The 57,671-nt window shown below is 73.5% G+C and carries 44 protein-coding genes and 2 pseudogenes (1 of these 46 running past the window's edge); 21 read left to right on the top strand and 25 right to left on the bottom strand.

Going from position 1 to position 57,671, the window contains the following annotated elements; genetic code table 11:
- The 3 genes from uvrC to uvrA all read right to left on the bottom strand — a co-directional run.
- Window positions 1-855: the start of an excinuclease ABC subunit UvrC gene (uvrC, locus tag ACWDD9_RS16900; RefSeq protein WP_449811928.1), read on the bottom strand. 1,185 nt of this gene lie to the left of the window's left edge; the window shows 855 of its 2,040 coding nt (coding positions 1-855); it begins with the start codon at window positions 853-855; its stop codon lies off the left edge, out of view.
- 84 nt (window positions 856-939) lie between these two features.
- A complete protein-coding gene (locus tag ACWDD9_RS16895) occupies window positions 940-1,374 on the bottom strand; it encodes a Rieske (2Fe-2S) protein (RefSeq protein WP_074001678.1) in 435 nt (144 codons plus the stop codon).
- 107 nt (window positions 1,375-1,481) lie between these two features.
- The gene (gene uvrA / locus ACWDD9_RS16890) at window positions 1,482-4,394 is read right to left on the bottom strand and encodes an excinuclease ABC subunit UvrA (protein WP_049649607.1); all 2,913 of its coding nucleotides are present in this window, start codon (window positions 4,392-4,394) and stop codon (window positions 1,482-1,484) included.
- Window positions 4,395-4,673: 279 nt separating this feature from the next.
- On the opposite strand from uvrA, the gene ACWDD9_RS16885 reads away from it, so the two are divergent.
- Window positions 4,674-5,402 (top strand): maleylpyruvate isomerase family mycothiol-dependent enzyme, encoded by a 729-nt coding sequence (locus ACWDD9_RS16885; RefSeq protein WP_117489947.1) that lies wholly within the window; start codon window positions 4,674-4,676, stop codon window positions 5,400-5,402.
- Window positions 5,403-5,450: 48 nt separating this feature from the next.
- Window positions 5,451-6,104 (top strand): MBL fold metallo-hydrolase, encoded by a 654-nt coding sequence (locus tag ACWDD9_RS16880; protein ID WP_049649605.1) that lies wholly within the window; start codon window positions 5,451-5,453, stop codon window positions 6,102-6,104.
- 116 nt (window positions 6,105-6,220) lie between these two features.
- Here the strand turns inward: ACWDD9_RS16880 and ACWDD9_RS16875 are convergent, their stop codons facing one another.
- From ACWDD9_RS16875 to zapE, 6 genes are all read right to left on the bottom strand, one after another.
- Window positions 6,221-7,201 carry a TerC family protein gene (locus tag ACWDD9_RS16875; RefSeq protein WP_049649604.1) on the bottom strand — a complete coding sequence of 327 codons (981 nt, stop codon included), beginning with the start codon at window positions 7,199-7,201 and terminating at the stop codon, window positions 6,221-6,223.
- Between the two features lie 226 nt (window positions 7,202-7,427).
- A complete protein-coding gene (locus ACWDD9_RS16870; RefSeq protein ID WP_049649603.1) occupies window positions 7,428-8,006 on the bottom strand; it encodes a TerD family protein in 579 nt (192 codons plus the stop codon).
- Window positions 8,007-8,286: 280 nt separating this feature from the next.
- Window positions 8,287-10,377: an excinuclease ABC subunit UvrB gene (gene uvrB / locus ACWDD9_RS16865; protein ID WP_049649602.1), complete on the bottom strand. Its 2,091-nt coding sequence runs from the start codon at window positions 10,375-10,377 to the stop codon at window positions 8,287-8,289.
- A gap of 44 nt (window positions 10,378-10,421) precedes the next feature.
- A complete protein-coding gene (locus tag ACWDD9_RS16860; protein WP_049649601.1) occupies window positions 10,422-10,730 on the bottom strand; it encodes a helix-turn-helix domain-containing protein in 309 nt (102 codons plus the stop codon).
- A complete protein-coding gene (locus tag ACWDD9_RS16855; protein WP_049649600.1) occupies window positions 10,727-11,104 on the bottom strand; it encodes a type II toxin-antitoxin system RelE/ParE family toxin in 378 nt (125 codons plus the stop codon). Before ACWDD9_RS16855 ends, ACWDD9_RS16860 begins: the two co-directional genes overlap by 4 nt.
- 58 nt (window positions 11,105-11,162) lie before the next feature.
- Entirely contained in the window at window positions 11,163-12,209 is a 1,047-nt protein-coding gene (gene zapE, locus ACWDD9_RS16850) for a cell division protein ZapE (protein WP_241852830.1), read from the bottom strand.
- Window positions 12,210-12,359: 150 nt separating this feature from the next.
- Between zapE and ACWDD9_RS16845 the strand changes: the two genes are divergently transcribed.
- From ACWDD9_RS16845 to msrB, 4 genes are all read left to right on the top strand, one after another.
- Window positions 12,360-13,145, top strand: coding sequence for a pyrimidine reductase family protein (locus ACWDD9_RS16845; protein ID WP_074001682.1), 786 nt, complete (start codon window positions 12,360-12,362; stop codon window positions 13,143-13,145).
- A 57-nt stretch (window positions 13,146-13,202) separates the two neighbouring features.
- Window positions 13,203-13,664 carry an indole-3-glycerol phosphate synthase gene (locus ACWDD9_RS16840; protein WP_107086353.1) on the top strand — a complete coding sequence of 154 codons (462 nt, stop codon included), beginning with the start codon at window positions 13,203-13,205 and terminating at the stop codon, window positions 13,662-13,664.
- Window positions 13,665-13,784: 120 nt separating this feature from the next.
- Entirely contained in the window at window positions 13,785-15,194 is a 1,410-nt protein-coding gene (murC, locus tag ACWDD9_RS16835; RefSeq protein WP_074001683.1) for a UDP-N-acetylmuramate--L-alanine ligase, read from the top strand.
- Window positions 15,195-15,234: 40 nt separating this feature from the next.
- Window positions 15,235-15,639, top strand: coding sequence for a peptide-methionine (R)-S-oxide reductase MsrB (gene msrB, locus ACWDD9_RS16830; protein ID WP_049649595.1), 405 nt, complete (start codon window positions 15,235-15,237; stop codon window positions 15,637-15,639).
- Between the two features lie 72 nt (window positions 15,640-15,711).
- Here the strand turns inward: msrB and ACWDD9_RS16825 are convergent, their stop codons facing one another.
- From ACWDD9_RS16825 to ACWDD9_RS16795, 7 genes are all read right to left on the bottom strand, one after another.
- A complete protein-coding gene (locus ACWDD9_RS16825; RefSeq protein WP_449811927.1) occupies window positions 15,712-16,905 on the bottom strand; it encodes a cytochrome P450 in 1,194 nt (397 codons plus the stop codon).
- Complete coding sequence (locus ACWDD9_RS16820; protein ID WP_449811986.1) at window positions 16,902-17,519, bottom strand: GTP-binding protein; 618 nt, start codon at window positions 17,517-17,519, stop codon at window positions 16,902-16,904. Before ACWDD9_RS16820 ends, ACWDD9_RS16825 begins: the two co-directional genes overlap by 4 nt.
- A 70-nt stretch (window positions 17,520-17,589) precedes the next feature.
- Window positions 17,590-17,943, bottom strand: a complete 354-nt coding sequence (locus ACWDD9_RS16815; RefSeq protein ID WP_049649592.1) for a DUF742 domain-containing protein — start codon at window positions 17,941-17,943, stop codon at window positions 17,590-17,592.
- A complete protein-coding gene (locus ACWDD9_RS16810; RefSeq protein ID WP_049649591.1) occupies window positions 17,940-18,371 on the bottom strand; it encodes a roadblock/LC7 domain-containing protein in 432 nt (143 codons plus the stop codon). The genes ACWDD9_RS16815 and ACWDD9_RS16810 overlap by 4 nt, the downstream gene beginning before the upstream one ends.
- Window positions 18,368-20,314 carry an ATP-binding protein gene (locus ACWDD9_RS16805; protein ID WP_449811926.1) on the bottom strand — a complete coding sequence of 649 codons (1,947 nt, stop codon included), beginning with the start codon at window positions 20,312-20,314 and terminating at the stop codon, window positions 18,368-18,370. Before ACWDD9_RS16805 ends, ACWDD9_RS16810 begins: the two co-directional genes overlap by 4 nt.
- Before the next feature lie 107 nt (window positions 20,315-20,421).
- On the bottom strand, window positions 20,422-21,432 hold the full coding sequence (locus tag ACWDD9_RS16800; RefSeq protein WP_049651288.1) for an MBL fold metallo-hydrolase: 1,011 nt from the start codon (window positions 21,430-21,432) through the stop codon (window positions 20,422-20,424).
- Window positions 21,433-21,652: 220 nt separating this feature from the next.
- Entirely contained in the window at window positions 21,653-22,612 is a 960-nt protein-coding gene (locus ACWDD9_RS16795; protein ID WP_449811925.1) for a GNAT family N-acetyltransferase, read from the bottom strand.
- Between the two features lie 327 nt (window positions 22,613-22,939).
- On the opposite strand from ACWDD9_RS16795, the pseudogene ACWDD9_RS16790 reads away from it, so the two are divergent.
- The 4 genes and pseudogenes from ACWDD9_RS16790 (at window position 22,940) to ACWDD9_RS16775 (ending at window position 26,655) form a co-directional block, all read left to right on the top strand.
- Window positions 22,940-24,228, top strand: a pseudogene (locus tag ACWDD9_RS16790) (DUF692 domain-containing protein).
- Window positions 24,229-24,331: 103 nt separating this feature from the next.
- Window positions 24,332-25,408, top strand: coding sequence for a TIGR04222 domain-containing membrane protein (locus ACWDD9_RS16785; protein WP_449811924.1), 1,077 nt, complete (start codon window positions 24,332-24,334; stop codon window positions 25,406-25,408).
- 89 nt (window positions 25,409-25,497) lie between these two features.
- Window positions 25,498-26,280, top strand: a complete 783-nt coding sequence (locus ACWDD9_RS16780) for a TIGR04222 domain-containing membrane protein (RefSeq protein ID WP_049651285.1) — start codon at window positions 25,498-25,500, stop codon at window positions 26,278-26,280.
- Window positions 26,281-26,346: 66 nt separating this feature from the next.
- Window positions 26,347-26,655, top strand: a complete 309-nt coding sequence (locus ACWDD9_RS16775) for a hypothetical protein (protein WP_449811923.1) — start codon at window positions 26,347-26,349, stop codon at window positions 26,653-26,655.
- A gap of 66 nt (window positions 26,656-26,721) precedes the next feature.
- Here ACWDD9_RS16775 and hemQ read toward each other — a convergent pair whose 3' ends face one another.
- Window positions 26,722-27,447, bottom strand: coding sequence for a hydrogen peroxide-dependent heme synthase (gene hemQ, locus ACWDD9_RS16770; protein ID WP_117489931.1), 726 nt, complete (start codon window positions 27,445-27,447; stop codon window positions 26,722-26,724).
- Entirely contained in the window at window positions 27,444-28,877 is a 1,434-nt protein-coding gene (gene hemG / locus ACWDD9_RS16765) for a protoporphyrinogen oxidase (RefSeq protein WP_449811922.1), read from the bottom strand. The genes hemQ and hemG overlap by 4 nt, the downstream gene beginning before the upstream one ends.
- 113 nt (window positions 28,878-28,990) lie before the next feature.
- On the opposite strand from hemG, the gene ACWDD9_RS16760 reads away from it, so the two are divergent.
- Window positions 28,991-29,326, top strand: coding sequence for a hypothetical protein (locus ACWDD9_RS16760; protein ID WP_074005622.1), 336 nt, complete (start codon window positions 28,991-28,993; stop codon window positions 29,324-29,326).
- A 24-nt stretch (window positions 29,327-29,350) separates the two neighbouring features.
- Window positions 29,351-29,791 (top strand): DUF523 domain-containing protein, encoded by a 441-nt coding sequence (locus tag ACWDD9_RS16755; protein WP_049651282.1) that lies wholly within the window; start codon window positions 29,351-29,353, stop codon window positions 29,789-29,791.
- Window positions 29,792-29,827: 36 nt separating this feature from the next.
- Here the strand turns inward: ACWDD9_RS16755 and hemE are convergent, their stop codons facing one another.
- Window positions 29,828-30,841, bottom strand: coding sequence for a uroporphyrinogen decarboxylase (hemE, locus tag ACWDD9_RS16750; RefSeq protein WP_234348351.1), 1,014 nt, complete (start codon window positions 30,839-30,841; stop codon window positions 29,828-29,830).
- A 235-nt stretch (window positions 30,842-31,076) separates the two neighbouring features.
- Here hemE and ACWDD9_RS16745 point away from each other — a divergent pair, with 235 nt between their 5' ends.
- The 5 genes from ACWDD9_RS16745 to ACWDD9_RS16725 all read left to right on the top strand — a co-directional run bounded on the left by ACWDD9_RS16745 (window position 31,077) and on the right by ACWDD9_RS16725 (window position 37,969).
- Window positions 31,077-31,739 (top strand): DUF3000 domain-containing protein, encoded by a 663-nt coding sequence (locus ACWDD9_RS16745; protein WP_074005620.1) that lies wholly within the window; start codon window positions 31,077-31,079, stop codon window positions 31,737-31,739.
- 320 nt (window positions 31,740-32,059) lie between these two features.
- Window positions 32,060-32,776: a response regulator transcription factor gene (locus ACWDD9_RS16740; RefSeq protein WP_049651279.1), complete on the top strand. Its 717-nt coding sequence runs from the start codon at window positions 32,060-32,062 to the stop codon at window positions 32,774-32,776.
- Between the two features lie 245 nt (window positions 32,777-33,021).
- A complete protein-coding gene (locus ACWDD9_RS16735; RefSeq protein ID WP_416874207.1) occupies window positions 33,022-34,263 on the top strand; it encodes a ribonuclease D in 1,242 nt (413 codons plus the stop codon).
- 311 nt (window positions 34,264-34,574) lie between these two features.
- Window positions 34,575-35,819 (top strand): thiolase family protein, encoded by a 1,245-nt coding sequence (locus tag ACWDD9_RS16730; protein ID WP_449811921.1) that lies wholly within the window; start codon window positions 34,575-34,577, stop codon window positions 35,817-35,819.
- A 2-nt stretch (window positions 35,820-35,821) separates the two neighbouring features.
- Window positions 35,822-37,969 carry a 3-hydroxyacyl-CoA dehydrogenase NAD-binding domain-containing protein gene (locus ACWDD9_RS16725; protein ID WP_449811920.1) on the top strand — a complete coding sequence of 716 codons (2,148 nt, stop codon included), beginning with the start codon at window positions 35,822-35,824 and terminating at the stop codon, window positions 37,967-37,969.
- 151 nt (window positions 37,970-38,120) lie between these two features.
- On the opposite strand, the gene ACWDD9_RS16720 is transcribed toward ACWDD9_RS16725, so the two are convergent.
- The 3 genes from ACWDD9_RS16720 to ACWDD9_RS16710 all read right to left on the bottom strand — a co-directional run bounded on the left by ACWDD9_RS16720 (window position 38,121) and on the right by ACWDD9_RS16710 (window position 43,130).
- A complete protein-coding gene (locus tag ACWDD9_RS16720) occupies window positions 38,121-39,647 on the bottom strand; it encodes an ArnT family glycosyltransferase (RefSeq protein ID WP_234348350.1) in 1,527 nt (508 codons plus the stop codon).
- A gap of 149 nt (window positions 39,648-39,796) precedes the next feature.
- Window positions 39,797-41,704 (bottom strand): 1-deoxy-D-xylulose-5-phosphate synthase, encoded by a 1,908-nt coding sequence (gene dxs, locus ACWDD9_RS16715; RefSeq protein ID WP_449811919.1) that lies wholly within the window; start codon window positions 41,702-41,704, stop codon window positions 39,797-39,799.
- A 247-nt stretch (window positions 41,705-41,951) separates the two neighbouring features.
- A complete protein-coding gene (locus tag ACWDD9_RS16710; protein ID WP_049651274.1) occupies window positions 41,952-43,130 on the bottom strand; it encodes an ROK family transcriptional regulator in 1,179 nt (392 codons plus the stop codon).
- 472 nt (window positions 43,131-43,602) lie between these two features.
- On the opposite strand from ACWDD9_RS16710, the gene ACWDD9_RS16705 reads away from it, so the two are divergent.
- Both ACWDD9_RS16705 and pepN read left to right on the top strand, forming a co-directional pair.
- Window positions 43,603-45,282 (top strand): outer membrane protein assembly factor BamB family protein, encoded by a 1,680-nt coding sequence (locus ACWDD9_RS16705; RefSeq protein WP_117489916.1) that lies wholly within the window; start codon window positions 43,603-43,605, stop codon window positions 45,280-45,282.
- Between the two features lie 185 nt (window positions 45,283-45,467).
- Window positions 45,468-48,047, top strand: coding sequence for an aminopeptidase N (pepN, locus tag ACWDD9_RS16700; protein WP_449811918.1), 2,580 nt, complete (start codon window positions 45,468-45,470; stop codon window positions 48,045-48,047).
- A 162-nt stretch (window positions 48,048-48,209) separates the two neighbouring features.
- Here pepN and ACWDD9_RS16695 read toward each other — a convergent pair whose 3' ends face one another.
- Both ACWDD9_RS16695 and malQ read right to left on the bottom strand, forming a co-directional pair.
- Entirely contained in the window at window positions 48,210-48,437 is a 228-nt protein-coding gene (locus tag ACWDD9_RS16695) for a hypothetical protein (RefSeq protein WP_030238515.1), read from the bottom strand.
- 9 nt (window positions 48,438-48,446) lie between these two features.
- Window positions 48,447-50,630, bottom strand: coding sequence for a 4-alpha-glucanotransferase (malQ, locus tag ACWDD9_RS16690; protein WP_449811917.1), 2,184 nt, complete (start codon window positions 50,628-50,630; stop codon window positions 48,447-48,449).
- A 546-nt stretch (window positions 50,631-51,176) separates the two neighbouring features.
- Here malQ and ACWDD9_RS16685 point away from each other — a divergent pair.
- On the top strand, window positions 51,177-55,076 hold the full coding sequence (locus ACWDD9_RS16685) for a beta-N-acetylglucosaminidase domain-containing protein (RefSeq protein ID WP_449811985.1): 3,900 nt from the start codon (window positions 51,177-51,179) through the stop codon (window positions 55,074-55,076).
- A gap of 284 nt (window positions 55,077-55,360) precedes the next feature.
- On the opposite strand, the pseudogene ACWDD9_RS16680 reads toward ACWDD9_RS16685, so the two are convergent.
- Window positions 55,361-55,870 (bottom strand): annotated as a pseudogene (locus tag ACWDD9_RS16680) (HNH endonuclease); the annotation flags it as partial.
- Window positions 55,871-56,364: 494 nt separating this feature from the next.
- Here ACWDD9_RS16680 and ACWDD9_RS16675 point away from each other — a divergent pair.
- Window positions 56,365-57,534, top strand: a complete 1,170-nt coding sequence (locus ACWDD9_RS16675; protein WP_388046029.1) for a mechanosensitive ion channel family protein — start codon at window positions 56,365-56,367, stop codon at window positions 57,532-57,534.
- Window positions 57,535-57,671: the final 137 nt, after the last annotated feature.

The raw sequence follows: 57,671 nt of genomic DNA, 5'->3' as shown, positions 1-57,671 counted from the left end.
GCGCTGGCCGCGCACCCGGCCGCCGCGGACGTGGAAGATCTGCACGGCGGCCTCGAGTTCGTCCTCGGCCAGGGCCAGCAGGTCGGCGTCGGTGGCGTCGGCCAGCACGATGGCGTTCTTCTCCATCGCGCGCTTGAGGGCGCCGATGTCGTCCCGCAGCCGGGCCGCCTTCTCGTACTCCAGCTCGGCCGCGGCCTCCCGCATCTCGTCTTCCAGCCGGCGCAGGTAGTTGCCGGTGCGCCCGGCCATGAAGTCGCAGAAGTCCTCGGCCAGCGCGCGGTGTTCGTCCGCCGAGACCTTGCCGACGCAGGGCGCGGCGCACTTGCCGATGTAGCCGAGCAGGCAGGGCCGGCCGACCTGGCGGGCGCGCTTGAAGACGCCGTTGGAGCAGGTGCGGACGGGGAAGACGCGCAGCAGCAGGTCGACCGTCTCGCGGATCGCCCAGGCGTGCCCGTACGGGCCGAAGTAGCGCACGCCCTTCTTGTGCGCCCCGCGCATCACCTGGACCCGCGGGTACTCCTCGTTCAGGGTGACGGCGAGCTCCGGATAGCTCTTGTCGTCGCGGTACTTGACGTTGAACCGCGGGTCGTACTCCTTGATCCAGGAGTACTCCAGCTGGAGCGCCTCGACCTCGGTGGCGACCACCGTCCACTCCACCGAGGCGGCGGTGGTGACCATGGTCGCGGTGCGCGGGTGCAGGCCGGCCAGGTCCTGGAAGTAGGACGACAGGCGCGGCCGCAGGCTCTTGGCCTTGCCGACGTAGATGACCCGGCCGTGGGCGTCGCGGAACTTGTAGACGCCGGGGGAGGTCGGGATCGCACCGGGCGCCGGGCGGTAGGTGCTCGGGTCAGCCATGGGTCCACCGTACCGAGTGGGGTCGGGGCCGCGGGGCGGAGATCGTCAGGGGGGACCGTGGCGGTCGGGAGGCGCTCAACTCGGTCAGCTCGGGGTCACCTTGAGGTTGCCGGCCTCGACCGTGACGGTGTAGGCGGGCAGCGGGGAGGAGGCCGGTCCGTCCTGCACCGCGCCGTCGGTGATGGCGAACCGGCTCCCGTGGCAGGGGCACTGGATCTGGTTGTTCTTGACCTGGTCCACGAGGCAGCCGGCGTGGGTGCACCGGGCGTTGAACGCCTTGTACTGGCCGGCGGTGGGCTGGGTCACCACGATCTTCTGCTCCCGGAAGACCTTGCCGCCGCCCTCCGGCACGGCCGAGGCCGGGCCGAGGTCGACCGGGCCCTTGGGGGCGCTGCCGCTGGAGGACGAGGAGCTGCACCCGGTGACCGCCACGGTGCCGCCGGCCGCCAGGACGGCCGCGGCCCCGCAGAGCACGGTGCGGCGGGAGGCGGTGGGGCTGGTCTCGGGGGCCTCGGACATCGGTGCGCTCCTACGGGTACGGCTGTTGCGGGGACCACGGAAGTCTATGTCGCGCCCACCCCGCCGCTCCCGGGAGTCCCCGGGTGCGGCGGGGTGGGCGGACGGGGCTACTTCTTCGCGGCGGCCGCGCGCTTGCGCGGCGCCTTCTTCGCCGGGGCGGCGGCCGGGGCGTCCGCGAAACCGGCCGGCAGGATGTCCCGCAGGAACTTGCCGGTGTGGCTCTCCGGGACGGCGGCGATCTGCTCCGGGGTGCCCTCGGCGACCACCGTGCCGCCGCCGGAGCCGCCCTCGGGGCCCATGTCGACGATCCAGTCGGCGGTCTTGATCACATCGAGGTTGTGCTCGATGACGATCACCGTGTTGCCCTTCTCCACCAGCCCGCTGAGCACCTTGATCAGCTTGCTGATGTCCTCGAAGTGCAGGCCGGTGGTGGGCTCGTCCAGCACGTAGACCGTCCGCCCGGTGGAGCGCTTCTGGAGCTCCGAGGCGAGCTTGACGCGCTGCGCCTCGCCGCCGGAGAGCGTCGGCGCCGACTGGCCGAGCCGGACGTAGCCGAGGCCGACGTCGTTGAGCGTGCGCAGGTGCCGGGCGATCGCCGGGACGGCCTCGAAGAAGCCCAGCGCCTCCTCGATCGGCATGTCCAGCACCTCGGCGATGGACTTGCCCTTGTAGTGGACCTCCAGCGTCTCCCGGTTGTACCGGGCGCCGTGGCAGACCTCGCACGGCACGTAGACGTCCGGCAGGAAGTTCATCTCGATCTTGATGGTGCCGTCGCCCGAGCAGTTCTCGCAGCGGCCGCCCTTGACGTTGAAGGAGAACCGGCCGGGCAGGTAGCCGCGGACCTTGGCCTCCTGCGTCTCCGCGAAGAGCCGGCGGACGTGGTCGAACACCCCGGTGTAGGTGGCCGGGTTGGAGCGCGGGGTGCGGCCGATCGGCGACTGGTCGACGTGCACCACCTTGTCCACCTGGTCGGTGCCGGTGATCCGGGTGTGCCGGCCGGGCACGCTGCGGGCGCCGTTCAGCTCCCGGGCGAGGTGGGTGTACAGGATGTCGTTGACCAGCGTCGACTTGCCGGAGCCGGAGACGCCGGTGATCGCGGTGAAGGTGCCGAGCGGGAAGCCGACCGTGACGTCCTTGAGGTTGTGCTCGCGGGCGCCGTGGACCGTCAGCTGGCGCTTCTTGTCCCGCTCGCGGCGGGTGGCCGGGATCGGGATGGACCGCTTGCCGGAGAGGTACTGGCCGGTCAGCGACTCCTTGTTGGTGAGCAGCTGCTTCAGCGAACCGGAGTGCACCACCTTGCCGCCGTGCTCGCCGGCGCCCGGGCCGATGTCGACCACCCAGTCCGCCGTCTTGATGGTGTCCTCGTCGTGCTCGACGACGATCAGGGTGTTGCCGATGTCGCGCAGCCGCACCAGCGTCTCGATCAGCCGGTGGTTGTCCCGCTGGTGCAGGCCGATGGACGGCTCGTCCAGCACGTACAGCACGCCGACCAGGCCGGAGCCGATCTGGGTGGCCAGCCGGATGCGCTGGGCCTCGCCGCCGGACAGGGTGCCGGCCGCGCGGTCGAGCGAGAGGTAGTCCAGGCCGACGTCGACCAGGAAGCGCAGCCGCTCGTTGACCTCCTTGAGGACCCGCTCGGCGATCTGCTTGTCCCGGGCGTTGAGCCGCATCGCGCCGAGGAACTCGGAGCAGTCGCTGATCGACATCGAGGAGACGTCGGCGATCGACCTGCCCTCGACGGTGACCGCGAGGACCACCGGCTTGAGCCGGGTGCCCTGGCACGTCGGGCAGGGCACCTCGCGCATGTAGCCCTCGAAGCGCTCGCGGCTGCTGTCGCTCTCCGCCTCGGTGTGCCGGCGCTGGATGAACGGGATCGCGCCCTCGAAGCCGGTGCTGTACGAGCGCTCGCGGCCGAAGCGGTTGCGGTAGCGGACCTCCACCTGGTGCTTGTGCCCGTACAGCAGCGCCTTCTTCGCGCGGGCGGGCAGCCCGGCCCAGGGGATGTCGGTGCGGAAGCCGAGCTCCCCGGCCAGCGCGTCGATCAGGCGCTGGAAGTACTCCTTGGCGTGCCCGGCCGACCACGGGTGGATCGCGCCCTCGTCCAGCGAGCGCTCGACGTCGGGCACGACCAGCTCCGGGTCGACCTCCATCCGGTTGCCCAGGCCCGAGCAGTCCGGGCAGGCGCCGAACGGCGAGTTGAAGGAGAACGAGCGCGGCTCCAGCTCCTCGAACGACACGTCGTCGTACGGGCAGTAGAGGTGCTCGGAGTACATCCGCTCGCGCTCCGGGTCGTCCTCGGGGAGGTCGACGAAGTCGAGCACGACCATGCCGCCGGACAGCCGCAGGGCCGTCTCCACCGAGTCGGTGAGCCGCCGCTTGGCGCTGTCCTTCACGGTCAGGCGGTCGATGACCACCTCGATGGTGTGCTTCTCCTGCTTCTTGAGCTTCGGCGGCTCGGCGAGCTGGATCGTCCCCCCGTCGACCCGGGCGCGGGAGTAGCCCTTGGACTGGAGGTCGGCGAAGAGGTCGACGAACTCGCCCTTGCGCTCGCGCACCACCGGGCTGAGCACCTGGAACCGGGTGCCCTCGGCGAGCTCCAGCACCTTGTCCACGATCGCCTGCGGCGACTGCTTGGCGATCGGGCGGCCGCAGTGCGGACAGTGCGGCTTGCCGATCCGGGCGAACAGCAGGCGCAGGTAGTCGTAGACCTCGGTGATGGTGCCGACGGTCGAACGGGGGTTGCGGTTGGTGGACTTCTGGTCGATCGAGACGGCCGGGGAGAGGCCCTCGATGAAGTCCACGTCGGGCTTGTCCATCTGCCCGAGGAACTGACGGGCGTAGGAGGACAGCGACTCGACGTAGCGGCGCTGGCCCTCGGCGAAGATCGTGTCGAAGGCGAGCGAGGACTTGCCGGAGCCGGAGAGGCCCGTGAAGACGATGAGGGAGTCGCGGGGCAGGTCGAGCGAGACGTTCTTGAGGTTGTGCTCGCGAGCACCGCGGACGATGAGGCGGTCGGCCACTGCTTCTGGCGCCTTTCTCCGGGGCGAGAGGGCTTGCGTTGGGATGTGCTGCTTCTTCCAGGATGCGGCAGCCAGCCTATAGCTCAGACGTTCGAATATCGACCTTGTCCAGCCGGGACCACCCGAACGAGTGAGGCCACCCCCCGGGCCGTCCGTACCCGCACGGTGCGCGTACCCGAAAACCCCCTGCTCAGGGCCCGGATTCGGCGGTAGCGTCACCTGGTCAACGAGCGAAGCCCGCTCCGGGCAACGCCCCGTTCCGCACGGAAGGCAGATTCGATGACCGACCCGAGGTCCGCCGCCGACTCCTGGCTCGGCCAGGTCGAGGAGAGCACCGGGCGCCTGCTGCGCACCGTCGCCGGGCTGAAGCCCGACGCCGTCGCCGAGCCCTCCGCCCTCCCCGGCTGGACGAAGGGCCACGTGCTGGCCCACCTCGCCCGCAACGCCGACTCCCTGGTCAACCTGCTGACCGGCGCCCGCACCGGCACCGACGTCCCGCAGTACGCCAGCCACGAGGCCCGCGACCAGGACATCGAGCGCGACGCGCCCCGCCCGCTCGACGCCCACCTCGCCGACCTGCGCGCGTCCCACGAGCGCTTCCTGGCCGCCGCCGCGCAGCTGACCGACGACGCCTGGGCGGCGTCCGTCAAGCACCGCTTCGGCTACGTCTTCCCGGCCCACCAGATCCCGCACAAGCGCCTGCTGGAGCTGGAGTACCACCACGTCGACCTGGCCGCCGGCCACACCCCGGCGGACTGGCCGGAGGACTTCGCCGTCGCCCAGTTCCGCAAGCTCGCCGCCGGCCTGGCCGGGGAGGCCGGCCTGCCCGCCGTCGAGCTGGTCGCCGACGACACCGACGACCGCGCCGTCATCGGCACCGGCGAGCCCGCCCTCACCGTCCGGGGCCCCGTCCGCGCCCTCACCGCCTGGCTCTCCGGCCGCTCCGCCGGCGACGCCCTGCACCGCACCCCCGACACCGCCCTGCCCCCGCTTCCCCCCATGGGCTGACGGCGCGAGGATGATGCCAGGGAGATCCACACGACGAGGAGCAGACGGATGACGTACCACGGAGCGGTCAAGGTCGGCGGACCGCCGGACGTGCGGGAACTGGCCCACCTGATCATCACCAAGGTGGCCGTCGGCCCGTACGACAACAACGCCTACCTGCTGCGCTGCCGGGCCACCGACGAACAGCTCCTGATCGACGCGGCCGCCGACGCGCCGGTGCTGCTGGAGACCGTCGGGGACGACCTCGAGACGGTGGTCACCACCCACCGCCACCACGACCACTGGGGCGCGCTGGCCGAGGTGGTCGCCACCACCGGTGCCCGGACGGCCGCCGGCGAGCACGACGCCGAGGGCATCGACGTCCCCACCGAGCTGCTGCTCGCGGACGGCGACACGCTCCGGGTCGGCGAGGTGGAGCTCACCGTCCGGCACCTGGTCGGCCACACCCCGGGCGCCATCGTGCTCGTCTACGACGACCCGCAGGGCCACCAGCACGTCTTCACCGGCGACTGCCTCTTCCCGGGCGGCGTCGGCAACACCTGGGGCGACCCGGAGGCCTTCCGGACCCTCTACCGGGACGTCACCGAGAAGATCTTCGACGCCCTCCCCGACGAGGCCTGGGTCTACCCCGGCCACGGCTCCGACACCACCGTCGGCGCCGAGCGCCCGCACCTCGACGAGTGGCGCGAGCGCGGCTGGTAGCCCTCCCCCGCCGCACGGCCGAGGCCCCCGTGACCGTCTCCGGTCGCGGGGGCCTCGGCGGTGCCCGGCGCCGTGCGGCGCACGAACGTCAGGCGTCAGGCGTCAGGCGTCAGGCGTCAGGCGTCGAGCTTCTCGTGCTCGGCGGACTCGGCCTTCTTCGCGGCCCGCAGGCTGGTGAAGGTGGTGACCGCCAGGACGACCACGATGAAGCCCAGCGAGAACGGGATGCCGATCTCCGGGGCCCAGGTCGCGCCCGCCTCGTGCGCGGCGTGCAGCACCAGCTTCACGCCGATGAAGCCGAGGATCACCGACAGGCCGTACGACAGGTGGACCAGCTTCTTCAGCAGGCCGCCGATCAGGAAGTACAGCTGGCGCAGCCCCATCAGGGCGAAGGCGTTGGCGGTGAAGACGATGTACGGGTCCTGGGTCAGGCCGAAGATCGCCGGGATCGAGTCCAGCGCGAACAGCACGTCGGTGGTGCCGATCGCCAGCATGACGACCAGCATCGGGGTGATCAGCCGGCGGCCGTTCTCCCGGACGAACAGCTTGGTGCCGCGGTAGTCCTCGGTGGCCGGGAAGCGGCGGGTGATCGACTTGAGGACGCGGTTCTCCTCGAACTCCTCGTCGCCCTCGTCCTCGGCGCGGGCCTCCTTGATCAGCTTCCAGGCCGTCCAGATCAGGAAGGCGCCGAAGATGAAGAACACCCAGGAGAACTCGGCGACCAGCGCGGCGCCGCCGGCGATGAACACCGCCCGGAGCACCAGCGCGATGATCACACCGAACATCAGCACGCGCTGCTGGTAGATCCTGGGCACCGCGAACTTGCCCATGATCAGGATGAACACGAAGAGGTTGTCGACACTGAGCGACTTCTCGGTGATGTAGCCGGCGAAGAACTCGCCCGCCGGCTCCCCACCGGAGTGCCACCAGAGGAAGCCGCCGAAGAGCACCGCCAGGGCGACCCAGACGGCCGTCCAGATCCCGGCCTCCTTGATCGAGACCTCGTGCGGCTTGCGCCCTCCGATGAAGAAGTCCGCCACGACCAGTGCGATCAGCACCAGGATCGTGGAAACCCACATGGTTACGGAAACGTCCACTACTGCTCCTCCGGCAGGTAGGCGAGACAGTCATCGTCACTGCCGGAGGTCTCTTCCGCCCGTCGGGCCAGCGCCCCGGGGTGCCACGACGGGCACCCGTGATGACGGGGTCGGCTGTCGAGGAATACTCCCCTCCGCTGCCAACGAGAGTAACAGCAATCCCAAGGAAAGGTAAAGAAGGTAAAGAACCGCGCGGAGCGGGCTGCTGGAACGGCTACGCGGCCGGCTACAGGAACGGCTCGATCGCCGGCAGCAGGTCCTGGAAGGTCCGCCCCTTGGCCGGCGCGCCGATCGCCTGCATCTCCCAGCCGCCGTCGCCGTCCCGGACCACCTTGGCCATGATCTGCCCGGTGTGCGGCCCGCCGCCCGCCAGCTCGTAGCGGGCCAGCTCCAGCCCGGTGGCCTCGTCCACCAGCCGGCAGTGCGCCCGCTGCACCTCGGCGAAGGTCTGCCCGGTGTACGAGCTCACCGTGAACACCACCTGGGTGATGTTCACGGGCACGTGCACCAGGTCGACCAGGATCGCCTCGTCGTCCTCGGCCCCGGAACCGCCCTCCAGGTTGTCTCCGGTGTGCCGCACGGAGCCGTCGTTGCTCTCCAGGTGCGAGAAGAACACCACGTCGGACGGGGTCCGCTCGGCGTACAGCAGCGCCGAGGCGTCCAGGTCGATCTTCCGGGTGCGGCTGCCGAACAGCCCGCGCTTGGGGGCGGCCTGCCAGCCGAGGCCCATCCGGACCACGGTCAGGGCGCCGCCCTGCCCCTTCTGGAGGCTGACCCGCTGCCCCTTGGCCAGGTTCACCGACACGACGTTGTCCTCTCTGCCGGCCGCGCGGTCACAGCCGAGCGGCTCCACGGTGGAACACCCCGTCGCCGTCCCCCGGCTGAGGCCCCCTCTGCGTACGGCCCGCAAACCCCGTCCCGAGGGCACGATGCCGCAGGCCAGCCTAGGGCCTGCGGCACCCCGGGCTCCCCCGGGTCTGCCCGTTTGTGGCAAGGCTGAGACACCCGCGGACTTGACCGGTGTCATTCCGGCCAGGCCCGGCGCCGTACGGGTGCGCCCCGCGGGTGCGCCCCCGCGGGTGCGGCTACGCCACTCCGGCCTCGCGCATCTGCCGCAGTTCCCGCTTCAGCTCCTTGACCTCGTCGCGCAGCCGGGCCGCGACCTCGAACTGGAGGTCGGCGGCGGCCGTGTGCATCCGGTCGGTCATCTCCTGGATCAGGTCCGCCAGTTCGGCGGCCGGCAGGGACTTGGCCGGCTTGCGCTCCGCCCCCAGCGCCGGGACCGGGGCCTTGCCCTTGCCCTGGTTCCGGTAGCCGGTGGAGAGCAGCTCGTCGGTGTCCACGTCCTCGCGGGCGAGGGTGTCCAGGATGTCGCCGATCTTCTTGCGCAGCGGCTGCGGGTCGATCCCGTGCTCCTTGTTGTAGGCCTGCTGCACGGCCCGGCGGCGGTTGGTCTCGTCGATGGCCTTCTCCATCGCGGGGGTGATCTTGTCCGCGTACATGTGGACCTGGCCGGAGACGTTGCGGGCCGCACGGCCGATCGTCTGGATCAGCGAGGTGCCGGAGCGCAGGAAGCCCTCCTTGTCCGCGTCCAGGATCGCCACCAGCGACACCTCGGGCAGGTCCAGGCCCTCGCGCAGCAGGTTGATGCCGACCAGCACGTCGTACCGGCCCGCCCGCAGCTCGCGCAGCAGCTCCACCCGGCGCAGGGTGTCCACGTCGCTGTGCAGGTACCGGACCCGGATGTCCAGGCCGAGCATGTAGTCGGTGAGGTCCTCGGCCATCTTCTTGGTCAGCGTGGTGACCAGGACGCGCTCGTCCCGCTCGACCCGCTTGCGGACCTCGTGCACCAGGTCGTCGATCTGGCCCTCGGTCGGCTTGACGATCACCTCGGGGTCGATCAGGCCGGTCGGGCGGATGATCTGCTCGACCTGGCCGTCCCCGCGCGACAGCTCGTACGGGCCGGGCGTCGCCGACAGGTAGACCGTCTGGTCCGTCCGCTCCAGGAACTCCTCCCACTTCAGCGGGCGGTTGTCCATCGCGGACGGCAGCCGGAAGCCGTGCTCGACCAGGGTGCGCTTGCGCGAGGCGTCGCCCTCGTACATCGCGCCGATCTGCGGGACGGTGACGTGCGACTCGTCGATGACCAGGAGGAAGTCCTCCGGGAAGTAGTCGAGCAGGGTGTTCGGCGGGGAGCCGGGCTCGCGGCCGTCGAAGTGCATCGAGTAGTTCTCGACGCCCGAGCAGGTGCCGATCTGGCGCAGCATCTCGATGTCGTAGGTGGTGCGCATCCGCAGCCGCTGGGCCTCCAGCAGCTTGCCCTGCTTCTCCAGCTTCGCGAGCGTCAGCGCCAGCTCCGCCTCGATGCCGTTGACCGCGCGCTCCATCCGCTCGGGGCCGGCCACGTAGTGCGAGGCGGGGAAGACGTGGACCGAGTCGTCCTGGCTGATGATCTCGCCGGTGAGCGGGTGCAGGGTGTACAGCGCCTCGATCTCGTCGCCGAACATCTCGATCCGGACGGCGAGCTCCTCGTAGACCGGGAAGATCTCGATGGTGTCGCCGCGGACCCGGAAGGTGCCGCGGGTGAAGGCCACGTCGTTGCGGGCGTACTGGATGTCGACGAAGCGGCGCAGCAGCTCGTCCCGGTCGATCTCCTCGCCGACCTTGAGCCGCACCATCCGGTCCACGTACTCCTGCGGGGTGCCGAGGCCGTAGATGCAGGAGACCGAGGCCACCACCACCACGTCCCGGCGGGTGAGCAGCGAGTTGGTCGCCGAGTGGCGCAGCCGCTCGACCTCCTCGTTGATCGAGGAGTCCTTCTCGATGTAGGTGTCCGTCTGCGGGACGTACGCCTCGGGCTGGTAGTAGTCGTAGTACGAGACGAAGTACTCGACCGCGTTGTTCGGCAGCAGCTCGCGGAACTCGTTCGCCAGCTGCGCGGCCAGCGTCTTGTTCGGCGCCATCACCAGGGTGGGCCGCTGCAGCTTCTCGATCATCCAGGCCGTGGTGGCCGACTTGCCGGTGCCGGTGGCACCGAGCAGCACGACGTCCTTCTCCCCTCCCCTGATCCGCCGTTCCAGCTCGGCGATCGCCGCCGGCTGGTCGCCGTTCGGCTGGAAGGGGCTGACGACCTCGAAAGGCGCCACGGACCGCTCAATACTCGTGATGGGACGCACCACTCAACGGTACGACCCACCACCGACAAGCGAGGCCGGTTCGATCAGGCCGCGTGGGCCTCGAAGCTCATGGCCGGCTCCCGGGCGGGATCGATCCGCACGACGGAGTCGAAGGCGGCGGCGAGTCGCTCGATCAGCGGAAGGGTCGGATCGACCCCGCTCTCCTCGATGCCCTCGACGGTCTCCTCGTCCAGCCCGGCCCGCTCGGCGAGCTCGGCGGGTGTCCACCCGAGCGCGGAGCGTCGGGCGTACACGGCCTCGGCCAGCGCCATCCGCCGCCCGGCCGCGCGGTACTCCTCGCTCTCCCGGTGCTCCGCCGGCACGGTCCAACGGGTGTGGTAGCCGCTGCTCATCGCTGCTCCTCCCGGTCGTAGATCTCGTGATCGGCGGCGGGCCCGTGCTCCGCCTCGCAGACCTTCTGCGCGCGGCGCGCCCGTTCGACCTGATCGGTCTCGCGGTTCCCAGTCTTGCGGAAGACCGTCAGCAGCACAGCCCTCCGCCCCGGCGCGAGCCAGTACGTGATGCGCATGGACCCGATCCGCAACTCGCGCAGCGGGCCGCCCAGGTGGCTCGCCAACGGGAACGACAGCGCCTCGCCGTCCTCGGCGAGGCGGTCGGCGGCGCGTTCGGCCGCCCGGTACTCGACGGTCGGGCAGTTCTGGAGCCACACCCGCACCTCGGGCTCGATCTCGATCCCGTAGCCCGCCCTGGACTCGTCACCGGTCATGCCTCTCCCCCTCGCTCGGCAGTGGGAACAACTGCCGGGCGAGGGGGAGGGTCACGGGTCAGGCCTTGGCGCTGTCCCGGGCGAGGGCGACCAGGCGGGAGATGGCGCGCAGGTACTTCTTGCGGTAGCCGCCGCGCAGCATCTCCTCCGGGAAGACCTGGTCGAAGGGGAGGCCGGAGGCGGTGATCGGCAGCTCGCGGTCGTACATCCGGTCGGCCAGCACGACCAGGCGCAGCGCGGTGGACTGGTCGTCGATCTGGCGGACGCCGCGCAGGCAGACCGCGGCGACGTCGTCCAGCAGCGCGCCGTAGCGGCTGGGGTGGACGGCGGAGAGGTGGGCGAGCAGGGCGTCGAAGTCGTCCAGCGAGGCGCCGGGGGTGCGGGCCGCGGCGGCCGTGACGGCCTCGTCGGTGTACGGCGGCGGGGCGTCCGGCAGGCCGCGGTGGCGGTAGTCCTGGCCGTCGATCCGCATCGGGCGGAAGTGCGCGGACAGGCCCTGGATCTCGCGCAGGAAGTCGGCGGCGGCGAAGCGGCCCTCGCCGAGCTTCTCCGGCAGGGTGTTCGAGGTGGCGCACAGCTTCACGCCGTTGTCGACCAGCCGGCCGAGCAGGGTGGAGACCAGCACGGTGTCGCCCGGGTCGTCGAGCTCGAACTCGTCGATGCAGAGCAGCGTGTGCCCGGAGAGGGTCCGCACGGCCTGCTGGAAGCCGAGCGCGCCGACCAGGTTGGTCAGCTCGACGAAGGTGCCGAAGGCCTTGGGGCCGGGGGCGGCGTGCCAGAGCGAGGCGAGCAGGTGGGTCTTGCCGACGCCGTAGCCGCCGTCGAGGTAGACCCCGGCCGGGCCGGTGGGTGCGGGGGCGGAGCGGCGGAACCAGCTGCGCTTGGGCGCGGAACCGTTTCCTCCGCCGAGGGTCGCCGCGAACTGCTCCAGGACCTGGACGGCCTCGTACTGGCTCGGCTGGGTCGGGTCCGGAATGTACGTCCCGAAGCTCACGTCGGCGAACCGGGGCGGCGGGACCATCTCGGCGACCAGCCGCTCGGCGGGCACGACGGGTCGGCGGTCGGTGAGCGCGATCGGGGAGCCGGAGGCGTGTGCGGCTGCTATCGGCTCGGTCGCGGTTGCGGAGTGGGAGGCTGCGGGCACATCAGTAGAGGGTACGCCTGCCCCGTACGCCGTCCGAACGACCCGCGGCCCCGAACGGCCCACGGCCCGCGGCCCCGAACGGCCCACGGCCCGCGGTGGAAGACTGGGGACATGCAACAGTTGATCAGCCCGCTGGGCGGGCGGCTCGCCGATCCGGCCGCACTGGAATCGCTCGCCGCCGTCTACGCGTACCCCGAACAGGTGAATCAGGGGCGCCCCTGGCTGCGCGCCAACATGGTGTCCGGCCTGGACGGCGGGGCCAAGCTGGACGGGCTGTCCGAGGGCCTCTCCGGCGATGCCGACAAGCGGATCTTCGGGGTGCTGCGGGCGCTGTCGGACGTGGTAGTGGTGGGCGCGGAGACGGTCCGCGCCGAGGGCTACCGGCCGGCCCGGGCCCGCAAGGAGTTCGCGGCGGCCCGGGCGGCGGCGGGGCAGGCGCCCGCCCCGGCGATCGCCGTGGTGAGCCGCTCGCTGGAGCTGGACCTGACCGCGCCGCTGTTCACCGAGCCGCTGGTCAGGACGGTGGTCGTCACCACCGAGGACGCCCCCGCGGAGCGCCGCCGGGCGGTCGCCGGGGTGGCCGACCTGGTGCTCGCCGGCACCGGTTCGGTGGACCTGCGGGCAGGCGTGGCGGCCCTGGCCGAACGGGGCTGGACCAGGCTGCTGACCGAGGGCGGCCCGCGCCTGCTGGGGCAGCTGGCGGCGGCCGGCCTGCTGGACGAGCTGTGCCTGTCGCTGGCTCCGCTGCTCACCGGCGGCGACGCGCCGCGCATCCTGCACGATGCCCGAATGCCGGACGTGCAGCGGATGCGGCTGGTCTCATTGATCGAGCAGAAAGGATTCCTCTTCACCCGCTACCTGCGTCACCCCGGTTCGGACAACCCCGTGACCCCCTGATCGTGATCCCGTTATGGGATGCCGGGGCCCGGGGGCCGGCCACTGGAAGGGACTCACGTGTTCAAGACGGTACTGATGATCGAAAAGGCTCTCTCCGACGCGGACGTGGAGCTCGTCACCACGCTCCACGGCGAGGAGAAGGTGTCCTTCGTCGTCCTGATGCAGCCGCGCGGCCGGCAGGACGAACTGCTGCGGGCGCTCGACGACGTCGCCCTCGGCCACCTCGACAAGGTGGTGCACGAGCACGACGAGTCCGAGAGCGGTCCGACCGTGGCCGGCGAGTCGCTGGAGCACAGCCTGCGCCACCTGCGCTCGGCCGGGGCCGAGGCGGTCGGCGAACTGGTCGGGGAGAAGCCGCTGGAGCGGCTGCGCGCGGTCGTCGGGGAGCAGCGGGCGGACGAGGTCGTGGTGCTCACCTCACCGCACTTCGTGGAGGAGTTCTTCCACCGCGACTGGGCCTCCCAGGCCCGGCACAAGGTGGGCGTCCCCGTGCTCAGGCTCTTCGCCAGCGACTCCTGACCCGACCGGCCCGGCACGCCGGTGGTGCAGAATCGTCCTTGCGGTCCGCCCGCGAGGACGATTCCGTCTTCCCGACCCGTCCGCCCGCCCTGTCTGCCCCCGCCCCTACGGAGCCACGCCTTGAACGACGCCGCGCACGACCTGCACGCCCCGCACTTCATCGGCATCGGCGGCGCCGGGATGTCCGGCCTGGCGAAGATCCTCGCCGTGCGCGGGGCCAGCGTCTCGGGCAGCGACTCCAAGGAGTCCGAGACCGTCCTCGCGCTGCGCGCCCTCGGCGCCACCGTGCACGTCGGCCACGCCGCCGAGCACGTGCCGGACGGCACCAGCAGCGTGGTCGTCTCCAGCGCGATCCGGGCCGACAACCCGGAGCTGGTGGCCGCCCACGAGCGCGGCATCCCGGTGGTGCACCGCTCCGACGCGCTGGCGGCGCTGATGGGCGGGCGCCGGGCGCTGGCGGTGGCCGGCACCCACGGCAAGACCACCACCACCAGCATGCTCGCCGTCGCCCTCGGCGAGCTGGGCCTGGACCCGTCCTACGCGATCGGCGGCGACCTCGACGCGCCCGGCTCCAACGCCCACCACGGCACCGGCGAGATCTTCGTCGCCGAGGCGGACGAGAGCGACCGCAGCTTCCACAAGTACGCGCCCGAGGTGGCGATCGTGCTCAACGTGGAGCTGGACCACCACGCCAACTACGCCTCGATCGAGGAGATCTACGAGTCCTTCGAGACCTTCGTCGGCCGGATCGTCCCCGGCGGCACCCTGGTGGTCTCGGCCGACCACGACGGCGCCCGCGAGCTCACCTCCCGGGTGGCCGGCCGCGAGGGCCTGAACGTGGTGACGGTCGGCTCCGCCGAGGACGCCGACCTGCGGGTGCTCTCGGTGGTCGCCCACGGCATGACCAGCGAGGTCACCGTCCTGCTGGACGGCGCCGAGCTGAGCTTCACCGTCTCGGTGCCCGGCCGCCACTACGCCCACAACGCGGTGTCCGCACTGGCCGCCGGCGTCGCGCTGGGCGTCCCGGCCGCCGACCTGGCCAAGGCGCTCGGCGCCTACACCGGCGTGCGCCGCCGCCTCCAGCTCAAGGGCGAGGCCGGCGGGGTCCAGGTGATCGACTCCTACGCCCACCACCCCACCGAGATGACCGCCGACCTGGAGGCCATCCGCGAGGGCCTGACCGGCGGGGGCCGGGTGCTGGTGGTCTTCCAGCCGCACCTGTTCAGCCGCACCCAGCAGCTCTCCGAGGAGATGGGCCAGGCCCTGGCGCTGGCCGACGCCTCGGTGGTGCTGGACATCTACCCGGCCCGCGAGGACCCGATCCCCGGCGTGACCAGCGAGCTGATCATCGACGCGGCCCGCCGGGCCGGCGCCGAGGTCACCGCGGAGCACTCCTTCGCCGCCGCCCCCGCCCTGCTGGCCGGCCTCGCCCGCCCGGGCGACCTGCTGCTCACCATGGGCGCCGGGGACGTCACCAACCTCGGCCCGGAAATCCTGCGGCACCTCGCGAACGTTGCTTCCAACGTCTGACGTACGTCCGTCCGACGTCCACCGCGACCGGGAGCCCGTGATGAGCTACGAGATCGAGAAGACCGAGGCCGAGTGGCGCGCCCAGCTCAGCCCCGAGGAGTACCACGTGCTCCGCGAGGCGGGCACCGAGCGGCCGTTCACCGGTGAGTACACCGACTCCAAGACCGTCGGCGTCTACGGCTGCCGGGCCTGCGGGGCCGAACTGTTCAGCTCCGAGACCAAGTTCGACAGCCACTGCGGCTGGCCGTCCTACTACGCGCCGCTGGCCGGGGACCGGGTCCAGTACATCGAGGACACCTCGCTCGGCATGCGCCGGGTCGAGGTGCGCTGCGCCCGCTGCGGCGGGCACCTCGGGCACGTCTTCGAGGGCGAGGGCTACGGCACGCCGACGGACCAGCGGTACTGCATCAACAGCGTCTCGCTGACGCTGAAGCCGGCCGAGTAGGGCCGGACCCGCGCGCGGAGGCCCGGACACGTACGGTGTCCGGGCCTCCGCGCCGTCCGGGCCCGTCCGGGCCTACCCCTCGACCGGTGCGAAGCGGACCGGGAGGTGCGTCAGGGCCCGGTGGAACGGGCCCGGGCGCCAGAGCAGGTCCTCGGCGGGGGTGGACAGTTCGAGGTCGCTGAGGCGGCTGCCCAGCTGCTCGATGGCGGTGATCGCGATCAGCAGGGCCGGGTCCCGGGCCGGGCAGGCGTGCGGGCCGGCCGCCCAGGCCAGGTGGGCGCTCTCGCCGCTGCGCAGCCCGCCGCCGTCGGTGGGCGGCGCGGCCTGGGAGTTGGCGGCCGCGTACGAGACCAGCACCAGCGTGCCCGCCTTGATCTCGCGGCCGTGGAAGGTGATGTCGTACCGGGGGTAGTGGGCCGAGAGGTTGGCCATCGGCGGCTCGTGCCAGAGCACCTCGTCGATCGCCTGGTGGGCGGTCATCGCCCCGCCGAACAGCGAGCCGGCGTAGCGGGCGTCGGTGAGCAGGCGCAGCAGGGCGTTGCCGATCAGGTTGGTGGTCGGCTCGTGCCCGGCGATCAGGGTCAGGGTGATCTGCCGGATCACCTCGTCGTCGTCCAGCCCGACCGGGTGGGTGACGTACATCGAGGTGAGGTCGTGCCGGGGGCGCTCGCGGCGCTCGGCGACCATCGCGGTGACCACCGCCAGGAGCTTCCCGTACGAGGCGCCGGCCCGGGCGGTGGACTCGATCAGCCCGGTGATCGCGTCCACCACCTCCTCGCGCTGCTCCTGCGGCACGCCGAACCAGGTGGTGAGCGCGAAGGCGGGCAGCCGACGGGCGTACTCGGCGATCAGGTCGGCGTGCCCGACGGCGGCGAAGCGGTCGATCAGCCGGTGCGCGGTCTCGGCGACCTGGCGCTGGAGCCGGTGCGGCTCGAACAGCGCGAGGGCGTCGGTGATCACCGCCCGGTAGCGCGCGTGGGTCTCGCCGTCGCTGAACAGCGCGGTCGGGCGGTAGCCGAGCACCGGCAGCAGCGGGGAGTCCGGCGGGATGGTCCGCTGCCAGGCCCGGGAGTCCTTGGAGAAGGTGTCGGTGTCGCGCAGCAGGTCCAGCGCGGCCTGGTAGTCGGTGACCAGCAGGGCCTCGACGCCGGGCGCGATCTCCACCGGGGCGACCGCGCCGTGCCGCCGCAGCCGCTCGTAGACCAGCTGGGGGTCGGCGGCGAAGACCGGGCCGTGGATCGGGGTCGGGCGGGACTCGACGGTCACGGCTGCTCCGGGGTGGCGGGGTCCGAGGTGACGGGGTCCGAACCGGCGGGGTCCGGGCCGGCGGGGTCCGGGCCGGCGGGGGCGGCGGGCAGGGCCTCCAGGACGTGCTCGGCCAGCGCGATCAACGCGTCCAGGCTGCTGTCGCGCTCGCGCGCGTCGCAGAGCAGCAGCGGGGTGGCGGCGTGCAGGTCCAGGTGGGTGCGCAGCACCTCGACCGGGTGGTCCGGCGCGTCCGGGAAGCGGTTGACGGCGACGGCGTACGGCAGGCCCTGCTCCTCGACCATGTCCATGATCTCGAAGGAGTCGGCCAGCCGGCGGGTGTCGGCGAGCACCAGGGCGCCCACCGCGCCGCGGGCGATGTCCTGCCAGAGCGGGAAGAAGCGGCGCTGGCCGGGGGTGCCGAACATGTAGAGCACCACGTTGCCGGGCAGGGTGAGCCGGCCGAAGTCGACGGCGACGGTGGTGGTGGACTTCCCGGGTACGCCGGCCAGGTCGTCCACCGGGCGGCCGGTCTCGGTCATCGCCTCCTCGGTGTGCAGGGTGGCGATCTCGGAGAGGGTCCGGATGAGGGTGGTCTTGCCGACCCCGAACGGGCCGGCCACCACCAGTTTCATCAGCGTCTGGTCCTGGTCGGGCAGGTAGCCCACCCGGCTCTGGTCTTCCGGTTCCGGCCGGGCGGCCGGGTCACCGGAGCGCACGGAGTCCAACGAGGAGCCTCTCGACGATGGAGCGGTCGGTCTGCTGGGCGCGCGGGATCGGCGCGCGGGCGTGCAGGCAGCCCGCCTCGACCAGGTCGGCCGCGAGGAAGACGGTGGCGCTGACCGGCAGGCTCAGGTGCGCGGCGGCCTCCACCACGGTCAGCGCGCCGGGGCGCAGCAGTTCCCAGAGCCGGCGGTGTTCGGGGTCGAGCGCCTCCGGCGGGTCCGCGCGGTCGGCGAACAGCACGGTCAGCCGCTCGAAGCCCTTGGTGCCGGGGCGGCTGCGGCCGCCGGTGGCCAGGTAGGCGGGCACCATCCGCCTGCGGGGGACGGCGGTCATGACCGGACGTCGTCGTCCTGCCGCCGGGTCGGGCTCGCGAGCGCGCGACCGAGGGCGGCGACCTGCAGCTGCATCTGGTAGGCGACGTTGCCGAGTTGGGCGTCCGGCGAGGTGAAGACGGCGAGCGAGGTGTTCTCCCCGGCGGGCACCACGACGGCGTAGCCGAGGTCGGACTCCACCACGGTCTGGGCCAGCCGGGGCCGCTCGACGTCGGTGAACGCGGCGGTGAAGGCCCGGGCGGCGGCGTGCACGGTGGCGGTCATCGCGGCGACCCGCTCGGCCGAGGCGCGCTCCAGGCCGTCCGAGGCGCCCTCGACCAGGCCGTCCCCGGTGGCGATGACGGCGTGCAGCACCCCCGGGAGCTCCAGCAGCGGGGTCAGCACCCACGAGATCTCGTCGGTGGCGGTCGGGCTGGGCGTGCTGCTCACTGCTCGGCTCCTTCTGAGGTCGGACCGGTGCTCGGGTCACCGGGGTCGCGGTCGGCGGTGGTGTCGCCGGGGGTGGTGGCGGTCCTGCCGCCGGTGGCGCTCATGCCGGTGGTGCCGGTCGTGCCGGTGGTGCTGTCGCTGTTTCCGGGGGCGGTCCGGCCGGGTGCGGCGCCGGCGGCCTCCTCGCGCTCGGCCCGGGCCACGGCGGCCCGGCCGGAGTCGGTGCCCTGCTGCAGCGCCTGCCAGTGGGCGGCGGCCTGCTCGGGGGTGCGCGCGGCCGCGCGGGCGGGAGCGGGCTTCGCGGCGGCCGGCCGTACGGCGGCGGGCTGCTCGGCGACCAGCGGACGGCGGCGGCGCCGGGTGGGCAGGCCGGTGCCGTCGTCGGCCGCGGACGCGTCCGTCGAGGGGGTGTCCGTCGCGGGGGCGTCCGGGCCGGGCTCGGCCGGGACGGACGCACCCGCCTGGCCCTCCCCCGCCGGGCCGTCCGCGACCGGGCCGTCCGCGACCGGGTCGGGCACCACGCGGATGGCCGGGGCCGGGTGCGGGCCCGGCTGGTTGTGGCGGTCGGCGAGCCGCGGGCCGTCCTGCTCGTCCGCGTCGCGCATCGGCGGGACGGCCGCGACGGTGGGCGCCGGGGCCGGGCCGGAGCCGGCCCGCAGCGGCAGCGGGGTGAGCACCGACAGCGGCTGCTCGTCGTCCACGACGGTCACCAGCGCGGCCGGGATGCGCAGGATGGTCCGCATGCCGCCGTACGGCGAGGGCTCGATGTGACAGGAGAAGCCGTACTGGCGGGCCAGCTTGCCGATCACCGCGAAGCCGGTCTTGGGCGGGTTGCCGAGCTCGGTGAGCAGCATGTCGGGCGGGCCGGCCAGCAGCCGGCGGGCGCGGCGCAGCTGGTCCTCGTCCATGCCGATGCCGCTGTCGTCGATGATCACCAGCGCGCCGCGGCCGCCCTGCTGGACGGTGACCGGGACGTCGGTCTCCGGGTGGGAGCAGGCGGTGGCGTTGGCGAGCAGCTCGGCGATGGTGACGGCGATCGGCTCGGCGGCCCGGGCGACCACGGCGAGGCGCTGCTCGCGCAGGTGGTTGGCGACCTTGATCCGGGCGTAGCCGGGCACCCGGGAGAGCGCGCCGACGACCACCTCGGCGAGCGGCGAGTCGGTGCGGGCGAGGCCCGGCCAGGCCTCGCAGAGCACCGCGATGGTCTGGATCCGGCGCAGCGCGACCTCGTTGCGGAAGTCGACCTCCAGCAGCCGGGGGTCGTCGTTCTCGTGCTGGAGCCGCTGGACCAGGCTCTGGATCTGGTACAGCAGGGTCTGGATCCGGGAGGTGGCGCCGCGCATGGCGGCGCGGGCGGCGGCGTCCACCCGCTCGCGCTCGTCGGCGAGGGCGGCCTGGGCGGCGTCCAGGACGCCCTGCAGCGCCCGGACCGCCTCCGGGCCGACGGCCTGCGGGTCCAGCGGGCCGACCAGCGGGGCGTTGCCGTGGGTGAGCCGTACGGCGGTGGCGGCGACCCGCTCCTGGGCGAGGTGGCCGATCTCGGCGAGCAGCGCGGTGCCGCGCGCCTCGGCCTCGGCGAGCGCGCGCTCGGCCTGCTCGGCCCGGGCGGTCGCGGCGGAGCCCTGCTGCATGGCGTCCCGGACGGTGTCCTGCGCCTGCCGGGCCGCCTCCTGCGCCTCGCGGACGCTGTCCTCGGCGGCCCGGGTGCGCTCCTCAGCCCGCCGGGCCTCCTCGGCGGAGCGCCGGGCGGCCTCCTGCGCGTCGCGCTGCTGCTGCTCCGCGCGGGCGAGCCGGCCCTCGGCGGTCCGGGCGCGCTCCTCGCCCCGGCCGAGCGCGGTCTCGGCGGCCGTCGCCCGGGTGACGGCGACGGCCCGGCCGCGGGCGAGCACGGCCGCGGCCGCGGCGGCGACCAGCGCCAGGACGATCAGCGCGATCTGCGTCATCGAAGTCCTCGGGGGTGCTTGCGGGGTGGACCGGGTGGTGCGGCCGGGACGACCGGGCGACGGGGCCGGACGGGATCAGGACCGGGCGGTACCGGGCCCTGGCGGGGTCAGGGCCGGGCAGTGCGCGGGCGCTGGGCGCGGGCCTCGTCCTCGGCCAGTTCCCGGGCCACCAGGGCGACCTGGCCCAGGGCCTCCAGGGCGCCCGGGGCCGCCGAGCCGTCCAGGTGCCGGTACTCGGCCGCGACGGTGATCACCAGCCGCTCGGGCAGGCCGAGTTCGGGGTGGCGCTGCTCGGCTATCACCCGCCGGGCGGCGTCCAGCGCGGGTATCCCGGCGGCGTGCAGGGCGTGGGCGCGCTCGCGCACGTAGGCGAGGTAGCCGATGTGCTCGCGGACGCCGTCGCGGTCGAGCACCGGGCCGTGGCCGGGGACGAAGATCTCCGCGCCGGTGGCCAGGGCCTGCTCGCAGGCGCCGATGACGTTCTCCAGCGGTCCGGCCCAGTGCGAGGGGTGGTCGCCGGGCTGCTCGGGCGTCGAGGAGAAGATCACGTCGCCGGTGAACACCGCGCGCTGGTGCGGGAGGTGGACCAGCAGGTCGCCGCCGGTGTGGGCGGCGGGCAGGCTGGTGATCCGCACCGGGTAGCGGCCGACGGTCAGTTCCAGCTCGCCGGTGAAGACGGTGTCGGGGCGCACCGGCTCGGTGCCGGACCAGTCGAACTGCCCGAAGTGCTCCTTCAGGTAGCCGCCGAGCGGCGAGTCCGGGTCGCTGTTGGTGACCAGCGCGTGCTGCTGCTGCGGGGTGGGCTCCCAGTGGATGTGCTCCAGCGCCTCGCGGGTGGCGATCACCTCGGCGTCCGGCAGCACCCCGGCGCCCCACAGGTGGTCCCCGTTGGCGTGGGTGACGACCACCCGGTCGACCCCGACCCCGTCCGGCAGCAGCCGCCGGCTCGCGGCGAGGAACTCCCCGGCCATCGAGGGGTCGTACGGCGTGTCGATCCAGAGCGCGGTGGTCTCCGAGGCCAGCAGGCCGCAGTTGGCCAGGCCCCACCCCCGCTTCGGCGGGAGCCACACGTACAGGTCCTCGGCAATCGCGCTCACGTTCGCACGGCTGATCGTCATGTGCGCGATTATGCCCAGGTCGTGACAGGAGTGGAGCAAAACCATTACAGTTCAAGCCACTTCGCGCCCGAAGCAGCCCGGGCTGTCCCGATTCGTCCCACGTGGTCTGGACCACATCTGGCCGAAGTGGCCCGGCCCCCGCCACTGCGAAACCGGGGGCGAAACGGGCACGGCTACAGGTGCGGGCGCGGGCCGCGTCCGGGGACGCGGCCCGGCGGCGTCAGGCCCCCTGCTCCGACGGCCGCCCCAGCCGCTTGATCCCCTTGCGCTCCGCCGCGCAGCGCTCGTAGCCCAGCCAGGCGTTGATCGCCAGCATCGGCCCGTTGGTCGTGTCGTTGCTGGTGTACGCGTGCCGGAGGCCCGCCGCGGCGGCGAGCCGCAGGGACTCCAGCTTGGCCGACTTGGTCAGCCCGCGGCCGCGGAACTCCCGGTGGCAGGCGGTGAACGCGGACCAGTAGCGGTCCACCCCGTCGGTCTGCACCATGCTGAACGCGGCCGGCCGGCCGTCCACCACGGCGACGACGCTCAGGGCCAGGTCCCGGTCCGGCCGGTTCCAGTCGTCGCGCAGCCAGTCCTCGTACTCCAGGGCGTCCATCGGCACCTCGCTGCCGGGCTCGTCCAGGATGGCGTCCGCCTCGACCAGGAACACCGGGTGCGGGTCGGCCGCCCAGTCCGCGGCCGGGCGCAGCTCGACGCCGGGCGGCAGTACGGGCGCCGGCGGCAGCGGCAGCGCCAGGTCCCGTCCGGCGAACTGCATGGTGCGCCCGAGCCGGTACCCCCGGGCGGTGGCGAAGGCCACCGAGGCGGGCTCGTCGTCCATCCAGGTGTGCAGTTCCGTCACCCCGCGCCCGACCAGGTGCCGTTCGGCCGCGGCCAGCAGCGCGGTGGCCGCGCCGCGCCGCCGGAACCCGGGCAGCACACTGCCGTTGGCGTAGCCGACACCCGCGACGGACGTCCCGAGCACCACCCCGCAGCGCACCGCGCCGACCACCCGGCCGTCCAGCTCGGCGACGAAGGTGCGGAAGTGCTCCTCGGGGCTCGGCCGGCCGTTCAGCCAGAGCAGGGTCTCGGCGGAGAGCACCAGGTGCTCGCGCCCGGCCCGGTGGGCCGCGGCCACGGCCTCGGCGTCCCCGGGGCGGAAGTCCCGGATCGTCAGGGGGGAGGAATTCGAAGAAGTCATGGATTCCCACGCTAGCCGCGCCCACCCGCCCGACGCCTCCGATTTATCCGCCGGAGGGCACCCCCACCTGCGGGGGACGGCCCGGGCTCGGGACCCAAGTCCCTCACGACCGGAACGACATGCTCAAATAATGCTCTGAGAAGACCGGGTGAGGCTTGGCAGCCACCCCACCCGGGGACATCCTCAGCAACACGGCCGCACGGGTCCGGCGACGACGCCGCACCGGTCGACGGCCCTCCCACCCGGCCCTCCGAAGGGGGCGAACCGATGACTTCCCCTGCCCTGGCCACCGCACCCCGGGACACCGCGCCCCAGGACGCCGCACCGCTGGCGACCGCGCCCCGGGACACCGCCTCCCGGGACGCCGCGCCCCGCCTGGGCGTCGGCCTCGGCTGGCGCGGCGAGATCGACACCGTGGTCGAGCGCCAGCCCGGCCTGGACTGGGTCGAGGTGGTCGCCGAGAACATCTGCGCCGACCACCTGCCCGACTCCCTGACCGTCCTGCGCGGACGCGGCGTCACCGTCGTCCCGCACGGCGTCGGCCTCGGCCTCGGCGGCGCCGACCTGCCCGACCCCGCCCGCCTCGCCCGGCTCGCCGAGGCCGCGCTGGCGCTCGGCTCCCCGCTGGTCACCGAGCACCTGGCGTTCGTCCGGGCCGGCGGCCTGGAGGCCGGCCACCTGCTGCCCGTCCCCCGCACCCGGGACTCGCTGCGGGTGATCGCCGAGAACGTCCGGATCGCCCAGGACCAGCTGCCGGTGCCGCTCGCCCTGGAGAACATCGCCGCCCAGCTCGCCTGGCCGGACGACGAGTTCACCGAGGGCCAGTTCCTCGCCGAGCTGGTCGAGCGCACCGGCGTCCGGCTGCTGATCGACGTCGCCAACCTGCACACCAACCGGGTCAACCTCGGCATCGACCCGGCCGCCGAGCTCGACCGCCTGCCGCTGGAGGCGCTCGCCTACGTCCACGTCGCGGGCGGCACCCTGGTCGACGGCGTCTGGCACGACACCCACGCCCACCCCGTCACCGAGCCGGTGCTGGAGGTGCTGGCCGAGCTGTGCGCGCGGACCGCCCCGCCCGGGGTCCTGCTGGAGCGGGACGCCAACTTCCCGCCGCCCAGCGAGCTGGCCGGTGAACTGGACGCCATCCGCCGGGTGCTGGAGGGGAGCACCCGGCGATGACCGACCTGACCGGGACCGCGCGGGACACCGCCGACCAGGACCTCGCCGCCGCCCGGCGGCGCCTGGCCCGGCGCCAGGAGGAGCTGCTGGCCGCCCTGGTGGCCGGCGGCCCCGTCCCGCCCGGCTTCGACGAACGCCAGGTCCGCGCCCAGTCCACCGGCCTGGCCGCCAAGCGGCGGGACACCACCGCCAAGGTGGCCCCCGACCTGCCCCGTACGCTCGGGGCGGGGTACGGGCCGCTCTTCCTCGACTACGCCCGCTCCCACCCGCAGACCGGCGGCTACCGGGCCGACGCCCGGGCCTTCGCGCAGTGGGTGCTCACCGACGGCGGCCCGCTCGCCGCCGACCACCGCCGGGCCCTGGAGCAGTGGCTCCACCCGGCCCCCGTACGACCGCCGGGCCCGCTCACCCGCCTGCGCCGGGCCCTGCGCCGGTAGCCGGTAGCCGGCAGCCGTCGACTGTCGGACACCCGGCCGGCCGTCGGCGACCGCGGGGCCACCGGGCCCTGACGAACCATCACCACCTCGGGGGGAACCGCCCATGTGGCACAACAGCTACTTCATCGTCCCGGCCGTCCTGCTGGCGGCCGCCGCGGTCCACGCGGTCCGGACCCGGCAGCGCATCGGCCAGGTCCGGTACGCCAAGGGCCTGCCCGGCCGCGGCCTGCCGCTGCTCGACACCGCGTTCCTGTCCGGCGGTCCGGCGCGGGTGTTCGACACCGCCCTGGTCCGGATGCACATGAGCGAGCAGGCCGTGGTCAGCCGCTCCGGCCTGGTCACGCTCACCGGCGCCAAGCCGTACGACGCCGTCGACAAGGCCGTCCAGGACGCCGTCGGATCGACCGGGAGCCGTCAGCTCGGCCCGCTGCGCCGCACCGTGATGCGCTCCACCGCCGTCCAGGAGATCGGCGACCGGCTCGCCGACCGCGGCCTGATGCGCCGCCCCGAGCGGCTGCGGCGGGCCCGCACCGCCCGCCGGCTGCTCTGGCTCGCGCTGCTCCTGGTGGCGGCCTCCATGGTGGCCGCCCCGCTGCTCGACGACGGCGCCGCCGGCCACGAGCGCCCGAAGCTCTGGATCCCGGTCATCCTGCTGATCGTGGGCGTCGTCTCGCTGCTCGTCACCCCGCTCGTCAAGAGCCGGATCACCCCGGCCGGGCAGCGCCAGCTGTCCCTGATGCAGGGGCCGTGGAAGCCCAATGCCGGGGTGTCGCCCCGGCTGGCCGGCGGCGCGCTGCTGGGCGCGCTCGCGCTCGGCGGCCTCGCCGCCGCCGGGCTGGGGGAGCCGGAGCTGGAGGCCGCGATGCTGGCCGCGTCGACCGACGACGAGGAGTTCTTCCGGCAGGCCACCGCCGCGAACGGCTCCGCGACCTCCTCGTCCTCGTCGTCGTCCTCCTCCTGCTCCTCCGGCTCCGACGGCGGCTCCTCCGCCTGGTGCGGCTCCTCCGACTCCGGTTCCTCCGGCTCCTCCGGGTCCGGCTGCGGCTCGTCCGGCTGCGGGTCCTCCTCGTCGAGCTGCGGCTCCTCTTCCTCCAGCTGCGGCTCCAGCTCGTCGAGTTGCGGCTCCTCGTCGTCCTCCAGCTGCGGGTCGAGCTGCGGCGGTGGCGGCTGCGGCTCCTGACTCCGGCGGCACCCGGCGGAAGTCACAGTTCGGTATCGCGAACCGGGAAGGCGTTCCGCGCGCAGTCGGCACAGGCATACAACAAGCCCATGTGGTTGCTGTTCCTCATACCGGCCTGTGTCGCGGCTGTCCTGTCCTGCGTCCGACTGGTCCGGATGACCGCCACCGCCGACGCCCTCGCCGACCAGAGCGGCCTGCGGCCCCCCGAAGCCGTGGGCATCGGCCTGTACGAGACCGCCTACCTGGCCGGCGGCCCGGGCCGGGTGGTCGAACTCGCCCTCGTCCTGATGGCCGGCCGCGGACGGCTCCACCTGGCGCACACCGGCTGGACCACCGTGGTCGACCCCAGGGGCCGCAGCCGCCTGGAGCGGGCGGTCATCGCCACCGTCGGCCCCGAGGGCCAGTGCCGCACCGACGAGCTGCGCCAGGCGGTCGCCGAGCACCCCAACGTGCTGGAGATCGGCGCCCGGCTCGCCCTGGCCGGCCTGGCCACCCCGGCCCTGGTGCAGCGCAACACCGTGGTGGTGATCCGGCAGGTCCGGCACGCGCTGCTGCTGTCCCTGCTCCTGCTGGCCGCCTCGCTGGCCCTCGACGGCTTCACCGGCGGTGACACCCTCGCCCCGCTCGCCTGGTTCTCGCTGCCGCTGGTGCTCACCTCCGGCACCCTGCTGATGGCCCGCGTCGACGTCTACCCGTACACCCGCTGGGCCTCCCCGATCGGGCAGGAGGTGCTGCGCGAGGTCCGCCCGGCCCGCCAGCGCGGCCTGGCCGACGACGAGGAGCGCGAACTGCTCACCGCCGTCGCCATGAACGGCCCCGCCGCCCTGCCCGACGCCCGGCTCCGCGCCGCCCTGCGCCCGCACCGCGGCTAGGGCGGCGGCCTGTGGCCGGTCCGCCCGCTCGGCGCCGACCCCTCCCACCAGGGCAGACTCCCGCCCATGGACCAGCACCACCACGCCGTACTCGACCGCGCCCGGGCCGAGGGCCGGCTCGTCCGGCTGCACCGGACCCTCCCCGGCGCGGACCGGCTGGAGGGCTTCGTCCTCGGCACCGTCACCGGGCTGCGCCCCCGCTCACTGCGGCTGCACGAGGTCGACACCGAGGCGCGCTGGTACCCGGAGCCGACCAAGTACCGGCTCCGCGACGTCACCCGGGTCGGCCTCGGCGACCACTACACCTCCGTGCTGCGCGAGTTCGCCGGTCCGCGACCGGACCGCGACGGCACGGAGGCCGGTTCCCCCGTGTGACACGGGGGAACCGGCCTCCGGGAGCCGTGGGCCGCTCCGGCCGGGTCGCTCAGACCAGGCCGTTCATCAGACCAGGCCGTTCAGCAGCTCGCTCACCGGCTTGCGGCGCCCGGTGAAGAACGGCACCTCCTCGCGGACGTGCAGCCGGGCCCGGGAGGGGCGCAGGTCGCGCATCAGGTCGACGATCCGGTGCAGCTCGTCCGCCTCGAAGGCGAGCAGCCACTCGTAGTCGCCGAGCGCGAACGAGGCCACCGTGTTGGCCCGCACGTCCGGGTAGCCGCGCGCCATCTGGCCGTGCTCGGCGAGCATCGCGCGCCGCTCGGCGTCCGGCAGCAGGTACCACTCGTAGGAGCGGACGAACGGGTACACGCAGACGTAGTCGCGCGGGCGCTCGTCGGCCAGGAAGGCCGGGATGTGCGACTTGTTGAACTCGGCCGGGCGGTGCAGCGCCATGTTCGACCAGACCGGCTCCAGCAGCCGGCCGAGGCCGGTGCGGCGGAAGCGGTTGTACGCCTCCTGGAGGTCGTCCGAGTCTTCGGCGTGCCACCAGACCAGGATGTCGGCGTCCGCACGCAGACCGGAGACGTCGTACGTACCGCGCACAGTCACGTCCTTGGCGTCCAGCTGCGCGAACAGCTCGTCCACCTCGGCGGCCAGGGCGGTGCGGTCCTCGGGCAGGCCGCCCTTGAGCTTGAACACCGACCACATGGTGTAGCGGATGACCTGGTTCAGGTCGCGCGCCTTCTTCTTCTCGGGCCGCTGCTCCGGCTCCCGCTCAACGCTCTCAGTCATGCGCCCATTGTCCTCTCCGTGGAACCTTCCCCGGTCGCCGGGGTCAGCAGTCTGTCGACGGCGGCCGCGGCGGCGGCCGCCGAACCGATGCACGCCGGAATGCCCACCCCGTCGTACGCGGCGCCGCACAGCGCCAGCTTGCCCACCCGCCCCGCCGCCGCCCGTACCCGGGCCACCCGGTCCAGGTGTCCCACCGGGTACTGCGGCAGACCGGCCGAGAACCGCGAGACGAAGGTGTCGTACGGCCGGGCGGTCAGCCCGATCGCCTCCCTGAGATCGGCCAGCGACCGCGCCACCAGCTCCTCGTCCGGCAGCCCCAGTGCCTCCTCCTCGCGGTACCGGCCCAGCGAGGTGCGCAGCAGGAACGCGTCCGGCGCGGAGCGCTCCAGCCAGCCCCACTTGTTCGAGGAGAAGGTCGACGCCTTGATCTGCCGCCCGTCCACCGGCGGCACCAGGAAGCCGCTGCCGCTCGGCGGCTCGGCCAGGTCGGCGCGGCGGAAGGCCAGGGTGACCAGGGCCATGCCCGCGTACTCGACGGCGTCCAGCTCGGTGGCGGCCGCCGGGGCGTCCTCGCGCAGCAGCCGGGCCGCGGCGGGCGCCGGGACGGCCAGCACCACGGCATCCGCGTGCAGCACCTCGCCGCCGGTCACCACCCGCCAGCCGTCGGGGGTGCGGCGCAGCTCGTCCACCGGGGCGTCGGTGCGCAGGTCCACTCCCGCCCGCACACAGGCCGCGGCGACCGCGCCGGGCAGCGTACCGAGACCGCCGCGCAGGCCCTGGAACACCGGGGTGCCGACCACCTTCGGCCGCGAGGCCAGCTCGTGCACCCCCGCGACCAGCGAGCCGCCGTCACGCGCGATCGACAGCAGCTGCGGCACGGCGGCGCGCAGCGAGATCTCCTCGGCGCGGCCCGCGTAGACGCCGCCGAGCAGCGGCTCGACCAGCCGGTCCACCACCTCCTGGCCCAGCCGGTCGGCGACGTAGCGGCCGATCGCGACGTCGTCGCCGACCTCGGTGCTCCGCTCGTGCCGGGCCCGCTCCAGGCCCTCGTCGGTCAGCACCCCGGAGGCGGCCAGCGCCTCCAGGTCACCGGGGACGCCCATCACCTGCCCGCCGGGCAGCGGCCGCAGCGCGCCGCGGGTCCAGATCGCGGCCTTCGCGGTGGTCGGCGGCTCCAGCTCCCCGCCGAGCCCGACCGCCCGCGCCAGCTCCACCGCCTCCGGCCGCCGGGCCAGCACCGACTCGGCCCCGAGGTCCACCCGGACCCCGCCGACCTCCCCGCCCCACAGCTTCCCGCCGACCCGCCCGGACGCCTCCAGCACCGTCACCCGCGCCCGCGCCGGCCCCCCGGCCGCCCCGCTCAGGAAGGCGGCCGCAGCCAGCCCCGCGATCCCACCACCGACGACGACGACGACCTGTGCATCCGACATGCTCCGCAGTCTCGCAGACCCTTACACCGGACCCTCAATCCGCTGCACACCCGAAAAGAGCAGGCCGGTGACCGTCGCTCCCGGTACGGTCCCGACCGAGAGGAGGGTGCCCTGTGGTGTACCTGTGGGGCGAGGCGGTCCGGTGGGTGGACGACGAGCCGCAGCCCGGGGTGGTGGAGGTCTGTTTCACGGACGCGGACGGCCGACGGTGGTCGATCATCGGGAAGACCGCGATGTTCGGGACGGACCAGGCCCTCGGGCCCGGCGCGTGGATCGAAGCGGACTCGCCGTTCCCGTTCCCGGCCGACATCGACTGCACCGTGCTGGGCCCGGCCGCCGGGCGCGCGGACGAGGTCGTCACGGTGTCCATCTGGCAGCCGCACCATCTCCAAACCGTGTGCGGGCGGCGGGAGTTCACGATGCGAAGGGACCAGCTCTTCGAGGAGTGAGCCGGCCGCCGTAGGCTCCACCGCATGGAACCGATCGTGGTGAGTGCGTGTCTGGCCGGGATTCCCTGTCGGTACGACGGGCGGGCGAAGACCTCCGACGGCGCCGTGCGGCTGGTCGAGGAGGGGCGGGCCGTGGTGGTGTGCCCGGAGGGGGCGGGCGGGCTGCCCACGCCGCGGCCGCCGGCGGAGATCGTGGGCGGGGACGGCGCGGACGTGCTGGACGGGCGGGCCCGGGTGGTGGACGCGACGGGCGCGGACTGCACCGCGGAGTTCCTGGCCGGTGCCCGGGCGGCGCTGTCCGCCGCCGAGGAGGCGGGGGCCCGGCGGGCGGTGCTGATGGCGCGCAGCCCGTCCTGCGGCTGCGGTCAGGTGTACGACGGGACGTTCTCCGGGGAGCTGCGCCCGGGTGACGGGGTGACGGCGGCGCTGCTGCGCCGGGCCGGGATCGAGGTCACGGCCGGGTAGTGGGCCCCCGGAGTCCGGGGGCCCACCGCCCTGAGGTCAGCGTGCGCTGGCCTCGTGGACGAAGGCGACGAGGCGGCTGAGCGCGTCCGGGTCCATGGACGGCAGCACGCCGTGGCCGAGGTTGAAGATGTGGCCGCTGGTGCCGAGCGCCTGGGCGGCGTGCAGCACCTCGCGGGCCTTGGTCTCGACGACCTTGGTGGGCGCGTACAGCACCGCCGGGTCGAGGTTGCCCTGGAGGCCCTTGCCCTGGCCGACCCGCTCGGCGGCGACGTTCAGCGGGACCCGCCAGTCGACGCCGACGATGTCGGCGCCGGCCTGGCCCATCAGGCCGAGCAGCTCGCCGGTGCCGACGCCGAAGTGGATCCGCGGCACGCCGTACCCGGCGACGGCGTCGAAGACCTTGGTGCTGGACGGCATCACCGAGCGGCGGTAGTCGTCCGGCGCGAGGGCGCCGACCCAGGAGTCGAACAGCTGGACCGCGGAGGCGCCGGCCTCGATCTGCACCTTGAGGAAGGCCGAGGTGATGTCCGCGAGCCGGTCCACCAGGGCGGCCCACAGCTCGGGCTGCCCGTACATCATGGCCTTGGTGTTCTCGTGGTTCTTGGACGGGCCGCCCTCGATCAGGTAGCTGGCCAGCGTGTACGGCGCGCCGGCGAAGCCGATCAGCGGGGTCTCGCCGAGCTCGTCCACCAGCAGGCCGACGGCCTCGGTGATGTAGGGGACGTCGTCGGGCTCCAGCGGGCGCAGCCGCTTCAGGTCCTCGGCGGTGCGGATCGGGTCGGCGATGACCGGGCCGATGCCGGGCTTGATGTCGACGTCGATGCCGACGGCCTTGAGCGGCACCACGATGTCGCTGAAGAAGATCGCGGCGTCCACCTTGTGCCGGCGCACCGGCTGGAGGGTGATCTCCTTGACCAGCTCGGGCCGCATGCAGGACTCCAGCATGGGGATGCCCTCGCGGACCTTCAGGTACTCGGGCAGCGAGCGGCCGGCCTGGCGCATGAACCACACCGGGGTGTGCGGCACGGGCTCGTGCCGGCAGGCGCGCAGGAACGCCGAGTCGTGCGCGGCGCCGCGGCGCCCGGGGGTGGTCGGGCCGTCGTGGGTGGCCGCCGTGCTGTCTGCCGTAGTCTCGCTCACCGTCAAATCTTCGCACGCGTGCCGGGCCCGGTTTCCCGGCCGGTCTCGTCGGTTCCTCCAAGATCTGTCCGGGTTTGCCGTTCCGGCACGCCGCTGGGAGAGAAGTTGCGGCGATAACCCCGTTCTTCGACCTAGTCTTCGGGACATGGCAGCGGTCGGAGGGCACCCCGCACAGGGTGGCGGAGCAGGTGGCGGAGCGGGTCGCGAGGGGGCGCCGAGCGAGTTCCGGGCGGCCGTGGCGGCCCTGGACGGGGCCCGGTTGCGGCCCGAGGTGCAGCTCTCCCCCGCGCCCGCGCCGCGCCGGCTCGCCCCGTACTCGTTCGCGGTGACCGCCTCGGTCGAGGTGGACGGCGAGGAGCTGGCGGACGGCCGGCTGGTGCTGCTGTACGACCCGGCCGGGCAGGAGGCCTGGAACGGGGAGTTCCGGGTGGTCACGATGACCCGGGCCGAGCTGGAGCCGGAGATGGCCGGGGACCCGATGCTCTCCGAGGTGGGCTGGGCCTGGCTGCTGGACTCCCTGCAGGCGCACGCCGCCGGGTTCGCGGAGCCGTCCGGCACGGTGACGCTGGCCTCCTCCCAGTACTTCGGGGGCCTGGCGGACCGCCCGTCCTCGACGGAGATCGAGATCCGGGCCTCCTGGACCCCGGCCGACGGCCGTTTCGAGCGGCACCTGGCGGCCTGGGGGGACCTGCTGTGCGTCAGCGCCGGCCTGCCGCCGGCCGCGCCGGCTCCGCAGGGTCCCGCCGAGGTTCCTTCACTCGGTGGAGTGGTCCCGATGCCGGCCCGGCGACGCCCGCGGTCGCACTGACGGGTGGTGTGCGGCTCCGGCGGCACCCGGGGGCCGGACGCCACCCCCAGGGCTGACGGAGTGTGACTTCGGACCCGCTCTGCGTCAATTCATCGGTCGATACCGACCGATCGGCACCGAATCTGATCGATTTTGTGCGAATACCAGGCATGTCGCATCAATCATTTGCGCGATTTGTCCGTATTGTTACTCACTAGATCGTGATCTTTCGCTAAAGCCGGGCACGGATGCTGCCGAAGCAGTCTGTGACCCTTTCCCAACGCGGAACACTCCGACCGCCCCCATCGGGGTTCCGTCCGCCACTCCCCGCAGGAGGCCTGGTGTCGGTCCTTCTTGAGCACCCCGCAAACGTGGTCGCCTACCGGCCGACCAAGCCCACCGCCATGGTGGTCATCGCCGATCCCCGTGTCCGAAACACCGTCACCCGCCACCTGTGGGCCCTCGGTGTCCGGGACGTGATCGAGGTGTCCTCCATCGCCGAGGCCCGCCCACGGGTCTCCACCCCCCGCGACATCTGCGTCGCCGACGTCCACCTCCCGGACGGCTCCGGGCTGACCATCCTCGCCGAGACCCGCGCCGCGGGCTGGCCCAACGGCCTGGCGCTGTCCGCCGCCGACGACATCGGCGCGGTCCGCAGCGCGCTGGCCGGCGGCGTCAAGGGATACGTGGTGACCGGCACCCGGACGAACGTCGCGATGCCGGGCCGCCCCGGGATGCCGCTCGGCGCCGCCGGGCTGGCCGGCCGGATGCGCCGCCCCGGGATGCCGGGCATGCCGGGCGCGGCCGGAGCGCCGGGCGCCCCCGGAGCCCCTGGTGCGCCCGGCGCGCAGCAGGCCGCCTACCGCGAGCTTTCCGGCCGCGAGGTCGAGGTGCTGCGGCTGGTCGCCGAGGGCCAGTCCAACAAGGCGATCGGCGTGGCGATGGGCCTGTCGGCGCTCACCGTGAAGAGCCACCTCGCCCGGATCGCCCGCAAGCTGGGCACCGGCGACCGCGCCGGCATGGTCGCGGTCGCGCTGCGCACCGGCATCATCCACTGAGCCGGACGCTCCGGACCGCTGCGGCGGCCGAGGAGGAACGTTTCCTCCTCGGCCGCCGCGGCGCTGTTCCGGGGCCCGCCGTCGAACTCCCGTCGTCAACCTCCCGCCGCCGAACTCCCGTCACCCCCGGAGGGCCCGCGACGGGCGAACCGCGCCCTGGAGCGGGGCGGGCCGCCCCCGGGCGATCAACAGTCTGACCAGTCCGACAACACTCCCGGCCGCGAGGACCGTCGTACCCTTGGGGGGTGACCGACGCCGTAGCAGCCATCCCAGAAGAAGCAGCCCCGGTCCCGCTCCTTGAGCCGAGGGAGGGGATCCCGCCCGTCGTGGCGGACGAACAGGCGCTGGGCGCCGTCGTCGCCGCCTTCGCCGCGGGCACCGGACCGGTGGCCGTCGATGCCGAACGGGCCTCCGGCTACCGCTACGGGCAGCGCGCCTACCTCATCCAGCTGCGCCGCGCGGGTTCCGGCTCCGCCCTGATCGACCCGATCGCCTGCCCGGACCTCAGTGCGCTCGGCAAGGCCGTCGAGGACGCCGAGTGGGTCGTCCACGCGGCCAGCCAGGACCTGCCCTGCCTGTCCGACGTCGGCATGAGACCCCAGCGCCTGTTCGACACCGAGCTGGCCGGGCGGATCGCCGGCTTCGCCCGGGTCGGCCTCGGGCCGATGACCGAGAACGTGCTCGGGCTGAGCCTGTCCAAGGAGCACTCCGCGGTCGACTGGTCCACCCGCCCGCTGCCCGAGCCGTGGCTGCGCTACGCCGCTCTGGACGTCGAGGTGCTGGTCGAGCTGCGCGACGCACTCGAACAGGAGCTGGACGCCCAGGGCAAGCTCGGCTGGGCGATGGAGGAGTTCGCCTCGATCGCCGCCGCGCCCCGCCCGGGCCCGCGCAACGACCCGTGGCGCCGCACCTCGCAGCTGCACAAGATCCGCCGCCGCCGTCAGCTGGCCGTGGTGCGCGAGCTGTGGCTGGTCCGCGACCGGATGGCGCAGGACCGCGACGTCTCCCCCGGCCGGGTGCTCGCCGACGCGGCGATCGTCAACGCCGCGCTGGCCATGCCGCTGAACATCGCCGCCCTGCAGGCCGTCCAGGGCTTCGGCCCGCGGGTGCACCGGCGCCAGCTGGAGCAGTGGCTGGCGGCCGTGCAGCGCGCCCGGGAGATCCCGGAGAACATGCTGCCGCCGGCCACCGCGCCGCACGACGGACCGCCGCCGCCGCGGGCCTGGGCCGAGAAGGACCCGGTGGCCGCCGCCCGGCTGTCCGGCGCGCGCGCCGCGATCAGCGAGCTGGCCGAGCGGTACCACGTGCCGGCCGAGAACCTGATGACCCCGGACACCGTCCGCCGGGTCTGCTGGCACCCGCCGACCGAGCCGGGCCCCGAGGCCGTGGCCGCCGCGCTGCGCGGGTTCGGCGCCCGGCAGTGGCAGGTGGACCTGGTGGCGCCGGCGGTGGCCGCCGCGTTCGCCGCGGCCGCGGCCCAGGACTGATCACGCTCCAGGACCGATCACGGCAACACGTGGAAGGGGATGTCATCCGTACGGGTGACATCCCCTTCGTCGTACCCGTCCGTCGCGCCCGCCCGTCGTACCCGTTCGTCGCACCGTTCGCCGCGCCCGGGAACGACGCTCCTGGTCGGACGGGCCGGGGAACGTGTCGGGGGACACATGGTCGGATCCCTCCGAGGGGCCTGGGCAGGTTGGTTACCGGCGGGTAGCATGGCGGTGATGCGGCGCCGCTCGGGTCTTCGACGGCGGCAGCCCGCCCAATCGTCATGTTGGTCCCTGGGAGGAGAGCCCCCGTGCCTCGTACCGCGAGGGACGTCGTCTTCGTCGATGGCGTCCGCACCCCGTTCGGCAAGGCAGGCCCGAAGGGCATCTACCACGAGACGCGCGCCGACGACCTCGTCGTCAAGTGCATCCGGGAGCTCGTGCGCCGTAACCCGAACCTGCCCGTCGAGCGCATCGACGAGGTCGCCGTCGCGGCCACCACGCAGATCGGCGACCAGGGCCTGACCATCGGGCGCACCGCCGCCCTGCTGTCCGGCCTGCCGAAGTCCGTCCCCGGCTACGCGATCGACCGCATGTGCGCCGGCGCGCTGACCGCCGTGACCACCACCGCCGGCGGCATCGCCTTCGGCGCGTACGACGTGGTCGTGGCCGGCGGTGTCGAGCACATGGGCCGCCACCCGATGGGCGAGGGCGTCGACCCGAACCCGCGCTTCGTCTCCGAGAAGCTGGTCGACGAGTCCGCCCTGTTCATGGGCATGACCGCGGAGAACCTGCACGACCGGTTCCCGCACCTGACCAAGGAGCGCTGCGACGCCTACGCCGTGCGCTCCCAGGAGAAGGCCGCCAAGGCGTACGCCAACGGCGACATCCAGCCCGACCTGGTGCCGATCTCGATCCGCAACACCAACCCCGAGGTCGGCGAGACCGGCTGGGGCCTGGCCACCGTGGACGAGCCGCTGCGCCCGGGCACCACGATGGAGTCGCTGGCCAGCCTGAAGACCCCGTTCCGCCCGCACGGCAACATCACCGCGGGCAACTCGGCCGGTCTGAACGACGGCGCCACCGCCTCGCTGCTGGCTGCCGAGGACGTCGCCGAGGAGCTCGGCCTCCCGGTCAAGATGCGCCTGGTCTCCTTCGCCTTCGCGGGCGTCGAGCCCGAGGTCATGGGCATCGGCCCGGTGCCGGCCACCGAGAAGGCGCTGGCCAAGGCCGGTCTGACCATCGACGACATCCAGGCCTTCGAGATCAACGAGGCCTTCGCCGTCCAGGTCCTGTCCTTCCTGGACCACTACGGCATCGCGGACGACGACGAGCGGGTCAACCCGTACGGCGGCGCGATCGCCTTCGGCCACCCGCTGGCCTCCTCCGGCGTGCGCCTGATGAACCAGCTGGCCCGCCGCTTCGAGCAGCGCCCGGACGTCCGCTACGGCCTCACCACGATGTGCATCGGCTTCGGCATGGGCGGCACCATCATCTGGGAGAACCCCCACTGGAGCGGAGCGACCCAGAACACCGAGCTCGAGGGTGGTAAGTGACCATGACGAACACCACCGAGCTGCTGACCCGCGGCGCCGAGCTCTTCCCGGGCGAGGTCGTCACGACCGCGCACGTCCGCCACCTCGACCTGCCGCTGCAGGCCGGCCGGCTGGCCCTGATCACCCTGGACAACGGCTTCGACCACACCAAGCCGACCACCTTCGGCCCGGGCTCGCTGCTCAAGCTGAACGAGGCGCTGGACCAGGTCGCGGCCGAGGCCGCCGAGGGCACGATCGTCGGTGCCGCGATCACCGGCAAGCCGTTCATCTTCGCGGTCGGCGCCGACCTCAAGGGCGTCGAGCTGCTCAAGGAGCACGCGGACGCGCTGGCCATCGGCAAGGGCGGCCACGACGTCTTCCAGCGGATCGCCACGCTGCCCGTCCCCACCTTCGCCTTCTACAACGGCGCGGCGATGGGCGGCGGCGTCGAGGTCGGCCTGCACTGCGACTACCGCACGGTGTCGGCGGGCGTCCCGGCCTTCTCGCTGCCCGAGGTCTTCCTCGGCCTCGTCCCCGGCTGGGGCGGCTGCACCATCCTGCCGAACCTGGTGGGTGCCGGTAAGGCCGTCAAGGTCATCGTCGAGAACTCGATGAACCAGAACAAGCAGCTCAAGGGCAAGGACGTGTTCGAGCTGGGGATCGCCGACGCGATCTTCGAGCCGGCCGACTTCCTGGAGCAGTCGCTGCTCTGGGCCGCCAAGGTCGTCAAGGGCGACGTCGTCGTCGAGCGCGAGGCGATCGACCGCGGCAAGGCCTGGGACGACGCCGTCCTCTGGGGCCGCATGGTCGCCGACGCCAAGGTGCACGGCGCCGCTCCGGCCGCCTACAGGGCGCTGGACATCATCGCCGCCGCCAAGGACTTCGACCTCGCGGACAAGGCCAGCCTGCAGGCCGGCTTCGACGCCGAGGACGCGGCCCTGGCCGACCTCATCATGAGCGGCGAGCTGCGCAGCGGCATCTACGCCTTCAACCTGGTGCAGCGCCGGGCCAAGCGCCCGGTCGGCGCGCCGGACAAGTCGCTGGCCCGCCCGGTCACCAAGGTCGGCGTCGTCGGCGCCGGTCTGATGGCCTCGCAGCTGGCGCTGCTGTTCGCCCGCCGTCTGGAGGTGCCGGTGGTCCTCACCGACATCGACCAGGCGCGCGTGGACAAGGGCGTCGGCTACGTCCACGCCGAGATCGACAAGCTGCTCGGCAAGGGCCGGATCGGCCAGGACAAGGCCAACCGGCTCAAGGGCCTGGTCTCCGGCACGCTGGACAAGGCCGCCGCCTTCGGCGACGCGGACTTCGTGATCGAGGCCGTGTTCGAGGAGATGGGCGTCAAGCAGGCCGTCTTCGCGGACCTGGAGAACGTGGTCTCGCCGACCTGCGTGCTGGCGACCAACACCTCCTCGCTGTCGGTCACCGAGATGGCCTCGAAGCTGAAGCACCCCGAGCGGGTCGTCGGCTTCCACTTCTTCAACCCGGTCGCGATCCTGCCGCTGCTGGAGATCGTCCGCGGCGACTCGACGGACGACGCCTCGCTGGCCACCGCCTTCGCGGTGTCCAAGAAGCTGAAGAAGACCTCGGTGCTCTGCAAGGACCGCCCCGCGTTCGTGGTGAACCGGATCCTGACCCGCTTCATGGGCGAGATCCAGGGCATCATCGACGAGGGCACCCCGATCGCCGACGTCGAGAAGGCCGTCGAGCCGCTCGGCCTGCCGATGTCCCCGATCGTGCTGCTGGAGCTGGTCGGCCCGGCCATCGCCCTGCACGTCTCGGAGACCCTGCACGGCGCCTTCCCGGAGCGGTTCACCGTCTCCGAGAACCTCGCCAAGGTGGTCAAGGCCGGCAAGCGCGGCTTCTACACCTGGACGGACGGCCAACAGGTCCTCGACCCCGAGGTGCTGGAGCTGCTGACCTTCGGCGACTCGGTGCTCACCGGGGAGCAGGTCCGCGCCCGCGCCCTGGAGGCCGTGGCGCAGGAGATCGGCCTGATGCTGGAGGAGGGTGTCGTCGCCGAGGCGCAGGACATCGACCTCTGCATGATCACCGGTGCCGGCTGGCCCTTCCACCTGGGCGGGATCACCCCGTACCTGGACCGTGAGGGCGTCTCGGAGCGGGTGAACGGCAAGGCCTTCCTCGCCCCCGGCGTGGCCTCGGTGCCCGCGTAACGCAGCACCCGAACACGGAGCCCCGGTGACCGCCTGGTCACCGGGGCTCCTCCGTGTGTACGGGGCTGCCGCCCGGACGCGGCGTGTACGGCGTTTCCGCCAGGAGTTCGTGTGTACGGCGTTGCCGCGAGGAATCCGGGTACGGGCCGCCTCAGTGCTTGAGGCGGTACACCACGGTGTCGGCGAAGACGCCGACCATCTCGTAGTGGGTGTCCAGCAGGTTCTCGATCCGGGGGACCATGACCGGCTGGTACGGGGCGATGCCGGAGTCGTCGACCACGACCTCGGGCAGGCCGTTGGCCAGCTCCTTGTCGAAGGTCTGCCAGGCGTTGGAGACGCTGAACTGCTCGCCGACGTTCTGGTTGCCGTCCTTGCCGCCGCTGTAGTTGGTGAGGAAGCCGGCGGTCAGGTAGCGGGTGGCGGGCTTGCGGTCGGCCAGCCAGTACAGCTCGGGGTGCATGCCCCAGACCAGCACGGTGTCCTTGGGGGTGGTCTGGGCGGCGACGGCGGTGGCGACCTCGGTGGTGCGGTTGAGCCGCTCCCCCGGCCAGGCCAGCGCCAGGCTCCAGAACACCGTGGCGGCGGCCGTGGTGTACAGCAGGACGGGCTTCCAGCGGATCGCCGAGGTGGCGACCGCCCCGGTGCCCAGCAGCACCAGCGGCGGGATCAGCTGGAGGTAGTAGTGGCCGAAGAAGTGGAAGCCCACGCTGACCGCGACGACCGAGGAGAGCAGCCAGACCCACAGGTCCGTGGTCGAGCCGTGCTCCTCGCCGGCCACCGGCAGCGGGCGGTGGCGGTGCTTGAGCCAGAGCCGGCGTCCGACCGGGAGCAGGAAGCCCAGGCCGGCCGCGGCCAGGATGGCCGAGTTGCCGAAGGCCCGGCCGAGCATCTGGAGCCAGGCGCCGCCGAAGGAGGCGTAGTCGCCGCTGCCGGTGACCACCCAGAAGAGGAAGCCCTTGGGCTTGGTGAGGATCACCGCGACCAGCGCTATCGGCAGGGTGAAGCCGAACCCGATCTTGAACAGCGCGGGCGGCCAGCGCACCCCGCGCCGGCGGGCGTCCTGGAACAGCATCCAGAGCACCGGCAGCAGCACCGCGCCGCCGGTCTGCTTGGTCAGTGAGCAGAGGGCGACCGCGATGCCCGCGGCCAGCCAGCGGCGCCGTTCGGCGTACCGGAAGGCGGCCACCATGGCGGGCAGCATGAAGACCTCGAAGGTCGCCGCCTGGGTGTCCTCCGGGGAGAGCCCGATGGAGACCAGCAGGTAGAGCAGTCCGGCCCCGGCCCCGGCCCGGTTGCCCCAGCGGCCGCGGGCGATCGAGGCCAGCAGGATCGCGGTGACCAGGTGGGCCACCACCGCCAGGGTGCGCAGCGGCCAGAGCGAGGCGGAGCCGAAGACCGCGAAGCAGGCCTGGTAGAGCCAGGGCAGCAGCGGTGGTTTGCGGTCCACCACGGTGTCGTACAGCACCCCGCCGTCCGCCAGCATCCGGGCCTGGGTGGCCAGGAAGCCCTCGTCCGGGCTCCAGACGGGCCGGGCGAAGGAGGGGATGTGGGTGAGCAGCGCGACCAGCGCGAGCACCGGCACCAGCCTGGTCCAGTACCCGGTGAGAACACGGGTACGGACGCGCTCGGGCAGGCGCTCGGCCAGTCCGGTGAGGCGGAGGCGGGTGGGGGTCGGCACGGGTGACAACCTACCGGGCGGGATCGGCGCCGGTGGCGCCGGTCCCGCCTTTCAGTGCGATTGTCAGCTTGTTCCGTGACGAACTGTTACGGAGTTACGACAAACGGTCGTCTGCGGAACGGGTGACCGCTCCCCCGGACGGCCTCCGGTCAGGCCTTGACCGGCGCCGCGTCCAGCTTGGCGACCAGAGCCGTCACCTTTCGGGCGATGTCCGGGGCGTTCAGGCCGATCTCGGCCAGGATCTCGGCCCGGCTGGCGTGGTCCAGGAACTCCTGCGGGATGCCGAAGTCGCGCACCGGCAGGTCCACGTCCGCGTCCCGCAGCGCCTGCGCCACGGCGGCGCCGACGCCGCCCACCCGGCCGTTGTCCTCGATCGTGACGACCACCCGGTGCTCGGCGGCCAGGCCCGGCAGGGCCGCGTCCACCGGCTTGACCCAGCGCGGGTCCACCACGGTGGCGGTGACGCCCTGGGCGGCCAGCACGTCGGCGACCTCCAGGCTGGTGGGGGCCATCGCGCCGACCGAGACGATCAGCACGTCGGCGCGGTGGGCGCCGGAGGGCTCCTCGGCGGCGCGCAGCACGTCCATGCCGCCGATCCGGCCGACCGCGGGGACGGCCGGGCCGACCGTGCCCTTGGAGTAGCGGACCACGGTCGGGGCGTCCTTGACCTCGACGGCCTCGCGCAGCTGCGCGCGGACCTGGTCGGCGTCGCGCGGGGCGGCCAGCCGCAGGGTCGGGATGATCTGCAGCATCGACATGTCCCACATGCCGTTGTGCGAGGCACCGTCGTCGCCGGTGACGCCGGCCCGGTCCAGGACGAAGGTGACGCCCAGCTTGTGCAGGGCGACGTCCATCAGGACCTGGTCGAAGGCCCGGTTGAGGAAGGTCGCGTAGACCGCGAACACCGGGTGCAGGCCGTTGGTGGCCAGGCCGGCGGCGCTGGTGACGGCGTGCTGCTCGGCGATGCCGACATCGAAGATCCGGTCCGGGAAGGCCTCGGCGAACGGGGCCAGGCCCACCGGGTGGAGCATCGCGGCGGTGATGCCGACGATGTCCTCGCGCTCGTGGCCGAGCGCGACCATCTCCTCGGCGAAGACCGAGGTCCAGCTCCGGCCGCCGCCGCTCGTGATCGGCAGGCCGGTCTCCGGGTGGATCTTGCCGACCGCGTGGAAGCGGTCCTCGTCGTTGTTCTCGGCGGCGTGGTAGCCGCGGCCCTTCTCGGTGAGGCAGTGCACGATCACCGGGCCGCCGAAGCCGCGCGCCTTGGTCAGCGCGGACTCCAGGGCGGCCATGTCGTGGCCGTCGATCGGGCCGATGTACTTGAGGCCGAGGTCCTCGAACATGCCCTGCGGGGCGATGAAGTCCTTGAGGCCCTTCTTGGCGCCGTGCAGCGTCTCGAACAGCTGCTGGCCGACCACCGGGGTGCGCTGGAGCGCGTCCTTGCCCCAGGACAGGAAGCGCTCGTAGCCCTGGGTGGTGCGCAGGGTGGCGAGGTGGTTGGCCAGGCCGCCGATGGTCGGGGAGTACGAGCGCTCGTTGTCGTTCACGACGATGACGAGCGGACGGTCCTTGGCGTCGGCGATGTTGTTGAGCGCCTCCCAGGCCATGCCGCCGGTGAGCGCGCCGTCGCCGATCACCGCGACGACCGGGTCGTTCTTGCCCAGGATCTGGTTGGCCTTGGCCAGGCCGTCGGCGTACGAGAGGACCGTGGAGGCGTGCGAGTTCTCGATCACGTCGTGCTCGGACTCGGCCCGGGACGGGTAGCCGGACAGGCCGCCCTTCATCCGCAGCCGGGAGAAGTCCTGGCGGCCGGTGAGCAGCTTGTGGACGTAGCTCTGGTGGCCGGTGTCGAAGAGGATGCGGTCGCGCGGGGAGTCGAAGACCCGGTGCAGCGCGATGGTGAGCTCCACCACGCCGAGGTTGGGCCCGAGGTGGCCACCCGTCTTGGAGACCTCGGTCACCAGGAAGGTCCGGATCTCCTGGGCCAGTGCGGCCAGCTGTCCGGGCGTGAGCCGGTCGAGATCGCGCGGTCCCCGAATGCGGGTCAGCAGGGCCACCCGTTCCTCCTCGTTCAGTGTTCGCGGACCACGGACGGTCCGACGGGCGTCGCTGCCCGGCCCGGCGGCAGTCCGACGGTCCGGCCGGTGGCGACCGGTCGAGTCTAATGTCCGCCTGCCGGACACCAAGCGGCGCGCCCGGTGCCACCGTTCGGTTACCGCCATTCCGGGAGGTCGGGCCGGGAAGCCGGGTCACCTCAGGTTGACGTACAGGCGTTTGAATACGCGGGCGGGCCGGACGGCGGTGTCAGGCGCGGCCCAGCGCGCCCGACTCCCCCATCTCGCTCATCACCAGGGCCAGCGCGCCGAGCACCTCGGCCCGGCCGCCGAGGGTGCCGGGGACGACCGAGAGCTGACGGGCCGCGCTCGGGATCGCGTACCGGGCCACCGAGTCCCGGATCGGGGCGAGCACCAGCTCACCGGCCTCGGCGAGGTCCCCGCCGAGGATCACCCGGCGGGGGTTCAGCAGGTTGCAGAGGGTGGCGACGCCGGTGCCGATCTGCCGGCCCGCGTCGGCGATCACCCGGCGGCAGCCGAGGTCGCCCTGCTGGGCCAGCTCGACCACCCGGGGCAGGCTGAGGTCCTGGCCGAGGGTGGGGGCGAGCAGCGAGAGCAGGTAGCGGGAACCGACGAAGGTCTCCAGGCAGCCACGGTTGCCGCAGCGGCAGACCGGCCCCGCCTCGTCCAGGGTGATGTGCCCGATCTCACCCGCGGTACCGCCCGGGCCGCGGTAGATCTGGCCGTTCACCACCAGCCCGGCGCCGACCCCGCTGGCGACCTTGATGTAGGCGAGGTCGCTCAGCCCGCGGCCGGCGCCCCAGACCAGCTCGCCGAGCGCGCCCAGGTTGGCGTCGTTGTCCACGTGCACCGGCATGCCGAGCCGCTCGGCCAGCTCCCGGCCCGGGGCGATGCCCGTCCAGCCGGGCAGGATCGCGGTGGAGCCGAGCGCGCCGGTCTCCACGTCGATCGGGCCGGGCACGCCGAGGCCGACGCCGATCACCTTGTCGGAACGGAAGCCCGCCTGCGTCAGCAGCCGTTCGACCATCGCCTCGGCGCGGTCGAAGCCCTGCTGGGCGGAGACGTCGACGTCGATCGGGGCGCTCTCCTCGGCCAGCACCCGGTGGGCCAGGTTGCCGACCGCGACGCGCAGGTGGGTGTGGCCGAAGTCGATGCCGACCACGATGCCGGCGTCCCCGCTGAGCGAGACGCTGCGGGCGCGGCGGCCGCCGGAGGAGGTGTCGGCGACCACGACGGTGCCGCTCTCCTTCAACTCCCGCACGATGTTGGACACGGTGGCCGCGGACAGTCCGGTGCCGCGGGCGATCTCGGCCTGGGTCAGCGAGCCGGCCATCCGCACCGCGCGGAGCACCCGTTCCAGGTTCGCCCGGTGCAGCGACGACTGCGAGCCCGGTGTGTCCGTCGACATGATCCACCCTCCCAGGGCGGGGACCCCTCCGCCGGGCGTCCCCTTCAACTCCTGAAGGGTACGGCCCGGGGGCCCGGGCGGGGATCCCGGCTGCGGCGGGCGGGCGCGCCAGGGGGCGCGGACGGCGGCCGCCCGGCGCGGGCCGGCGAGCGGGGGCGCGGGCGTGGGGGCGGGGTGATCGGGGGGTGAAGGTGTTGCGCGGCCCGGGCCTGCGGGGACGGGGAACCGCTGTCCTGGCGACGGCCGAAAACCACGCACCACTAACATGGTGCCACTTCTCACCCGTCCCATCGGGGCCGTGGACGGCACCGCCAGGGGGACGCATCCAGACATGACGGGGAATCAGATGGCAGGGGATCACCCTACGCCGGGTGCAGGCGAAACGCCCGGCAGCGGTCCGCAGGACAACCGGGGCGTCTCGTTCGGGCGCCCGCCGGGCGGCGGTGTCGATCCGGCCGCCGTCGCGGACCAGATGACGCAGCTCGACGGCGCCGCCGTCCCGGGGCAGGTCACCCCGGGCCCGGTCGCGCCCGCGGGCCCGCCGCCCGGCCAGCCGCCGGCACCGCCCGTGCAGCCGCCCGCGCAGCCGTCGGTCGGCAGCCCGGAGTACGCGGCGTACGCGCCGACCGCGCCCGGGTTCCCCAGCCAGGCCCCGCCGCCGCCCGGTGCCGCGCCGGTCGGCCCGTACGACCCGGTCCCCGGTGCCCCGTACGGCGCCCCGGACGCCGGGCAGGCCTACAACCCGGGCGGCTACAACTACCCGCAGCAGCCCGGGTACGGCTACCCCGTCGCGCCGGTCGCGCCCAAGCAGCGCAACCCGGTGATGCTGTGGGGCGGGATCATCGGCGGTGTGCTGGCGATCTCGATCGTGGTCGCCCTGGTCGTCCTGCTCAAGGACCCCAAGCCCGCCCCCGACCCGGGCCCGGACCCGGTCAGCACCGGCACCACCGACAACGGCGGGACCAGCAGCGGCCCCACCCCCGGCCCCGCTCCCAAGGGCGCCACCTTCAACGTCGCCTGGAGCGCCCCCAAGCCGGCCAACGCGGACAGCTCGAACCAGATGCTCGGCGTCTGGGGCACCGACAAGCTCGCGGTGCGCGTCGACAGCTCCGGGATCAGGGCCTTCAACCTGACCGACGGCAAGGAGGCGTGGACCATCGCCGCCCCGGCCGGCAGCAAGGAGCTGTGCACCGCCTCGTACGCCGCCAACTCCAAGGGCGTCGCCGCCGTCTCCTTCAACACCGGTGACAGCGACTGCTCCACCGTCGGCGCCATCGACCTGACCCAGGGCAAGCTGCTCTGGAGCGTCAAGGTCTCGGCCGACCGGATGTCCTCGCCGACCCTCAGCGTCACCGAGAACGTCGTCGCCGTCGGCGGCAACGCCGTCGCCGCCCTGAACATCGCCAACGGCCAGCCCGCCTGGCAGTACCAGCCGCGCGACAAGGACTGCGTCCTGCGCGGCAAGGCGGCCGGCGCCCAGATCGCGGTCAGCGACCGCTGCTACGGCACCAGCGGCCCGAAGTCGCAGCTGGTCATCGTCAACGCCGAGACCGGCAAGCCGGCCAGCACCCCGATCACCCTCACCGGCAACATCGAGGAGGTCGACTCGGTCGTCCAGGACAAGCCGCTGGTGCTGCTGATGGGCAACGGCCCGCAGGGCGACTACGTCCTGCCGTTCGACAAGGACAACAAGCCGGGCACCCAGATGTCCGTCAAGGAGCCCGGCGCGGACAGCCTGCGCCTCTCCGGCCAGAACGAGGCCCTCACCCGCAACGTGGTCAGCGGCACCACGCTGTACGTCCAGGTCAGCGGCGGCAAGCCGGGCATCAACGCCTACGACCTGAACACCGGCAAGCGGCTGTGGTCGGCCAACTCCGGTTCGACGAGCAACGACATGCGCCTGGTGGCCGGGACCGACAAGGACGGCAAGGTCCGCGCGATCGTCGACCAGGGCTACAACAAGCCGGCCCGGCTGGTGACGCTCTCGCCCACCGACGGCTCGATGTCCGACCTCGGCACCATGACGATGCCGAGCAGCATGGGCATCGGCAGCAGCACCTCCGAGTACCTGGTCTCGGACGACGGCGCCGCCGTCTACGCGTTCCGCCGCTACAGCGCCAGCGACGGTCCGCTGACCAAGTGGAAGAAGTGACGCCGGGGCGCCTCCGGGGCTGATCCCGGGGGCGTGGCCCCTCGTCGCGGGCCGCGCGGCGACCGACACGGGCGGGGCGGGCACGGGCTGATCGCCCGGGCCCGCCCCGCCTGTGATTTTTCGGCCGCCCCGTCCGTTGGACGTGCGAGGATTCGGACCATCAGTCTGACAAAGGAGTGCAGCGAGTGCCCGGCACAAACCTGACCCGTGAGGAGGCCCGCACCCGGGCCGACCTCCTCCACGTGGACGCGTACGACATCGAGCTCGACCTCGGTTCGGCCCGCGAGGGCGGTACCTTCCGGTCCACCACCGTGGTCCGGTTCACCGCCACCACCCCGGGGGCGGAGACCTTCATCGACCTGGTCGCCCCGAGCGTCGAGGAGATCACCCTCAACGGCGTGCGGCTCGACCCGGCGACCTTCGCCGACAGCCGCATCCCGCTGCCGGGCCTCGCCGCCGAGAACGAGCTGCGGGTCGTCGCGAACTGCGAGTACACCAACACCGGTGAGGGCCTGCACCGGTTCGTCGACCCGGTCGACGGCGAGACCTACCTGTACACCCAGTTCGAGGTGCCGGACGCCCGCCGGGTCTTCGCCAACTTCGAGCAGCCCGACCTGAAGGCCGCGTTCGCGTTCACCGTGACCGTGCCGGAGGGCTGGGTCGTGGTCTCCAACTCGCCGACCCCGGAGCCGGTCGGCGAGGGCGACACCCGGGTCTGGACGTTCGAGCCCACCGGCCGGATCTCCACCTACATCACCGCGCTCGTCGCCGGCCCGTACGTCGGGGTCTTCGACACCTACGAGAACGGCGAGCAGAAGGTGCCGCTGGGCGTCTACTGCCGGCCCTCGCTGCGCGAGTTCCTGGACCCGGAGGCCGTCTTCGAGGTCACCAAGCAGGGCTTCGACTACTTCCAGGAGAAGTTCGACTTCCCGTACCCGTTCGCCAAGTACGACCAGCTCTTCGTCCCGGAGTTCAACGCCGGCGCGATGGAGAACGCGGGCGCCGTCACCCTGCGCGACCAGTACGTGTTCCGCTCCAAGGTCACCGACGCCGCGTACGAGGCCCGGGCCGCGACGATCCTGCACGAGCTCGCCCACATGTGGTTCGGCGACCTCGTCACCATGGAGTGGTGGAACGACCTCTGGCTCAACGAGTCCTTCGCGACCTACGCCGAGGCGGTCTGCCAGGCCGAGGCCCCGGGCTCCAAGTGGCCGCACTCCTGGACCACCTTCGCCAACCAGATGAAGACCTGGGCGTACCGGCAGGACCAGCTGCCGTCCACCCACCCGATCATGGCGGACATCAACGACCTGGAGGACGTCCAGGTCAACTTCGACGGCATCACCTACGCCAAGGGCGCCTCGGTGCTCAAGCAGCTGGTGGCGTACGTCGGCCAGGACGCCTTCTTCCAGGGCGTGCAGGCGTACTTCAAGCGCCACGCCTGGGGCAACACCCGGCTCAGCGACCTGCTCGGCGCCCTGGAGGAGGCCAGCGGCCGCGACCTCAAGGCCTGGTCCAAGGCCTGGCTGGAGACCGCCGGCATCAACGTGCTGCGGCCCTCGATCGTGCTCAACACCGACGGCGAGATCGAGTCCTTCGCGGTGCTCCAGGAGGCCCCCGCGCTGCCCGCCGGCGCCAAGGGCGAGGCCGTGCTGCGGCCGCACCGCATCGCGATCGGCCTGTACGAGCTGAACGGCGACGCGCTGGTGCGCACCGACCGGATCGAGCTGGACGTCGACGGCCCGCGCACCGAGGTGCCCGAGCTGGTCGGCCGGCACCGCCCGGCCGTCGTGCTGCTGAACGACGACGACCTCTCGTACGCCAAGATCCGGCTGGACGAGGACTCGCTGGCCGTCGTCACCGAGCACCTCGGCGGCTTCACCGAGTCGCTGCCGCGCGCGCTGTGCTGGGCCTCCGCCTGGGACATGACCCGCGACGGCGAGCTGGCCGCCCGCGACTACCTGGCGCTGGCGCTGTCCGGCATCGGGCGCGAGAGCGACATCGGCGTGGTGCAGTCCGTGCACCGCCAGGTCAAGCTCGCCCTCGACGCCTACACCGACCCGCAGTGGCGCGACCAGGGCCTCGACCGCTGGGCCGCCGCCGCGGAGGAGCACCTGCGCGCCGCCGAGCCCGGCAGCGACCACCAGCTGGCCTGGGCCCGCGCCCTCGCCTCGGTCGCCCGTACCGACGGTCAGCTGGGCCTGCTCGCCGGGCTGCTGGACGGCTCGGTCGAGATCAAGGGCCTCGCGGTGGACACCGAGCTGCGCTGGACCCTGCTGGTGCGCCTCGCCGCCACCGGCCGGGCCGACGAGGCCGCCATCGCCGCCGAGCTGGAGCGGGACAACACCGCGGCCGGCCAGGAGCACGCGGCCACCTGCCGCGCCGCCCGGCCGACCGCCGGGGCCAAGGCGGAGGCCTGGGCGTCGGTGGTGGAGTCCGACAAGCTGACGAACTATGTGCAGGAGGCCGTCATCGCCGGCTTCCAGCAGTCCGACCAGCGCGAGCTGCTCGCGCCGTACGCGGCGAAGTACTTCGCGGCGGTCAAGGGCGTCTGGGAGACCCGCAGCCACGAGATCTCGCAGCAGATCATCGTCGGGCTGTACCCGGCCCTCCAGGTGACGGCCGCGACCCTGGAGGCCACCGACGCGTGGCTGGCCTCGGCCGAGCCGGCCCCGGCGCTGCGGCGCCAGGTCGTCGAGGCCCGGGCGGGCGTCGAGCGCGCGCTCAAGGCCCAGGCGGCCGACCGTGCGGCGGGCGGCCGCTGACGGTCTCCTCGCAACCGCGAAGGGGCGCCGGACGGGATCGTCCGGCGCCCCTTCGGGGTCTTGCGGGCCTTGCGGGTGGTGCGGGTGGTGCGGGCTCTGCAGGTCGTACGGGACCTGCGAGCCCTGCGGGTCGTGCGAGTCCTGGGGACGTCTGCGCGGGTGTTACTTCTTCTTGCCCTTGCCGTAGGGCAGGCCCGCCAGACCGGCGATCACCGCGAAGGCGACCAGTGGGAGAAACACGTACAGGCCGAGGGTCTGGCCCACGCTCAGGCCGGAACCGGGGTCATCACCGTCGTCCCTGGTGAAGGCCATGGCGGGCGACGACAGCAGCATCATCAGCGTGACCGTTGCGGAGACCGCGCCGGCTCGCAAAGCGTTCCTCTTGTCCACGTTTCCAACTTACCCGCCGCTTACGGGGGCGCGCTCGTCGGGGTCGGTCGGGCGGGACGGGAGGACGTGCCTCGGGGCCGACCCGGCGGAACCGCGCGGGGCCAGGAGCCGGGCGAGCAGGCCTGCGGCGGGGGCGGTGGCCAGCCGTTCGAGGGTGACCGGGTCGCCGGAGCCGTCCGCGACCGGCAGGCGCCAGTTCGGGTACTGGTCCCAGGTGCCGGGCAGGTTCTGCGGGCGCGGGTCCCCGACCAGGTCCGGCAGCCAGACCCCGACCAGCTCCGCCGGGGTGGCCCGCAGGAAGCGGTACAGCACCGGCATCGTCAGCGGCTCGCCCTCGGCCAGCAGCCCGAGCCGGCCCAGCTCGGCCCGCCAGTCCGCCAGCTCCGCCGCCGCCTGCCCCTGCTCCTCCCCCAGCGGCCGGGCCAGCAGGCCCAGCCGGTGCCGCAGCTCGACGTGCTCGCCGGAGAGCCGGGCCGCGGTGCTGGGCAGGTCGTGGGTGGTGAGGGTGGCCAGGCAGCCGGACCGCCAGCGGTCCGGGCCGAGGATCGCGCCGTCGCCCCGCCAGTCCCGCTCGAACCAGAGCACGGACGTACCGAGCACCCCGCGCGCCGCCAGCTCCTCCCGCACCCCCGGCTCCACCGTGCCGAGGTCCTCGCCGATCACCGCCGTCCCGGCCCGGTGCGCCTCCAGTGCCAGCACGCCGAGCATCGCCTCGGCGTCGTAGCGCACGTACGCGCCCTCGGTCGGCGGGTGCCCCTGCGGCACCCACCAGAGCCGGAACAGGCCCATCACGTGGTCGATCCGCAGGGCCCCCGCGTGCCGGGCGGTGGCCCGCAGCAGCTCCGCGTACGGGGCGTAGCCGGCCTCGGCGAGCGCGTCCGGGCGCCAGGGCGGCAGGCCCCAGTCCTGGCCGTGGGCGTTGAAGGCGTCCGGCGGGGCGCCGACCGAGATGCCGCCGGCCAGCACGTCCCGCAGCGCCCAGGCGTCCGCGCCGTCCGGGTGGACGCCGACGGCCAGGTCGTGGATCAGGCCGACCGGCATGCCGGCCTCGCGGGCCGCCCGCTGGGCGTGGGCGAGCTGCTGGTCGACCTGCCAGGCGAGCCAGCGGTGGAACTCGACCCGCTCCTCCAGCTCCTTGGCGGCGTGCTCGACCTGTGGGCCGTCCGGGTGACGCAGCCCCTTCGGCCAGTGGTGCCAGTCGGTGCCGTGCTCCTCGGCCAGGGCGTTCCACAGCGCGTGCCGGTACAGCCACTCGCCCTCGCGGAGCCGGTACGCGTCGTACTCGGCCTGCCGCCCGGGGCCGCGCGGCACCTCGTGCAGCAGCTCCAGGGCCTCGCGCTTGAGCAGCCAGACGGCGTCCCGGTCGATCAGGGCGTCGTGGACCAGCACCTCGTCGCGGAGCCGGGCGGCCCGCCGGGTCAGCTCCTCGGCCTGCTCGCGCCCGGCGCCGGTCAGGTAGGCGTACTCGGGGACGGCCTCGATCCGCAGGTGCACCGGGTCGGCGAAGCGGCGCGAGGACGGGCGGTACGGGGACGGGTCGGAGGGGGCGCCGGGCAGGGCCTGGTGCAGCGGGTTGATCTGCACAAAGCCCGCACCGAGGCCGGCCCCCGCCCACCGGGCCAGCTCGACGAGGTCCCCGAGGTCGCCCATGCCCCACGACCGCTCGGAGAGCACGGAGTACAGCTGGGCGAGGAACCCCCAGCTGCGGCCCGGGAGTTGCGGCAGCCGCTCCGGGGCGACCACCAGCGCGGCCCGCGCGGTCCTCGTGCCGGTTTCCGCCGTGAGCACGTGGCGCCCCAGCGGCAGGTCCCCCGGCACCCAGTGCGAGTGCCCCTGCGGCAGCTCCCAACTCCCGCCGTCCTCCAGCTCCACCCGCAACCGGGCGTCCGCCGGCACGTCCAGCGCCGTCCGCCGCCCCTGCCGGACCACCACGCACGGCGGCAGCAACCGGGCCCGCTGCCCGGCCCGGTGACGCTCCAGCGCCTCCCCCACCTCCTGCGGCGACCCGGCCGCCACCCCCATCGCCCCCAGCACCGCCACCAGCGTCCGCGCCCCCACCGCCTGCCCGCCCGGCCCCGGGTACCGGACGTCCACCCCGTACGCCCGCGCCAGCGCCACCAGTTCGGCGGGCGGCGGCGGGGCATCCTGCGCCGGTACCTGCTCGGCTCCGTCACTGTCGTGGTAAGCGGCCACTCGCGGCTCCTGCGATGTCTCGGCAACGCCCGTTCAGGACAGCCACAGTCCTACCCGCGTGACACCACGATCACCCAGCGCGACACGACGCCGGCGGGCGGACCCTCGGGGGGTGGGGGCGGGTCGGCAGGACTTCAGGGCGTCGGTGTGGAAGGTGTCGGCATTCGTCGTGGTCGTGTCGCCGTCCTCCTTGTCCATGGGTGAGGACCTCGCCGTCCGTCAGCTGCTCCGGGTCTGGAGCTGGCCGCGGTGGCAGGCGACGGGGGGTCAGCGCGGGGGCCGACCGTACAGGCTGGGGACGGCCGCCGCCTGGGATGTGCCGTGAAGCCCGGTGCCCGCGGGTGTTTCCGGGCTGGTCCGGCATGCAATGAAACGGCGCAAAACGGTCATAGCACTCGGCGGCGTTGACACCGGATCGGCCAGCTGGTGGGGTTGCGGACGATGTGGTCGTGGCCTGGCGAGGAGGCTCCTGTGCAAGCCCGAGTGTCCGTAGCGGCCGGGCGGCGGCTCAGGTCGCAACTGGAGCAGAGTCCGGCGTTGCGGGAGGTGCTGCAGCACCCCGCGGCGGAGGCGGCGCGGCGGGCCACGGCGCGGACGTGCCGTCAGTTGGCGCCGCGGACGGCGGACCGGCTGATCGCCGATCTCAAGGGCACCGAGCCGCTGTTGGCGTCGGTGCGCGAGGAGCGCGCGGACCGGGCGGACCGGGCCGGGCGGCCGGGGCGGCGGGCGATGCAGATCGCGGCCGGGGTCGCGGCCGCGGCGGTGGTCGGCGGGCTGCTGGCCGGTTCGCTGCCGTCGGCGGCGGCCACGGCCGCCTCGACGGCCTCGGACGTGGTGAGCACCGCGCCGCAGACGCCGCTGGGCAGCGTGACCGACCCGAAGGTGTTCCCGAAGCCGCAGCAGCAGACCGTGGCGGGCAAGCCCGTCGCGGTGCCGTCCGCCGTGACGTTGGTGAGCGCGCCCAAGGCGGACATCGGCGCGGTGCGGGCCGTCCAGGAGGTGCTGGAGGTCGCCGGGGCTGGCGAGGTGACGCCGCGTCCGGACGGCGGGACGCCGGCCGCCGGGACGCTGGTGGTGTACGTCGGCGGGCCCGCCGAGGGCGCCGGCGGCGAGGTGGACCGGGTGCTGCGGCAGCTGTCCGCCGCCGCGGGCGGCAAGGACGGCGCCGGGCCGACGACCGCGGGGATGCCGGCCGGCGGGTACGTGCTGTCGGCCGGTCAGCTGCCCGCCCAGGGCGGCGGGACGTACGGCGCCGTGGTGCTGGCCGGCGTGGACGCCACCGGCACCTTCTACGCCGCGCAGAGCCTGCGTCAGCTGCTCGCCGCCGTACCGGCCGGGCAGGGGCAGGCGCCGGGTGCGGCCGGGCTCGGCCTGCCCGGGATCACGCTGCGGGACTGGCCGACCGGCGCCCCGGTGCGCGGCGTCACGGAGGGCTTCTACGGCACCCCGTGGACCGCGCAGCAGCGGCTGGAGCAGGTCGACTTCCTGGGCCGCTCCAAGCAGAACTTCTACCTCTACGCGCCCGGTGACGACCCGTACCGGCTCTCCCGCTGGCGCACCGCCTACCCCGCGGCCCAGGCCGAGGAGCTGCGCGAACTGGGCTTCCGGGCACGGCAGAACCACGTCACGCTCGGCTACGCGATCGACCCGGGGCAGTCCCTCTGCTTCAGCTCCGGCAAGGACGTGGACGCCCTGGTGAACAAGCTGGACGGGCTGCGCAAGCTCGGCTTCACCGCCTTCCAGCTGCAGTTCCTGGACGTCAGCTACGACGAGTGGCACTGCGGCGACGACCGCGACGAGTACGGCACCGGGCCCGCCGCGGCCGCCAAGGCCCAGGCCGAGCTGGTGAAGAAGGTGCAGGACCGGCTGATCGCGAAGAACCCGGGCCTGGCGCCGCTGTCCGTCGTCCCCACCGAGTACCACCAGCAGGGCTCCACCCCGTACCGCAAGGCGCTGGCGGCGGCCCTGCCGGAGGGCGTGCAGGTGGCCTGGAGCGGGGTCGGGGTGATCCCGGAGAAGATCACCGGCGCCCAGGCCTCGGACACCGCCGGGCTGTACGGGCACCCGCTGCTCACCATGGACAACTACCCGGTCAACGACGCCACCCCGGACCGGCTCTTCCTCGGCGCCTACACCGGGCGCGACCCGGAGGTGGCCACCCGCTCGGCGGCGCTGCTGACCGGCGCGATGCAGCAGCCGGTGGCCTCCCGGATCGCCGTGTCGACGGCCGGCGACTTCGCCTGGAACCCGGCCGGCTACAAGCCGGACGAGTCCTGGCAGGCCGCCGTGCGCTCGCTGGCCGGGCCGACCGGCGCCGCCCCGACGCCCGTCGGGACGGCGCTGTCCGCCGTCACCGCGCTGGCCGGGAACAGCACCTCCTCCCCGCTGTCCAAGCAGGAGTCCGGCTACCTGGCACCGCTGCTGGACCGGTTCTGGGCGGCCGCCGAGCCGACCTCCGGCGCCGCCCCCGACCTCGCCCGGCTGATCGAGGCCGCCGCCCCGCTGCGGGACGCCTTCGCCACCATGGCCACCGCCCAGCAGACCCTGGCCGGCACCCCGGCCACCACCCAGCTGGCCGGCGAGGCCGCGCCCTGGCTGGGCCCGCTGCGCGACTACGGGCTGGCCGGGCAGTCCGCCCTCGACATGCTGCTGGCGCAGCACGGCGGCGACGGCACGGCGGCCTGGAAGGCCCGGGTCGAGCTCAACCGGCTGCGCGAGCAGCTGGACCGGGCCCCGGCCACCGTCGGCGCCGGGGTGCTCGGCCCGTTCCTGGACCGCGCCGTGCGCGCCGCCGACAACTGGTCGGGCGTGGGTGGCGGCGCCGCCACCCCGACCACCACCCTCGGCACCGCCCAGGACCACCTGCCCGCGCTGATGACCGACGGCGTGGCCGACACCTTCTACTGGAGCTCCGCTCCCCCGCAGCCCGGCGACGCCGTCGGCCTGGACCTCGGCGCGGGCCGCCCGGTCAGCGGCGTGACCGTGCTGATGGGCGGCTGGGGCAACGGCCCGGACGCCCGGACCGCCGCCGACGACTACATCCGCGACGGCGTGCTGGAGTACTCCACCGGCGAGGGCGGCTGGAAGCAGCTCGCCACCGTCAAGAACCAGAAGACGGTCAGCGCCCAGCTCCCGCCGGGCACCGTGGTCCGGGCGGTGCGGCTGCGCGCCACCGCCGCGCAGAAGACCGCCGTCGCGGTGCGCGAGTTCACCGTCACCGCCCCGGACGATTCCCCGGCCAGCGTCAGCGGCGGCCCCGACGCGGTGCCCGGCTCCTCCGCCGCCGCCGTGCTGGACGGCAACCCGGACACCGCGTACCGGGCCGCCAAGGCGCCGACCGCGATGGACGAGCCGCTCACCGTCGAGCTCGGCGCGGCCCGCCCGCTGGACCGGCTCACCGTGCTGACCGACCCGGCCGTGCGCGCCACCGCCACCCTCGCGGTGCGCCGGGCCGACGGCACCTGGGCCGACATCGGCACCGTGCAGCCCGGCTACAACGAGCTGTCGGCCGGCGGCCAGCCCGCCGACGCGTTCCGGCTGACCTGGAAGCCCGGCGGCGACCCTCCGGTGGTCAACCAGGTGATCCCCTGGTACGCGGACGCCCCGGCGGCCCGGCTCAGCCTCTCCGACCCGGCCCTGGACGTGGTCACCGGCGCCTCCGCGCCCGTGACCACCCGGGCCACCGTGGAGGCCGGCCGCCCCGAGGGCACCACCGGCGAGCTGCGCACCGAGGTGCCGCCCGCCGCCAAGGGCCTGACCGTGGCCCCGGTCGGCCCGGTGACCGTGCCGCGCGGCGGCCGGGTGGGCGTGCCGCTGCTGGTCAGCGCCACCGCGGAGACGCCGTCCGGGACGTACCGGGTGCCGGTGCAGTTCGTGGCCGGCGGCACCACCGTCCGGCAGGTGCTCCAGGTCCACGTGGTGCCGCCCACCGGCGGCCCGGACCTGGCGCTCGGCGCCAAGGCCACCTCCTCGGGCGACGAGACGGCGAACTTCCCGGCCTCGGCGGTCACCGACGGCGACCCGAAGACCCGCTGGTCCTCCCCGGCCAAGGACGACGCCTGGGTGCGGCTGGAACTGCCGCAGGCGACCAGGCTGGGCTCGGCGGTGCTGCACTGGCAGGCCGCGTACGCCGCCTCGTACAAGATCCAGGTCTCGGCGGACGGGAACACCTGGACCGACGCCGCGACGGTGGACAACGGCAAGGGCGGCGACGAGACGGTGCGCTTCGACGCGCCCAACGTCCGGTACCTCCGGGTGCAGGGCGTGGCGCGGGCGACCAAGTACGGCTACTCGCTGTGGGGCGTCGAGCTGTACGCGGTGACCCCGCCGGCCGCACCGCAGCCCCCGGCCGGCCAGGGCGGCGGCCAGACCGGCCAGCCCGGCGGCGCGCCCGGGACGCCGGCGACACCTCCGGCGGCGGCGGGCGGGTCCGCGCCCAAGCCGTAGCCGTGGCAGTAGCCGTGGTGGCCGTTGCCGGGCCCGGTCACGGGTGGGCGGAAACGCGGCGGGCCGCCGGCCCCCGGTGCGGGGGGCTCGGCGGCCCATGAGGCGCGTACCGACGGTGTGACGGGCGGGCCCTTGTGGAGCTGTGGTCAGGCGGAGAGCGGTTCGGGCTGCTCACCGCGGCGGACGGGGGCGGGGTGGCCCGAGTGGGCCCGGCCGAGCGGGACCGGGTGGACCGGCTGCTCGGTGCGGTCGTGGTGCTCGTACTCGCCCCACTGCGGGGCGCGCAGCTGGTCCGCGCCGCCGTAGGGCTCCAGGTAGGGCCGCCACCGCGGGTCCTTGATCCCGGTGCCGATGATGCGCCAGGCCAGGCCGCTGGGCGGCGCGGGTGGTCGTTTCATCCGCCAGCCGAGCTCGGTGAGGTGGCGGTCGGCCTTGGTGTGGTTGCAGCGGCGGCAGGCCGCCACCACGTTGTCCCACCGGTGCTGGCCACCGCGGCTGCGCGGGATGACGTGGTCGACGCTGGTGGCGGCGGCCCCGCAGTAGACGCAGCGGCCGTGGTCGCGGGCGAACAGCGCCCGGCGGGTGAGCGGGACGGGCCCGCAGAACGGGACCCGGACGAAGCGGGTCAGACGGACGACGGACGGCGCCGGAAGGGCGCTGGTGGCGCTGTGCAGAGTGACTTCCGAGTCCTCCAGGCTGACCGCCTTGTGGTTGAGGACCAGGATGAGTGCGCGGCGCATCGATACGACGCCGAGTGGCTCGTAGGACGCGTTGAGGACCAGGACATGCGGCACGGATGCCTCCTTGGACGCCTGCGGCGCGTGGCTCGCGCCGGGACGAGCGGTTGGATCGCGCCACTCGTGCGCGATCTCCCCCAGTGTCGCCTTACGCCTTTGTACGGCGCCACCACTCCTGTGTAACGGACCTGACGCGAACTCCGGGTGTGGTCTCTGTCATAGCCGGTATGCCCGGGGGAAGGTCGGGTTGCACCCGGGTGGCGGTGCGACGGGTCCCGGTGACTCCGGCGGGTCGCCCGCCGGGGGCACGGTTCGGCCGTCCGGAGCAGCGCCCCTCCTGCCCCGGACGGCCCCGGAGCCCCGGTTCGGGGGGAGCGTACGGGGGCGTTGACGGGGCGTTCGACACGCTCCGTACGCCCTTGGGCACACCCGTGCGGGGTTCCGGCGTGTCCGGGCCAGCCCGCGGCGGCGGATAGGCTGACGCCCACGGTCCGCGGGCCGCTTGCCGGCGGTGCGGGCCCACCACGCACCCCAGCCAGGAAGGTCCGCACGTGTTCAGCTCCGGTGCCACCGGTCCGTCCGACGCGTCCTCGACGCTCGCCAACCCGACCCCGGCCCCCAGCCCCACCGCGCAGCTGCCCGAGCTCGACCTGCGGATCCCGACCAGCGCGCAGGAGGTCTCGGACACCACCCGGCAGGCCGCCAGCTGGTTCGACACCCACTGGCAGGGCTGGGTGGCCTCCGGGCTGCGGATCGTCTTCATCATCGTGCTCGCGCTGGTGCTCCGGGCCGTCGTGCGCAAGCTGATCACCCAGCTGATAGGGCGGATGGCGCGCACCTCCGAGCACCAGGAGGAGAGCCGCCTGGGCGGGCTGCTGGCCAACACCGGGGTGGTGAACACCGAACGGCGCCAGCAGCGCTCGGAGGCGATCGGCTCGGTGCTGCGCAGCGTCGCCTCCTTCAGCATCCTGGGCACGGCGGCGCTGATGGTGCTCTCCGCGCTGGGCGTGAACCTGGCGCCGCTGCTGGCGAGCGCCGGTGTGGCCGGTGTGGCGATCGGTTTCGGCGCCCGGAACCTGGTCACCGACTTCCTCTCCGGGGTCTTCATGATCATGGAGGACCAGTACGGCGTCGGCGACGAGATCGACACCGGTGTCGCCACCGGCACGGTGCTGGAGGTCGGCCTGCGGGTCACCAAGCTGCGCGGCGGGAACGGCGAGATCTGGTACATCCGCAACGGCGAGGTGAAGCGGATCGCCAACATGAGCCAGGGCTGGGCGACCGCCTCGGTGGACGTCCAGGTCGGGTACAAGGAGGACCTGATCCGGGTCGAGGACCTGATCCTGGCGACGGCCGAGGAGATGGCCAAGGAGGCCCCGTACGACGAGCTGATCTGGGCTCCGGTGTCGATCCTGGGCGTGGAGTCGGTCGCCTCGGACTCGGTGGTGCTGCGGGTCGAGGCCAGGACCGCCCCGGGCAAGGCCGCCTCCGTCTCCCGGGCGCTGCGCCAGCGGCTGAAGGCGGCCTTCGACGGGGCCGGGATCAAGGTCAAGGAGGAGGTCGCCGCGGTGGCCGCCGGGGCGACCGGCGTGGTGATCGCCCCCTCCCCGGTCCCGGCCGCCGAACAGGCCGCACCCGCCGACCGGGTGGCCGAGCCCGTTCCGGCCCAGGCCCCGGTCCCGGCGGCGGCCCGGGCGGCGGACGACGCGTCGAAGCCGTAGCGGTTCGGCCGCACGGACACGGACGAAGCCCCGCTCCCACCACGGCGGTTTCCAGGGGTCGTTGCAACATGTGGTCGGTTTGATCAGGCCGCGACGAGTTTATGCAGGCGCTCGGCTGGGGTTTCCCAGCCGAGCGT

Source organism: Kitasatospora sp. NPDC001119 (genome assembly GCF_053598475.1).
Note: the sequence above shows the minus strand (reverse complement) of the source record. Positions and strands in the feature narration are given on the sequence as shown.

What these genes read in the sequence shown, in the direction of transcription:
- ACWDD9_RS16710 (WP_049651274.1), bottom strand. Translation starts at nt 43,130, where the DNA reads ATGTCGACGGACACACCGGGCTCGCAGTCGTCGCTGCACCGGGCGAAC.
- ACWDD9_RS16785 (WP_449811924.1), top strand. Translation starts at nt 24,332, where the DNA reads ATGTGGCACAACAGCTACTTCATCGTCCCGGCCGTCCTGCTGGCGGCC.
- ACWDD9_RS16795 (WP_449811925.1), bottom strand. Translation starts at nt 22,612, where the DNA reads ATGACTTCTTCGAATTCCTCCCCCCTGACGATCCGGGACTTCCGCCCC.
- ACWDD9_RS16815 (WP_049649592.1), bottom strand. Translation starts at nt 17,943, where the DNA reads ATGACCGCCGTCCCCCGCAGGCGGATGGTGCCCGCCTACCTGGCCACC.
- ACWDD9_RS16705 (WP_117489916.1), top strand. Translation starts at nt 43,603, where the DNA reads ATGACGCAGCTCGACGGCGCCGCCGTCCCGGGGCAGGTCACCCCGGGC.
- ACWDD9_RS16885 (WP_117489947.1), top strand. Translation starts at nt 4,674, where the DNA reads ATGACCGACCCGAGGTCCGCCGCCGACTCCTGGCTCGGCCAGGTCGAG.
- ACWDD9_RS16860 (WP_049649601.1), bottom strand. Translation starts at nt 10,730, where the DNA reads ATGAGCAGCGGCTACCACACCCGTTGGACCGTGCCGGCGGAGCACCGG.
- ACWDD9_RS16805 (WP_449811926.1), bottom strand. Translation starts at nt 20,314, where the DNA reads ATGACGCAGATCGCGCTGATCGTCCTGGCGCTGGTCGCCGCCGCGGCC.
- ACWDD9_RS16725 (WP_449811920.1), top strand. Translation starts at nt 35,822, where the DNA reads ATGACGAACACCACCGAGCTGCTGACCCGCGGCGCCGAGCTCTTCCCG.
- ACWDD9_RS16780 (WP_049651285.1), top strand. Translation starts at nt 25,498, where the DNA reads ATGTGGTTGCTGTTCCTCATACCGGCCTGTGTCGCGGCTGTCCTGTCC.
- ACWDD9_RS16845 (WP_074001682.1), top strand. Translation starts at nt 12,360, where the DNA reads ATGCAACAGTTGATCAGCCCGCTGGGCGGGCGGCTCGCCGATCCGGCC.
- hemQ (WP_117489931.1), bottom strand. Translation starts at nt 27,447, where the DNA reads ATGACTGAGAGCGTTGAGCGGGAGCCGGAGCAGCGGCCCGAGAAGAAG.
- hemG (WP_449811922.1), bottom strand. Translation starts at nt 28,877, where the DNA reads ATGTCGGATGCACAGGTCGTCGTCGTCGTCGGTGGTGGGATCGCGGGG.
- ACWDD9_RS16880 (WP_049649605.1), top strand. Translation starts at nt 5,451, where the DNA reads ATGACGTACCACGGAGCGGTCAAGGTCGGCGGACCGCCGGACGTGCGG.
- ACWDD9_RS16800 (WP_049651288.1), bottom strand. Translation starts at nt 21,432, where the DNA reads ATGACGATCAGCCGTGCGAACGTGAGCGCGATTGCCGAGGACCTGTAC.
- ACWDD9_RS16820 (WP_449811986.1), bottom strand. Translation starts at nt 17,519, where the DNA reads ATGAAACTGGTGGTGGCCGGCCCGTTCGGGGTCGGCAAGACCACCCTC.
- ACWDD9_RS16895 (WP_074001678.1), bottom strand. Translation starts at nt 1,374, where the DNA reads ATGTCCGAGGCCCCCGAGACCAGCCCCACCGCCTCCCGCCGCACCGTG.
- ACWDD9_RS16775 (WP_449811923.1), top strand. Translation starts at nt 26,347, where the DNA reads ATGGACCAGCACCACCACGCCGTACTCGACCGCGCCCGGGCCGAGGGC.
- ACWDD9_RS16745 (WP_074005620.1), top strand. Translation starts at nt 31,077, where the DNA reads ATGGCAGCGGTCGGAGGGCACCCCGCACAGGGTGGCGGAGCAGGTGGC.
- msrB (WP_049649595.1), top strand. Translation starts at nt 15,235, where the DNA reads ATGAGCTACGAGATCGAGAAGACCGAGGCCGAGTGGCGCGCCCAGCTC.
- ACWDD9_RS16755 (WP_049651282.1), top strand. Translation starts at nt 29,351, where the DNA reads ATGGAACCGATCGTGGTGAGTGCGTGTCTGGCCGGGATTCCCTGTCGG.
- ACWDD9_RS16855 (WP_049649600.1), bottom strand. Translation starts at nt 11,104, where the DNA reads ATGACCGGTGACGAGTCCAGGGCGGGCTACGGGATCGAGATCGAGCCC.